The organism is Embleya sp. NPDC008237 (assembly GCF_042956465.1).
In the GTDB taxonomy this organism is placed as follows: domain Bacteria; phylum Actinomycetota; class Actinomycetes; order Streptomycetales; family Streptomycetaceae; genus Embleya.
In genome coordinates this window covers 173,015-221,731 of sequence record NZ_JBIBGL010000001.1, presented here as the reverse complement: position 1 = coordinate 221,731, position 48,717 = coordinate 173,015, and the positions used below count along the sequence as shown (strand labels likewise).

38 protein-coding genes (1 of these 38 running past the window's edge) are annotated in these 48,717 nt (G+C 70.2%); 22 read left to right on the top strand and 16 right to left on the bottom strand.

Annotation, left to right across the window (positions count from 1 at the left end):
• Positions 1-332: 332 nt before the first annotated feature.
• From ACFZBU_RS00865 to ACFZBU_RS00840, 6 genes are all read left to right on the top strand, one after another.
• Positions 333-740, top strand: coding sequence for a hypothetical protein (locus tag ACFZBU_RS00865; RefSeq protein WP_391581300.1), 408 nt, complete (start codon positions 333-335; stop codon positions 738-740).
• A gap of 105 nt (positions 741-845) precedes the next feature.
• Entirely contained in the window at positions 846-1,457 is a 612-nt protein-coding gene (locus ACFZBU_RS00860) for a hypothetical protein (RefSeq protein WP_391581299.1), read from the top strand.
• 98 nt (positions 1,458-1,555) lie between these two features.
• Positions 1,556-1,966: a Uma2 family endonuclease gene (locus ACFZBU_RS00855; protein ID WP_391581298.1), complete on the top strand. Its 411-nt coding sequence runs from the start codon at positions 1,556-1,558 to the stop codon at positions 1,964-1,966.
• An 84-nt stretch (positions 1,967-2,050) separates the two neighbouring features.
• A complete protein-coding gene (locus ACFZBU_RS00850) occupies positions 2,051-2,173 on the top strand; it encodes a hypothetical protein (protein ID WP_391581297.1) in 123 nt (40 codons plus the stop codon).
• Positions 2,170-2,565 carry a type II toxin-antitoxin system death-on-curing family toxin gene (locus tag ACFZBU_RS00845; RefSeq protein WP_391581296.1) on the top strand — a complete coding sequence of 132 codons (396 nt, stop codon included), beginning with the start codon at positions 2,170-2,172 and terminating at the stop codon, positions 2,563-2,565. The genes ACFZBU_RS00850 and ACFZBU_RS00845 overlap by 4 nt, the downstream gene beginning before the upstream one ends.
• 264 nt (positions 2,566-2,829) lie before the next feature.
• Complete coding sequence (locus ACFZBU_RS00840; RefSeq protein ID WP_391581295.1) at positions 2,830-3,840, top strand: hypothetical protein; 1,011 nt, start codon at positions 2,830-2,832, stop codon at positions 3,838-3,840.
• Positions 3,841-3,936: 96 nt separating this feature from the next.
• On the opposite strand, the gene ACFZBU_RS00835 is transcribed toward ACFZBU_RS00840, so the two are convergent.
• The 3 genes from ACFZBU_RS00835 to ACFZBU_RS00825 form a co-directional block, all read right to left on the bottom strand.
• Positions 3,937-4,716 carry a tyrosine-protein phosphatase gene (locus tag ACFZBU_RS00835; RefSeq protein WP_391581294.1) on the bottom strand — a complete coding sequence of 260 codons (780 nt, stop codon included), beginning with the start codon at positions 4,714-4,716 and terminating at the stop codon, positions 3,937-3,939.
• 220 nt (positions 4,717-4,936) lie between these two features.
• Complete coding sequence (gene glgX, locus ACFZBU_RS00830; protein WP_391581293.1) at positions 4,937-7,168, bottom strand: glycogen debranching protein GlgX; 2,232 nt, start codon at positions 7,166-7,168, stop codon at positions 4,937-4,939.
• Between the two features lie 178 nt (positions 7,169-7,346).
• The gene (locus ACFZBU_RS00825; RefSeq protein ID WP_391581292.1) at positions 7,347-7,694 is read right to left on the bottom strand and encodes a hypothetical protein; all 348 of its coding nucleotides are present in this window, start codon (positions 7,692-7,694) and stop codon (positions 7,347-7,349) included.
• Between the two features lie 435 nt (positions 7,695-8,129).
• Here ACFZBU_RS00825 and ACFZBU_RS00820 point away from each other — a divergent pair, with 435 nt between their 5' ends.
• From ACFZBU_RS00820 to ACFZBU_RS00810, 3 genes are all read left to right on the top strand, one after another.
• A complete protein-coding gene (locus ACFZBU_RS00820; protein WP_391581291.1) occupies positions 8,130-8,594 on the top strand; it encodes an NAD(P)H-binding protein in 465 nt (154 codons plus the stop codon).
• 197 nt (positions 8,595-8,791) lie between these two features.
• A complete protein-coding gene (locus ACFZBU_RS00815; RefSeq protein ID WP_391581290.1) occupies positions 8,792-10,069 on the top strand; it encodes an Ig-like domain-containing protein in 1,278 nt (425 codons plus the stop codon).
• 149 nt (positions 10,070-10,218) lie between these two features.
• Positions 10,219-10,992: an enoyl-CoA hydratase/isomerase family protein gene (locus tag ACFZBU_RS00810; RefSeq protein ID WP_391581289.1), complete on the top strand. Its 774-nt coding sequence runs from the start codon at positions 10,219-10,221 to the stop codon at positions 10,990-10,992.
• Between the two features lie 94 nt (positions 10,993-11,086).
• Here the strand turns inward: ACFZBU_RS00810 and ACFZBU_RS00805 are convergent, their stop codons facing one another.
• The 3 genes from ACFZBU_RS00805 to ACFZBU_RS00795 are packed head-to-tail and all read right to left on the bottom strand — an operon-like array spanning position 11,087 to position 14,245.
• Positions 11,087-12,226 carry a Fic family protein gene (locus ACFZBU_RS00805; RefSeq protein ID WP_391581288.1) on the bottom strand — a complete coding sequence of 380 codons (1,140 nt, stop codon included), beginning with the start codon at positions 12,224-12,226 and terminating at the stop codon, positions 11,087-11,089.
• 56 nt (positions 12,227-12,282) lie between these two features.
• Positions 12,283-12,963 carry a response regulator gene (locus tag ACFZBU_RS00800; RefSeq protein ID WP_391581287.1) on the bottom strand — a complete coding sequence of 227 codons (681 nt, stop codon included), beginning with the start codon at positions 12,961-12,963 and terminating at the stop codon, positions 12,283-12,285.
• Positions 12,920-14,245 carry a sensor histidine kinase gene (locus tag ACFZBU_RS00795; protein ID WP_391581286.1) on the bottom strand — a complete coding sequence of 442 codons (1,326 nt, stop codon included), beginning with the start codon at positions 14,243-14,245 and terminating at the stop codon, positions 12,920-12,922. Before ACFZBU_RS00795 ends, ACFZBU_RS00800 begins: the two co-directional genes overlap by 44 nt.
• A 421-nt stretch (positions 14,246-14,666) precedes the next feature.
• On the opposite strand from ACFZBU_RS00795, the gene ACFZBU_RS00790 reads away from it, so the two are divergent.
• Complete coding sequence (locus tag ACFZBU_RS00790; RefSeq protein WP_391581285.1) at positions 14,667-16,976, top strand: MMPL family transporter; 2,310 nt, start codon at positions 14,667-14,669, stop codon at positions 16,974-16,976.
• Between the two features lie 112 nt (positions 16,977-17,088).
• Here the strand turns inward: ACFZBU_RS00790 and ACFZBU_RS00785 are convergent, their stop codons facing one another.
• Together ACFZBU_RS00785 and glgP are read right to left on the bottom strand one after the other, a co-directional pair.
• Positions 17,089-18,288, bottom strand: a complete 1,200-nt coding sequence (locus ACFZBU_RS00785; RefSeq protein WP_391581284.1) for an Ig-like domain-containing protein — start codon at positions 18,286-18,288, stop codon at positions 17,089-17,091.
• Positions 18,289-18,633: 345 nt separating this feature from the next.
• Positions 18,634-21,246, bottom strand: a complete 2,613-nt coding sequence (gene glgP, locus ACFZBU_RS00780; protein WP_391581283.1) for an alpha-glucan family phosphorylase — start codon at positions 21,244-21,246, stop codon at positions 18,634-18,636.
• A 419-nt stretch (positions 21,247-21,665) separates the two neighbouring features.
• Between glgP and ACFZBU_RS00775 the strand changes: the two genes are divergently transcribed.
• From ACFZBU_RS00775 to ACFZBU_RS00730, 10 genes are all read left to right on the top strand, one after another.
• Entirely contained in the window at positions 21,666-23,930 is a 2,265-nt protein-coding gene (locus ACFZBU_RS00775) for an alpha-1,4-glucan--maltose-1-phosphate maltosyltransferase (protein WP_391581282.1), read from the top strand.
• Entirely contained in the window at positions 23,927-25,621 is a 1,695-nt protein-coding gene (treS, locus tag ACFZBU_RS00770) for a maltose alpha-D-glucosyltransferase (protein WP_355532028.1), read from the top strand. The genes ACFZBU_RS00775 and treS overlap by 4 nt, the downstream gene beginning before the upstream one ends.
• Positions 25,618-27,069 carry a maltokinase gene (locus tag ACFZBU_RS00765; RefSeq protein ID WP_391581281.1) on the top strand — a complete coding sequence of 484 codons (1,452 nt, stop codon included), beginning with the start codon at positions 25,618-25,620 and terminating at the stop codon, positions 27,067-27,069. The genes treS and ACFZBU_RS00765 overlap by 4 nt, the downstream gene beginning before the upstream one ends.
• A gap of 47 nt (positions 27,070-27,116) precedes the next feature.
• A complete protein-coding gene (glgB, locus tag ACFZBU_RS00760; protein ID WP_391581280.1) occupies positions 27,117-29,396 on the top strand; it encodes a 1,4-alpha-glucan branching protein GlgB in 2,280 nt (759 codons plus the stop codon).
• A gap of 179 nt (positions 29,397-29,575) precedes the next feature.
• The gene (locus ACFZBU_RS00755) at positions 29,576-29,902 is read left to right on the top strand and encodes a WXG100 family type VII secretion target (protein WP_391581279.1); all 327 of its coding nucleotides are present in this window, start codon (positions 29,576-29,578) and stop codon (positions 29,900-29,902) included.
• Positions 29,902-36,402 (top strand): toxin glutamine deamidase domain-containing protein, encoded by a 6,501-nt coding sequence (locus tag ACFZBU_RS00750; RefSeq protein ID WP_391581278.1) that lies wholly within the window; start codon positions 29,902-29,904, stop codon positions 36,400-36,402. The genes ACFZBU_RS00755 and ACFZBU_RS00750 overlap by 1 nt, the downstream gene beginning before the upstream one ends.
• Complete coding sequence (locus ACFZBU_RS00745) at positions 36,399-36,887, top strand: SMI1/KNR4 family protein (protein WP_391581277.1); 489 nt, start codon at positions 36,399-36,401, stop codon at positions 36,885-36,887. The genes ACFZBU_RS00750 and ACFZBU_RS00745 overlap by 4 nt, the downstream gene beginning before the upstream one ends.
• A 65-nt stretch (positions 36,888-36,952) precedes the next feature.
• A complete protein-coding gene (locus ACFZBU_RS00740) occupies positions 36,953-37,960 on the top strand; it encodes an SMI1/KNR4 family protein (RefSeq protein WP_391581276.1) in 1,008 nt (335 codons plus the stop codon).
• Positions 37,961-37,993: 33 nt separating this feature from the next.
• Complete coding sequence (locus tag ACFZBU_RS00735) at positions 37,994-38,416, top strand: YwqJ-related putative deaminase (RefSeq protein ID WP_391581275.1); 423 nt, start codon at positions 37,994-37,996, stop codon at positions 38,414-38,416.
• Positions 38,413-39,156 carry an SUKH-3 domain-containing protein gene (locus ACFZBU_RS00730; RefSeq protein WP_391581274.1) on the top strand — a complete coding sequence of 248 codons (744 nt, stop codon included), beginning with the start codon at positions 38,413-38,415 and terminating at the stop codon, positions 39,154-39,156. The genes ACFZBU_RS00735 and ACFZBU_RS00730 overlap by 4 nt, the downstream gene beginning before the upstream one ends.
• A 102-nt stretch (positions 39,157-39,258) precedes the next feature.
• Here the strand turns inward: ACFZBU_RS00730 and ACFZBU_RS00725 are convergent, their stop codons facing one another.
• The 3 genes from ACFZBU_RS00725 to ACFZBU_RS00715 all read right to left on the bottom strand — a co-directional run bounded on the left by ACFZBU_RS00725 (position 39,259) and on the right by ACFZBU_RS00715 (position 43,134).
• Positions 39,259-40,953 carry a DUF6114 domain-containing protein gene (locus ACFZBU_RS00725; RefSeq protein ID WP_391581273.1) on the bottom strand — a complete coding sequence of 565 codons (1,695 nt, stop codon included), beginning with the start codon at positions 40,951-40,953 and terminating at the stop codon, positions 39,259-39,261.
• A 76-nt stretch (positions 40,954-41,029) separates the two neighbouring features.
• The gene (locus ACFZBU_RS00720; RefSeq protein WP_020555424.1) at positions 41,030-41,665 is read right to left on the bottom strand and encodes a DUF6230 family protein; all 636 of its coding nucleotides are present in this window, start codon (positions 41,663-41,665) and stop codon (positions 41,030-41,032) included.
• Positions 41,666-42,180: 515 nt separating this feature from the next.
• Complete coding sequence (locus tag ACFZBU_RS00715) at positions 42,181-43,134, bottom strand: tetratricopeptide repeat protein (RefSeq protein ID WP_391581272.1); 954 nt, start codon at positions 43,132-43,134, stop codon at positions 42,181-42,183.
• A 291-nt stretch (positions 43,135-43,425) separates the two neighbouring features.
• Here ACFZBU_RS00715 and ACFZBU_RS00710 point away from each other — a divergent pair, with 291 nt between their 5' ends.
• Positions 43,426-44,079, top strand: coding sequence for a TetR/AcrR family transcriptional regulator (locus tag ACFZBU_RS00710; RefSeq protein WP_391581271.1), 654 nt, complete (start codon positions 43,426-43,428; stop codon positions 44,077-44,079).
• A gap of 168 nt (positions 44,080-44,247) precedes the next feature.
• Here the strand turns inward: ACFZBU_RS00710 and ACFZBU_RS00705 are convergent, their stop codons facing one another.
• From ACFZBU_RS00705 to ACFZBU_RS00690, 4 genes are all read right to left on the bottom strand, one after another.
• Positions 44,248-45,972, bottom strand: a complete 1,725-nt coding sequence (locus tag ACFZBU_RS00705) for a methylmalonyl-CoA mutase (protein WP_391581270.1) — start codon at positions 45,970-45,972, stop codon at positions 44,248-44,250.
• 158 nt (positions 45,973-46,130) lie between these two features.
• Positions 46,131-46,448, bottom strand: a complete 318-nt coding sequence (locus tag ACFZBU_RS00700) for a DUF3817 domain-containing protein (protein WP_391581269.1) — start codon at positions 46,446-46,448, stop codon at positions 46,131-46,133.
• Positions 46,449-46,560: 112 nt separating this feature from the next.
• Positions 46,561-46,887 (bottom strand): DUF3817 domain-containing protein, encoded by a 327-nt coding sequence (locus tag ACFZBU_RS00695; protein ID WP_391581268.1) that lies wholly within the window; start codon positions 46,885-46,887, stop codon positions 46,561-46,563.
• A 188-nt stretch (positions 46,888-47,075) separates the two neighbouring features.
• Positions 47,076-47,651, bottom strand: coding sequence for a MarR family winged helix-turn-helix transcriptional regulator (locus ACFZBU_RS00690; RefSeq protein ID WP_391581267.1), 576 nt, complete (start codon positions 47,649-47,651; stop codon positions 47,076-47,078).
• A gap of 184 nt (positions 47,652-47,835) precedes the next feature.
• Here ACFZBU_RS00690 and ACFZBU_RS00685 point away from each other — a divergent pair, with 184 nt between their 5' ends.
• Positions 47,836-48,342, top strand: coding sequence for a MarR family winged helix-turn-helix transcriptional regulator (locus tag ACFZBU_RS00685; protein WP_391581266.1), 507 nt, complete (start codon positions 47,836-47,838; stop codon positions 48,340-48,342).
• Positions 48,343-48,647: 305 nt separating this feature from the next.
• Here the strand turns inward: ACFZBU_RS00685 and meaB are convergent, their stop codons facing one another.
• Positions 48,648-48,717, bottom strand: partial view of a methylmalonyl Co-A mutase-associated GTPase MeaB gene (gene meaB / locus ACFZBU_RS00680; RefSeq protein ID WP_391581265.1) — the 3' portion only. Its footprint extends 881 nt past the window's final position; the window shows 70 of its 951 coding nt (coding positions 882-951); its start codon lies off the right edge, out of view; the stop codon is at positions 48,648-48,650.

Genomic DNA, 48,717 nt, shown 5'->3' with positions numbered 1-48,717 from the left:
GGCCCCCTGGGCCGGCGGCTACCCGCCCCGGGCCAACACCCCCCCGCTGACCCCCAACCACTCACCCCCCCGCGGGTACCCAGGTCACCCCGGCGGGGGGGGGGGGGGGGGGGCCCAACCCCCCCCCCGCCCCCGCGGCCGTTCCGCGCTCGGGCCGCCCCCCCCGGCCGGGCTTCCCGCGGGTGGGGTCGGGTTCGGGCCGCCGTCGTTGTGGGCCGAACAGGTGACGGAAACGCATCAACTTGTGGATATTGCCCACGTGGGCGGGTTCGGCAGGCTGGGATGGAGCTTGCGGGGGTCCGGTCCGACCCGATTGGCCAAGGTGCCGTCCCATGAGTGACTCGTCCGGCAATCCCTACGCTCCGCGCCTGGTCGCCGCCGGCCAGACCTTCGACGTGATCGAGGTCGACGCGCGGTTGGGCCGCGAGGTGGTCGAGCACCTGCGTGCCGCGGGAGTTCGGGTCGGGCCGGTGATCCACGACCGACGTTGCGCCAAGATGGGCTTCCTGGTCCCGGTCACCTCCCCGGCCCGCACCCGCCTCCGCGACCTCCGCGGCCCCAGTCGGCACGGCCGCGGCGCATGGGTCACCTTTCCCCCGCCCCGCAGCGAGGCCGGGCCCCTGGTCTGGTTCGTCCCACCCACCGAGAACCCCATCCCCACCCCGCTCGCCCCGCTCGACGCCGCCATCGCCCGCGCGGCGGCGGCCCTGATCGATCACGGCCACCCCCCGAACGGGTGAGCCGGCCCCGACAACCGGGCGGGAGGCGCGTCCCGGAAGCCCTCGCCGGCGGTGGGAGCGCGCCCATACGATGCGGGCTTCGGGGTCCGGACACGGGGGCGGCGCATGGGTGTGGTGGGACGGAAGGTCGAGGAGTTACGGGGCGAGGTGGTCGGGCATCTCCGGTGCCGGCGGCGGATTCGGCAGTGGATCGCGATCGGGTTCGTACTCGGGCTGCTGATCGGCGCGGGCCTGGCTGCGGGCGCGGCGGCGCTGTACTGGCCGGAGAAGGACAGGCCGCTGAAGATGACCATGCGCGAGTGGGAGATACCGGTCAAGGCCCCGGCCGTGCTCAGCGGACCGGCCACGTTCACCGTGCAGGGCCTCACCTGCGGAATCGAATGGATCACCGGCACCCACGCCGAGCACTTCGCCCAGGGCCGCCTGTGCCGGGTCAAGGTCTCCATCGCCAACACCTCGCTGGCCACGGTGCACATCGCCAACCTGGAGCAGCGCCTGGTCCTGCCGGACGACAGCCGACTCGGCATGGACCTGGAATCGATGGAGATCAAGCGCCAGCTCCGCGAGTTCACCCTCGGCGCCTCCGACACCCTGGTCGAGGACCTGTGGTTCGACCTCCCCAAGGGCGTCTCCCCCACCGCGGTCCTCCTCCGCGCCAACGCCGACACCCCCCAGGGCCGCGCCGAACTCCCCCAGCACGACTGGTCGAGGAAGTAGAGCAGGCAACGGGCGGCGACCGCTCATCCGCGGAGCGGGCATCTCCGCCCGATGGAATCAGACATGTCCGGTCAATCGAAGGAGAGTCGTGAGCCTTCTTGCATTCGATTGCTCGGATCGACTGTGTCGGGTACGAGAACATCAACGTGCGACACGACAACGACTTCACCCAACCGGACGTCGTGGTGATCGACGGGGCCGCCGCCCGAGCGGGTGAGGAGTCCGGCGAGGACGACATCCGGCTCGATCCGGAGCACGTACTGCTCGCGGTCGAGATCGTTTCGCCGGGACAGGCGGGGCGAGACGGTGTGGACAAGCTCGGGAAGTACGCGTCGTGGGGGATCGAGTTCTACCGGGTCCTGGAGCCGAACGATTCCGTACTCGAAGGCTTCGAACTGCGCAACGGGGCGTATGCGTCGGTGACCCGAGCCGAAGGAGCCCGGGCGGCGATGCCGCCCGCACCGTTCCCGGTGACGGTTCGTCCCGACGAGTTGCGCAGGCTGCGCTGACGGGCGGACTCGGGTCCGGGCCCGCGTCGTCGCGCTCCGGGAAATGCGCGGGCGGGGTGGGGGCGGGGGTCGTAGGGTTTGCGCATGTCCGAGGATGCCCGGCGGGAAGCCGATATGCAGCAGGAAGCCGCGGTGCGGGTCCGGGAGTTGGCGCGGCGGTTTGCCGAGCGGCATCCCGAGCTGTTGCGGCGGTTGAAGGAGGCGTGAGCGACGTGTACCTGCTCACCGCCGCCGACGCGATCGCCGTCGCCGAGGAGACCACCGGGAACCCCGGGATCCGTGACCGCGCCCTGATCGAGTCCGGCGTGGCCCGTCCCGGCGCGTCCGCGTTCGGCGTCGACGCCTATCCCGACCCCTGGGCCAAGGCCGCCGCGCTGTTGCACTCGATCGTGGCCAATCACCCGTTCCTGGACGGCAACAAGCGGACCGGCCTGGTGGCCGCCGTGGTCTTTCTCGAATACAACGGGATCGACGTCGAACTCCTGGACGAGGACGCGACGTTCGACCTGATCATGGCCGTGGCGGACGGTTCGCTGAGCGAAATCCGGCCGATCGCGGATGCGTTGCGCGCCGCGCTGCGCGCCCGAACCGGCGACTAGGCCGTGTCCGGCGGATCCCGGTGGATGAGGTCGCGTCATCGGGTGCCGTGGCTCGGCATGCCGGAGAAGCAGCCGCATGGTGGTTCCCTTCGGCTGTTTCTCCGGTGCGGCGAGACGGGCGCAGCGAGGAGCCCGAAGGGCGGATGCCGGGCGGCGCGACCCCACCAGGATCCGCCGGACACGGCATGGCGCCGCGCCGACACCCCCTAACATCGGGGCGAGTCGGCGCCTGCACGGGGGCGCGTCGTCGAGAAAGGCGTACTTGTGACGCAGTCCTTCCATCCGCCCGGAGCCGCCGGAACCGATCGCAAGGCGATGTTCGCCTTCGGCTGGATTCCGCTGCCGAAGCGAGTCGCCGAGCGGTACTTCGTGCCCGACTATCGGCTGATCGGGCGCGATGTGACCCTGGAGCGGGTACGCGCGATCCGGTCCTGGCTCGGCCTCGGTGTACTGGTCTGGATCGCGGTCACCTACGGCGGCGGCGAGGACGCCGCGCAGGGCTGGATGACAAGCTTCGTCGCGTCCGTCTTCGTGGCGATCATCGCGTGCCCGATCGCGGTGGGCATCATCGTCGCCCTGACCCGCTCGGACGTGCGGACCGAGACGCGCAAGAGCCTGATGTTGCCGCTGCGTTCGCTCGGCCTGTTCGTGATCGTCTCGGTGGCCACGCTCGGCGGCCTGACCTCGCTGGCGTACGGATCCCGAAAGGTCAACGCGGGCGCCGACGTGGGCTCGTTCTTCATCACGCTGCTCGGTCTGATCGTGTCGCTGTGGGTGCTGCGCTTCTGGTTCCTCGCGGTCCGGGCGATCCCCCAGCACCTGTTCCGCGCCGTGGACGGACACCCGCTGCTGCCCGCGGTGATCGCGCCCTGGCTCTCGTGGTGCGGCGCGCTGGTCGACCTGGGTGACGACGGCGGCAAGGGTGCGCTGCCGACCGGCGTACGGCTGGTCGGCACCCTCGGCGGCCCGATCACCATCACGCTGATGTCGCTGTGGGAGATCCGCCGGGTACGCAGCCGCTACGGCGTCACCTTCCGCGGTGGACCGCACCCGACCCGCCGGCCGGCGCCGGTCCCGCCGCCGATGCCGCTGTTCCCGAACCAGGCCAACCCGTGGCAGCCGCAGCCCGCCCAGCCGCAGGGGTTCTTCCCGCCGGGGCCGTTCCCGCCCGCCCCGCCGCACCAGGCGTCCAACCCGCAACAACACCCGGCCTGGCAGCAGCCGCACTCCGGGTACCACCAGCCCCCGCCGCCGTGGGGCCCGCCGCGCGGCTGACCCCGTGTGCCGCCGGGGATGGGCGGTACGGCCCACCCTCGGCGGGCGGGACACGTGTCCGCGCACCGACCACCGCCGGCCCGTCGACACCTGCTGCTACTGCGTCAACAACCGCTCCCGCAACCGCGCGACCTGCGCGTCGGTCAGCCCCAGTCCGTCCCGCACGTAGCCCTCGACCGACCCGTACCGCTCCTCCGCCGTGTCGAACGCCGTGTTCAGGTAGTCCTCGTGCACGTCGAAGACCGGTTCGAGGTGGGCGGGGTCGAAGCCGCGCTCGGCGATGTGCCGGAGAATCTCGCCGTTCTTTTCCGCGAGGTGCTTCGCGCTGGCCAGATAGTCCTCGACGACGGTCGCACGCGGCACCCCGAGCAGGGTGAGCAGCACCGCCGAGGTCCACCCGGTCCGGTCCTTGCCCTGCGAGCAGTGGAACACCGTCGGCACGTCCACGGCCGCCATCCGCGCGAACACGTCGCGGTAGGCGGTCCGGGCGCCCTCGGTGGTCACGAAGCGCCGGTACACCTCGCACATCAGGTCGCGCCCGGCGGTGCCGCCGAGCAGTTCGCCCGCGCGGTCCGGGTCGGCGAACACCTCGCCGAACAGCTCGTCGTTCTGGCGCCCCATCACGTCCGCGATCAACAGCTCGGCGCCGTCCGGCACCCGGTCCGGCTCGCGGTCGCGCTCGGTGTCCGAGCGCAGGTCGATCACCAGACCGATGCCCAGTCGCAGCAGCGTCGCGGCGTCCGCGGCATCCACCTCGCCCAGTCCGTCGGAGCGGTACACGAGACCCGTGCGCACCTTGCGACCGTCCGCGGTGGCATGCCCACCCGCGTCACGAAAGTTCGGGGCGGTGACCAGGATCGGCGTCGGGGACGTCATGGTGCGCGGTCCTTCGCTTCGAGGAGATGCCGGGCGAGCGGATGCCGGACGGGCGGCTGCCGGGGGCGAGTGTCTCCACCCTACGTGAGCGTACGGCGGAGGATGTCGCTGCCCGCAGCCGGCGATGTCGACGATCACCCCCGGCCATCCGGACGTCCGCACTCGGCCGTCTCGACACCGCTCTTGCCGTCCCGGGCGGCGCCCGAACCGCGCACCGCCGCTACGTGGGCGCCCACACCGCGTGCTCGACCCGCAACAACATCGCCGAGCGCCCGGCCAGCCGCAGCCCGCTGCCGCCCGCGACCGGCTCGCTGTAGCGCGCCATCGGGTCGCCCTCCAGCGCCGTGTCCAGGACCACCTCGTAACTGTGCGCCCACGGCTCGTCCGGCAGGGTGAAGCGCATCGGCTGCGAGGACGCGTGCAGGATGAACAGGAAGCTGTCGTCCAGGATGCGTTCGCCGCGCGGGCCCCGGCGGTCGATGTCCAGGCCGGACAGGTACATGCCCAGCGTTGCCGTCGGCGCGAACCAGTCCTTGCGGGTCATCTCGCGCCCGCCGGGCGTGAACCAGGCCAGATCGCGCAACCCGTCCGGCGCCACCGGGCGACCCGAGTAGAACGCCCGCCGGCACAACACCGGATGCGCCCGCCGCAGCCGGATCAGTCGGGCGGTCAGATCGAGCAGCGGCCGCCACTGCGGCGAGTCCAGCGCCGACCAGTCCAGCCAGGACAACTCGTTGTCCTGGCAGTAGGCGTTGTTGTTGCCCGCCTGGGTGCGGCCCATCTCGTCGCCGGAGGTGATCATCGGGACACCCGTGGACAACAGCAGGGTGGTCATCAGATTGCGGATCTGCCGCTTGCGCAGCGAGACCACGTTCGGGTCCGACGTCTCGCCCTCGTAGCCGTGGTTCCACGACCGGTTGTTGTCGGTGCCGTCCCGGTTGTCCTCGCCGTTCGCCTCGTTGCGCTTGCGCTCGTAGGTGACCAGGTCGCGCATCGTGAAGCCGTCGTGCGCGGTGACGAAGTTGATCGAGGCGTACGGGTTGCGCCCGTCGCGCTGGTACAGGTCGGACGAGCCGGACAGCCGGTAGGCCAACCCGCGCACGTCCGGGTGGGCGCCTCGCCAGAAGTCGCGGACCGCGTCCCGATACTGGTCGTTCCACTCCGTCCACAGCGGCGGAAACGCGCCCACCTGATAGCCGCCGGCGCCCAGATCCCACGGCTCGGCAATCAGCTTGACCCGGGACAACACCGGGTCCTGGGCGATCACGGTCAGGAACGAGGACAGCATGTCCACGTCGTGCATCGACCGGGCCAGGGCCGCCGCCAGGTCGAACCGGAAGCCGTCCACGCCCATCTCGATCACCCAGTAGCGCAGCGAGTCGGTGATCAGTTGCAGTACGTGCGGCCGCACCACGTCGAGCGTGTTCCCGCAGCCGGTGTAGTCGGTGTAGTGCCGGCCCCCGTCGGCCAACCGGTAGTAGCCGCCGTTGTCGATGCCCCGAAAGCACAGCGTGGGCCCGGCCGGCCCGCCCTCGCCGGTGTGGTTGTAGACCACGTCCAGGATCACTTCGAGTCCGGCCGCGTGCAGCGCGTGCACCATGTCCCGGAACTCGTGCACCTGACCGCCGCGCCCGCCCGCCGAACTGTAGCCGGCGTGCGGCGCGAAGAAGCCCACCGTGTTGTAGCCCCAGTGGTTGGTCCGCCCGCCGCGCAACAGGTGTTCCTCGGACACGAACTGATGCACCGGCAACAACTCGACCGCGGTCACCCCCAGTCGGACCAGGTGGTCGATCGCGGCCGGGTGGGCCAGGCCCGCGTAGGTGCCACGCAGGTGGTCCGGGATGCGCGGATGGCGTGCGGTGAAGCCCTTGACGTGCAGTTCGTAGATGACACTCTCGGCCCACGGGATCTTCGGCCGCCGGTCCTGCGACCAGTCGCTGTCGTCCGCCACGACCACCGACTTGGGGACGTAGGCGGCCGAGTCGCGATCGTCGCGCACCGTGTCGTCCCGGCCGCGCACGTGTCCGAACACCGCGTCGTGCAGGACGAAATCGCCGTCCACGGCTCGCGCGTAGGGGTCCAGGAGCAGCTTGGCCGGGTTCCAGCGGGCACCCCGCCCCGGCTCCCAGCGCCCGTGCACGCGGTAGCCGTACCGCTGTCCGGGGCGCACGCCGGGCACGTAGCCGTGCCACACCCGGAACGTCTGCTCGCGCAGCGGCAGCCGACTCTCGCGCAGCGTCCCATCCGGTCCGTCCTCGAACAGGCACAGGTCCACCGCCTCCGCGTCGCCCGCCCACAGCGCGAAGTTGGTGCCCGCGCCGTCGAAGCGCGCACCGAGCGGCAACCGGCGACCCGGCCAGGGCGGCGGCACCCGGCCGTTGGGCGTGGCGTATCCGCCGAGCACGCCACGCGCATCGACCTCGGGGTCCGTCGATTCCCATTCGAGCGTCACGGCCCGCCTCCCATCCCGGTCCCCAGGATGTTCCCGCCGGGCGCCCACGCCTACACGCCCGCGCCCGGATCACCCGGACGAGAGCCCGTCCCGGTACGCCGCTGCGGCGGCATCCCCCGAGGGATGCCGCCGCAGCGGAGTGACGATCGGCCGGGTCGGTGCGGCCGATCGGGTCTGCTCAGAACCAGGGGTGCCAGTGGTGGATCGCCGTGGAGGTCTCGGCGATGTTGGCATTGCCCTGATCGATCACCACGACGCCCGAGTTGCCGTTGACGCCCGCGGTGTTGTTCTGGTTCGAGGCCCCGGCGCCGGTCGCACTCTGCTGGGTCGCGTTGTAGTTGCCGTCCACGCCGCCGAGCACGTTCCCGCTGCCACTGTTGGTGGTGGTGGAGGTCGTGGTCGACGCGTTCGAGCCGTTGTCGCCGACGGTGCCGTTGCCACCGTCGGCGCAGGCGGCGCCGGCGCCCAGGAAAAGCAGGCCGGCGGCGAGCGGGGCGACGGCGAGAGTGCCGAGCTTGCGGTTCATGTGGATCCTCCGTGTGTTGCGGATCCGGGCTGGGCCCGGGGCATCCCATCAGGTGCACGGGCCGCTGCGGGGGGCGAACGATCCGGCCTCCGAAGCGACTTCGTGTGACCAAGCTGTCGCAAACAGTGACAACAAATCCAGTCACGTGGCCCGGCTTCGCTCGGGAGAGTGACATGGGAGCCCCCCAACCCCCAACGAGCGCCGACACGGAGGGTTGCGGCAGAGGCGGGATTTCCGCCGATTCGGCCTAGAGTTTCGGCCATTGTGGCCGGATTTCATGGCTTTGTCGATGAACGGTAAGTAACCATGGCGTCGTTCCCTACCGGCCGAGCGCGGAAATGCACGTCGATTCACTCCGTGGGACCGCACCGGGAGGCGCGTGCTCCCGTCTTCACGCGAGCTTCACGAATGCCGGGTTTAAGTAAGGTTGCCGGTATGCCCGTCGTAGTCACCGGAGCCGACCAACCTCTCGGTCGCGCCGTCGCGCTCGAACTCGCTGCCGCGGACGGAGAGGTGCGGGCCACCGTCCGCGACCGCGGCGCGGTCGGCGCGCTGCGTGCGGCCGGCATCCGGGTCGCGGTGAGCGACCTGTGCGACCCGGGGCGACTGGGCGCGGTGCTGGAGGGCGCGCACACCGTGGTGCACCTCGATCGCGGCGAGGACGGGGACGGTTCGCCGGGCGACACCTGGGAGTGGTTGCTGGAGGCCGCGGAGGGTACGGATCTCCAGCGGATCGTCACGGTCCTGCCACAGCCGACGACCCTTCCTGTGGCCCAAGAGGGCGAACGGGAGTACGAATTGATCATCCATCAGTTGCCGGCCGGCGGTTCCGATCGGCCGGGATACCCGGATCCGGCACTGGTCCACGAGCTGGTGGAGGCCGATCGGCGGGCCGAGTGAGGCGCGTCGACGCGGCGCAATCGCGGTCAACCGGCCGCCCGTTGTCGGAGAGGATGGCGGGGATGGCCGCATTTGCCCGCGAGGGACCGGGACTTCGGAACCGCGTTGGATGTTCGATTCGTCACATGGGTTGGGAGATGTGGCTTTCGGCCCAGGCCGGGTCACGACTCGGCTCCGGATGAAGGGACTACCCGTACATGTCAGCAGGATCGAAGGCGCTCTCGTCGAAGTGGTCACCGGCTCGATGGCGCGTGGTGCCCGCACTGATGCTCGGCGCGCTCCTGCTCGTGTCGGGCTGTAGCTCCGACGACGGCAAGGACGACGACAGGAAGCCCGAGGGCGGGAACACCTCGACGACCAAGGGCGACGGGAAGAAGGGCGCCGATCCGGCCGCGATCACGCTGACCCCGGCGGACGGCGCGACCGCGATCGACCCGCAGGCGCCGATCACGATCGCGGTCAACGGGGGCAGGCTCGGCGAGGTCAAGGTCGTCAACGCGCAGAACGAACCGGTCGACGGCGCACTCGACCCCGACGGCAAGACCTGGAAGCCCAAGGTCGCCTTCACCCTCGGCGGCAAGTACACGGTCACCGCGACCGCGACCAACGCCGACAACACGCCCACCACCGCCCGCGCGACGTTCGGCACGTTGTCCGGCGACAAGAAGGTCACCGCGAGGTTCAGCCCCGAGGACGGCGCCACCGTCGGCGTCGGCTACCCGGTGTCGCTGACCTTCGACTACCCGGTCCGCAACCGCGCCGCCGTGGAGAAGGCGCTGTCCGTCGACGTCGAGCCCAAGGTCGAGGGCGCCTGGCACTGGTTCGACAACACCCGGGTGGACTACCGCCCGAAGGACTACTGGGCGCCCGGCACGAGCGTGAAGGTCAACCTCAACCTGCGCGGGGTCGACGTCGGCAACGGCGCGATCGCCAACCAGTTCAAGAGCTACAGCTTCAAGGTGGCCGCCACCAAGCGGATCGCCATGGTGGACGTGAAGGCGCACACCATGAAGGTGTACGAGAACGACCAGTTGATCAAGACCATCCCGATCACGGCCGGCAAGTCGCCGAAGTACAGCACGTGGAACGGGAAGATGGCGATCACCGAGAAGTTCGAGAAGACCCGGATGAACTCGCAGACCGTGGGCCTGGGCAGCGAATACGACATCGACGACGTCCCGTTCGCGATGCGCATCACCACGTCGGGCACCTTCGTGCACGGCAACTACTGGGCCGACCCGAGTGTCTTCGGCAGCGAGAACACCAGCCACGGCTGCGTCTCGATGACGAAGGAGAACGCCAAGTGGCTGTACGACCGGGTGATCCCGGGCGACGTCGTGGACATCTCCGGCTCCGACGAGCGCACCGTGGACCCGGACAACGGCTTCGCCGACTGGAACCTGCCCTGGGACAAGTGGATCGCGAGCAGCACGCCCGGCAGCGGCGCGCCGACGACCACGACGCCGACGCACTGAGGGGACCGGAGGCCGCGCTCGGGCGGCAGCGCCGACGGGCCCGAGACGGGGTCGAGGCGCACCCGCCGACGGCCCCGCTCGCGGCTGCGTGGGGGGCCGGCGCCTAAGGTCGGGTCAGAGCACATCAGGGCTGACCAAAGGAGAGCGTCATGGGCGAATTCGTCAACCTGGAAGTGGCCGACGGCGTCGGCACGATCCGGCTGAGCCGGCCGCCGATGAACGCGCTGAACCGGCAACTCCAGGAGGAGCTGCGGGCGACGGCGCAGGAGGCGGGCGAACGGGCCGACGTGCGCGCGGTCGTCCTCTACGGTGGCGAAAAGGTCTTCGCGGCGGGCGCGGACATCAAAGAGATGGCCGACATGTCCTACACCGACATGGCCGACCGGGGTGCCGCTCTCCAGTCCTCCTTCACCGCGGTTGCCGAAATCCCCAAGCCGGTGGTCGCCGCGATCACCGGCTTCGCGCTCGGCGGCGGCTGCGAACTCGCGCTGTGCGCGGACGTCCGCGTCTGCGCCGACACCGCGAAACTCGGCCAACCGGAAATCACCCTGGGCATCATCCCCGGCGCGGGCGGCACCCAGCGCCTCCCCCGCCTGATCGGCCCGTCCAAGGCCAAGGACCTGATCTTCACCGGCCGCTTCGTGGCCGCCGACGAGGCCCTGGCCATCGGCCTGGTCGACCGGGTCGTTCCGGCCGAGGACGTGTACACCGAGGCCGTGAAGTGGGCCGCCCGGTTCGCCGACGGCCCGGCCTACGCGTTGCGCGCGGCCAAGGAGGCGATCGACCGCGGCCTCGACGTCGACCTGGACACCGGCCTGGAGATCGAACGCCTCCAGTTCACCGCCCTGTTCGCCACCGAGGACCGCGGCACCGGCATGCGCGCCTTCGTGGCCAAGGAGAAGCCGAAGTTCACGGGACGCTGATCGCGGACCTGCGACGGCCGCGGAGCCCGGGGGTGCGACCCACGGGCTCCGCTGTCCGTACGGCTGCGCCGCGCAGCCCCGCAGGGCCCATCGCTCAGTCCGGATAGGGCTCGCGGTACAGATCCGCGTGGACTTCGTTGTGGATCTCGATCCGGGCTCGGCGCACTTCGGCACCGGCGAGGTAGTGCTGGGTGCGGGCATGGCCGACTGATTCGACGAGGTTCAGCCGGCGCAGGGCGCGCAGGTCGCCGAGGGCCTGATCGCGGGTGAGGGCTTCCTCGGCCTGGTAGGTGGTGCGGCGCAGGGTGCCATTGGTCGCGGCGTACAGGGCGGAGACCGTGCGCTCGTCGAGGCCGTGCCGGCGGGCGATGGCTTCGAGCCGGAACCACAGGCGGGCGGCGGTTTCGAAGCGACGCTGCACCTCCTGGGCCTGGAGATGGTGGGCGGTGAGGCAGAACCGGATCCAGGAGTGTGCGTCGTGTCGTGGTTGCCACGATCCGTGCTGCACGGAGCGCAGCGCGGCGTAGTACTCGCGGGTGTTGAAGTCGTCGGCGCCGAGCCATTCCTCGATGCTCGAGAACTCCGGGGCGAGGACTCCCTCGCGGGCGAGGACGAGGGTATGCACGGCACGGGACATGCGTCCGTTGCCGTCGCGCCAGGGGTGGATGGAGACCAGGTTGAGGTGGGCCATCGAGGCACGGACGAGTGCGGGGACGTCCGATTCGTCATGGTCGAGTCGGGTCAGGAGCTCGGCCATCAGGTCGGGGACCTGTTCCGGGTCGGGGGCGGTGTACACGGGCGGTCGGTTGGGTCCGCCGGAGACCCACGCCGCGCCGGTGCGGTATTCACCGGGCCTGGTCTCCTCGTCCGTCCTGGTCATCATGAAGTGCAGGGCGGACAGCAGGGTGTGGTCCCAGGAGAAGATCCGAAAGCCGGACGCTCGCTGGATGTAGGTGAGCGCGTCGCGATAGCCGGTGACCGCGCCCCGGGTGGCGTCGTCGGTCTCGGGGGAGATCTCGCCGCCGGCCACCAGGGTCTCGGCGTCCTGCGCGGTGATCGAGTAGCCCTCGATGTGCGTGGAGCCGCGCACCGCGGCGGCGGTGAGGGAGCGCCGGAGTTGCCCCTCCCATCGATGCGGCTCGGCCAGTCGGTGGCGGAATTCGGCTCGAAACGCCTCGATCTCCTCGATCACCCGGAAATCGTCGGGACTCAGGGACGGGGTCTCGTACAACACCCTCCGATACTACGACACACGTAGGGTCGGAGGGGTGATGCGGCCGGCGCCCCGCCCTACGGCGTCCGTCCCGCCTGGACCAGGCCGGATTCGTAGGCGAAGACGACCGCCTGGGCGCGGTCGCGCACGCCGAGTTTGGCGAACAGGCCCGTGGCGTGGTTCTTGACGGTCTGCACGCCGATGCTCATCGCCTGGGCGATCTCGGCGTTGTCCAGACCCGCGGCGATCAGGCGGAGCACCTCCACCTCACGCGGGGTGAGGTCGCGCAGCGCCGTCGTCGAGGGCTGCGGGGCCGAGGGTGCCTTGACGAAGGATTCGATCAGCCGGGTCAACAGCCGCGGCGCGACCGCCGCCTCGCCGAGGTGCACGGTGTAGACCGCCGCGATCAACTCCTCGGGGGACACGTCCTTGGGCAGGAAGCCGATCGCGCCCGCGCGCAGCGCGCCGACCACGTACTCGTCCATGTCGAACGTGCTCAGCGCGAGCACCCGGCACTCGGGCAGTTCCTCGGTCAGCCGGGCGGTGGCCTTGACGCCGTCGAGCACGGGCATCCGGATGTCCATCAGGATCACGTTCGGGCGCAGTCGGTGGGCCGCCTCGATGGCCTGCGCGCCGTCGCCCACCTCGCCGATCACGTCGATGCCGGGATCGGAGCGCAGGATCATGGCCAGGCCCCGGCGCACGAGCGGTTGATCATCCGCGAGCAGCACGGTGATCGGGGGTGCGTCCACGCTCATCTCGGTTCCGGTCCTCTCCTGGCTCCATCGGCGGCAGCGGCACGAGCGCGGCGACGCGATACCCGCCTTCGGGTCGCCTGCCCGCCTCCAGCGTGCCGCCGTGCACGGCGACGCGCTCGCGCATACCCAGGAGACCGTACCCGCCGCCCACCATCGCCGACCCACCGCCGTCGCCGTCGTCGCAGATCTCCACGGTGACCCGGTCCGAGCCGTATTCCAGGCGCACGAAGGCACGCGCGTTGCCCGCGTGCTTGCGCGCGTTCGTGAGCGCCTCCTGCGCGATCCGGTACAGGGTGAGCGCGGTCGCGGGCGGCAGCGCCCGCGGCTCGCCGAGTTCCTCGAATTCGACGGGCAGACCGGCCGCGCGCGACTCGGTGATCAGCCGGTCGATCTCGTCGATCCCCGGCTGGGGTTCCGAGGGCGCGTCCTCGGCGACGTCCGAGCCGCGCAGAACGCCGAGCAGTTGGCGCATCTCGCGCAGCGCCGTGCGGCCGGACGACTCCAGGGTGACCAGCGCGGCCCGGGCGGTGTCCGGATCGCGGTCGAGGGTGGACCGCGCGCCGCCGGACATCAGGTACATCGTGGTGATGTGGTGCGCCACGATGTCGTGCATCTCGCGCGCGATCCGCCGACGCTCCTCGGCCACCGCCCGATCCGCCAGCAGCTGCCGGTTCAGCTCCACCTGCTCCTGCCACCTGCGCACCCCGATCCCGGCCGCGCTCGCCACACAGATCGCGGACAGATCGGCGAGCACCGCCATCGGCAGCGACCATCCGATCCGGACGCCGCACACCACCTGACTCGCCAGCACGGCGACCCCGGTAAGGGCGACCACGCGCCGGGAGCGGTAGCGGGCCACCGAGTACAGCCCGACGGTGAGCGACACGCCGAAGTTGTACTCGGTCGGCGCGGCGATCAGGATCGCGGCCAGGCTGAGCGCGGCCACCACGCCGAGCACGTGCACCGGATACCGGCGGCGTACCGCCGTCGACGCGGCGCCCGCCACGAGCAGCAGCAGGCCGACCACGTATCGGTGCGGCCCGCCGCCGTGTTCGGACAACGCGAACGAGACGACGTCGGCCGCGGCGCAGCCGAGCGCGATCAGCAGGTCGGCGCGGCGCCACGGGAAGGCCCGGACCCGGCGTTCGGCCATCCCCAGGAGGCCGGCCGGCGGCCCCGGGGCGGCCGGTGGGGGTCCGGCGACGGCCGACGGCGCCGCGGCGCCCGGCTCGATGACGGCCGGCGCGCCGCCCCCGGCCGCCGAGCGATGGTCGGCACCCATCCGCAGGCCTCCTTCATGATTTCGTGCGGTTCGTTCGGCCGCGGCCGGCCCGCTTCGTTCGCCCGCCGCCCGCCCGATGGCTCCCCCGGGCACCCGGCGCCGGCGCACACCGACCGTCGTCCCGGTCGCGGACGCGGCCCGCGGCGACACGCGGCTGTTCGACCCATTCCATCCTCTCCGCCCCTGTTCCTGAACCCCATCAGCGACGATCCCCGGCCCCGGACCGGAGTCCTGGTTGCGCGGTACTCCCGGACCGAGGTCCCGGTCCACAGCCGTTCCCCCGGTCGATGTCCGCAGGGGGGCGCGCGTGATGACCTTGAGTCAGTCCGGAGTTCCCGTATCGAGCTCCCGCGTTTCGACCCGACGGCGGAGAAGGAAAATGATCCGTAGAACAACCGCGTTCGCCACTCGTCATCGATGGATGACCATCATCGTCTGGGCGGTTTTCGGTCTCGCCCTGACCGCCGTCGGGCAACCGTTGATGAACAGCGTCACCGATTCTTCGACGGGCGACTTCCTGCCGAAGAAATACGACTCGGCGGCGGCTCTGCAGATCGCCGAGAAGAAGTTCGACGAAAAGCCCGACCCGAACCTGGTGACCGTGCTGGTGGCCCGCGCGGACGGCGCCAAGATCGGGCAGGCGGACCAGCGGAAGATCGCCGACACCTCGGCCGCCCTGGCCAAGAAGCCGATCAAGGCGGAGCCGGAGCAGTTCGCGAAGGACTTCTCGCAGACGCCGCGCTATACCGTCGGGATGGTCGCGCCGGACGGGACGTTCCAACTGGTCTCGCTGTCGCTGAGCGGCAATATGAACGACGTCGGTCTCCAGGACGTCTATCGGGATGCCCGTGATCTGGCGAAGACCGATTACGAGGCCGCCGGATTCCGGGTCGGATTCACCGGTGGTATCGCGAACACGGTCGACAATCTGGACGAGGAGAAGGACACCGAAGCTCTCGTCGGCATGTTGACGATGGGTCTCATCGTCCTGCTGAACGTTTTGGTCTTCCGCAGTGTCCTGGCCGCCCTGCTGCCGCTGCTCGCGGTGACGCTCATCGGCGGTGTGGCCACCGGGGCGGTGGCGGGCAGCGCGAAGCTCCTGGACATCAAGCTCGACCCGTCCGTGCCGTCGCTGATCACCGTGGTCCTGCTCGGCATCGGCATCGACTACTTCCTGTTCCTGATGTTCCGCTTCCGTGAGGAGTTGCGCGCCAACCCGGACATGGACAAGCGCGAGGCCGCCGCGATCACCGCGGGTCGGGTGGGCAACGCGATCACCTGCGCGGCCCTGACCATCGTGGCGGCGTTCGCCACGCTCGGCATCGCCAGCTTCGGTCAGTTCAAGGTGCTCGGCCCGGCCATCGCCATCTCGGTGCTGGTGGCCCTGCTCGGCAGCCTGACCCTGATGCCCGCACTGCTCGCGGTCACCGGTCGCGGGATGTTCTGGCCGGCCCGTGCGTGGAAGAAGGAGCGTCCGGCGGGCTTCGCCGCCCGTCTGGGCGAGAAGGTCAGCGCCCGTCCGGTGCGCTACCTGGTCGGCAGCCTGGTCCTGCTGGGCGCGCTCGGCGCCGGTGCGGTCGGCGTCAAGATGAGCTACGACCAGCAGGGTCAGCCCACCACCAACGCGACGCGGACCGCCGAGGAGATCTCCCGCTCGCTTCCGGCGGGCGTGTCGGACCCGCACACGGTGTACGTGCAGACCAAGGCCGGCGGCAAGCTCGACCAGCGCTCGCTCACCGGGCTGACCGGCGCACTGGGCAAGGTCGAGGGCGTCGGCCAGGTTGCCGCTCCGGTCCTCAACCCGGACGGTTCGGCCGCTCGGATCGACGTGTTCCTGGCCGCGAAGGCCGACACCCAGAAGGCGCGTGACCTGATCACCGGCCCGGTCCGGGGCACCATCGCGAAGAACACCCCGAACGGCGCCGAGGCGCACATCACCGGAACGGCGGCCATCTTCGCCGACGTGGCGACCGCGGTGAACAAGGACCTCAAGCTGGTCTTCCCGGTCGCCGCGATCCTGATCGCGTTGATCCTGTTCCTGCTGCTGCGCTCGCTGCTGGCGCCGCTCGTGCTGATGCTCGCGGTCGGCCTGGGCTTCGTGGCCACCCTCGGCGCCGGCACGCTGGTCTTCCAGCACATGCTCGACCGACCCGGTGTCTCCTTCACCCTGCCGCTGGTGCTGTTCCTGTTCGTGGTCGCGCTGGGCACCGACTACAACATCCTGATGAGCGACCGGCTCCGGGAGGAGATGGACAAGCCCATCCCGGCCCGCAAGGCCGTGGCCAAGGCCGTCGAGCACACCGCACCCGCGATCGCCACGGCCGGTCTCGTCCTGGCCGGCTCCTTCGCCAGCCTGGCGGCCAGCCCCGCCACCGCGGAGATCGGCTTCGCCACCGCCGTCGGCATCCTGCTCTCCTCGATGCTGCTCTCCATCGTGCTGGTGCCCGCGATCGCCGCGATCCTGGGCCGGGGCCTGTGGTGGCCGCGCCGGGGCAAGGCCAAAGGGCACGGCGGGGCGGGCACGCCCGAGGCGTACGACCACCGGGACGCGGACCGCACGCTCGTGACCGAGCCGCAGATGGTCGGCGGCTACGGGCCCGCGCCGTACCAGGGACAGCAGCCCTACCAGGCGCAGCAGCCGTACCAGGCGCAGCAGCCCTACCCCGGGCAGCAGCCCTACCCGGGGCAGCCGTACCGGCAGCAGTACGGCCCGGACCAGCCGCACGGCTGACCGAGGGCGAAACCTTACGAACACCCCGAAGGGGGCGGCGCCGGTGACCCGGCACCGCCCCCTTCGGGCGTACGCGCCATGCGGATTCGGCGCGGTCGAACGGTCGGATCGATCAGCTCGCCGCCGTCCAGCCGGCCCAGTCCATCGACCAGCCGCTCCAGCCGTTGTCCGGGGCGATCACCTTGTCGGGCGAGTGGATCACCTCGACCACGTCGCCGATCAGCGACTCCTTGTAGAACCACGCGGCGGCCATGTTCGGGTCGCCGCCGCCCTTGACGTCCTGCAGGCTGACGCAGCCGTGGCTGGTGTTCTCCTTGCCGAACGGCGGCGGGTCCCGCCAGTAGTTGCCGTGCACGTAGGTGCCGGTGACGCTGAGCCGCATGCCGTGCGGAACGTCCGGAATGTCGTACACGCCCTTGGCCAGGCCCACCGACTGGGAGTTCATGTGCACCGTGGGCTCTTTGGACATGATCGTCATCTTGCCGTTGTACGTGGTGTTCTCCGGGTCGCCCAGGCTGGCCGGCAGCTTCTTGAGCACCGCGCCGTCGCGGGTGACGGTCAGCGTGTGCGCGGTGTTGTCGGCGACGCTGGTCTGCGCGCGGCCGACGGTGAAGGTGACGTCCTTCTTCTGCTTGCCGTAGACACCCGGGGAGGTCTGCTTGCCGTCCAGGTCCAGGTGCAGGGTCACCTTGGTGCCGGGCGTCCAGTACTTCTCCGGGCGGAAGTCCAGCCGCTGGTTGCCGAACCAGTGACCCTTGACCTCGACCGCGGGCTCCGAGGTGACGGTGACCGCCCGGTTCACCACCGCCTTGTCCTTGACCGGCTTGGTGAACTCCAGCGACACGATCATGCCGACGCCGTACGTTTCGTTCGCGTCGATGTTGAACACGCCGTAGTTGGTGTTCGCCGGGGTCAGCGTGGTGAACGAGGACTGCAGCGCCGAGACCAAACCGGCGGCATCGGTCGCGGTCGCGGACACCGCGTACTTGGTGCCGGTCTGCAGCGCCGACGAAGGCACCCAACTGGCCCCGTCCGGCGCGATCGTGCCCTCGACCGGCTTGCCGCCCTCGGAGCCGGTCACGGTGACCCGGGTCAGCTTCCCGGCGACGGCGCTCACCTTCAACGCGCCGTCGGTGGCCACCCCGGTCGCGCCGTCCTCGGGGGCGATGGTGACCACCGCCCGGGAGGTCTTGGGCGCACCGTCGCCGCCGGGTGCCTTGGTCCCGGCGATCGGCTCGACCTTGTCGTCCTTCCCGGTCTTCTTCTCGTCACCCCCGCTGCACGCTCCCGCACCCAGGAGCGCGACACACACGGCGAGCGCCGGCAGGGCCCTGCGTATCCGTCGTCGCGAGCGAGGTCTCCGTGCATCCGGACCGGATGTCGCCCCTGCTGCCGTCGTCGGCATGGATCTCCCTAAGTCGCTGCGCTACCAGAGGAGATGACGACATTTCCCACCCTCGCCGTTACGACCCGGCGGTATGAGGTGGATCACCCGCCCCGGCGCGGAACCGTACCCGGGGGTCGGCCGTCCGCGAGGCGGATCACGAGGTCCCAACGCACGCGCGGCGGCGACTCGTTCGGCCGGCACGCCGGTGAGACGCCTCGGGCCCCACCGCCTCGAAGGACGATGGGGCCCGCAGGCGATCCGGTCACCACGTCAGCGCAGCGGCATGCCCTCCGCGAAGCCCTCGCTCTCCGGAGGCACCGCGATCAGGCCCAGTTCGGCCGGACTCGCGAGCAGCGGGTGGGTCGGCATCACCCGGACGGTGTAGCCGAACGGGCCGGTCCGGTCCAGGGCGAGGGTGCCCTCGTAGAACCGGCGACCGTGCTCGTCCCGGGGGCCCGCCTTGAGCGGGGCCACCGTGCCCTCGATGATCCGGTCCGCGTCGTCGACCCGACCGTGCACGACCTGGACCTCGACGTCGGTGGGCGCGAGTTCGCCCAGCGAGACGAAGACCCGCAGGTTCAGCGTGTTGCCGACCTCGGGCGCGTCCCCTATCCCGCCCGACTCCACGTGATCGACCCGCACGCCGGCCCAGGACCGCCGCACGTGCGCCTTCCACTCGGCCAGCTCCCGCGCGGCCGACCCGGTGATCGCCCGGCCGGACAGCGCCGCCGGTGCGTACAGCACGTCGACGTAGTCCTTGACCATGCGATCCGCGAGCACCTTCGGGCCGAGCGTGGCCAGCGTGTGCCGGACCATTTCCAGCCATCGGGTCGGCAGGCCCTCGGGCCCCCGGTCGTAGAACCGGGCCGCGACCGAGTTCTCGATCAGGTCGTACAGCGCCGCCGCCTCCAGGTCGTCCCGGCGGTCGACGTCGGTGATCCCGTCGGCGGTCGGAATCGCCCACCCGTTCGAGCCGTCGTACCACTCGTCCCACCACCCGTCCAGGATGGACAGGTTCAGGCAGCCGTTCAGCGCGGCCTTCATCCCGGAGGTGCCGCACGCCTCCAGCGGACGCAGCGGGTTGTTCAGCCACACGTCGCACCCGGGGTACAGGTGCTGGGCCATCGCGATGTCGTAGTCCGGCAGGAATACGATCCGGTGTCGTACGTCCTCGCGGTCGGCGAACCGCACCAGCTCCTGGATCAGCCGCTTGCCGCCCTCGTCGGCCGGGTGCGCCTTGCCCGCGATCACGATCTGCACCGGCCGTTCCGGGTGCAGCAACATCCCGCGCAGCCTGGCCGGATCCCGCAGCATCAGGGTGAGCCGCTTGTAGGACGGCACCCGTCGGGCGAACCCGATGGTCAGCACGTCCGGATCGAGCACGTTCTCGATCCAGCCCAATTCCGCGTCGCCGGCACCACGTTGCTTCCAGGACGCGCGCAGCCGCAGTCGGGCCTCGGTGACCAGCTTCGCGCGCAGCGCCCGGCGCAGCTCCCACACCGAGCCCGCCGACAGCCGGTCGATCGCCGCCCAGGCCGAGGGATCCTCGGCGAGTTCGACGCCCGCTTCGCGGTCGGCCAGGTCGAGCACGTCGGCATCCACCCACGTGGGCGCGTGTACGCCGTTCGTGATCGAGGTAATCGGTACCTCGGTGGTGTCGAAGCCCGGCCACAGGCCGTCGAACATGCCCCGGCTGACCCGTCCGTGCAACTTGCTCACGCCATTGGCCCGTTGGGCGAGCCGCAGGCCCATGACGGCCATGTTGAACACGCCCGGATCGCCGTCCGGGTAGGTCTCCGCACCCAGCGCGAGGACCCGGTCCACCGGAACTCCCGGACAAGCGAGGTCGCCGCCGAAATGCCGCTGGATCTGGTCGCGCCCGAACCGGTCGATGCCGGCCGGGACGGGCGTGTGCGTGGTGAACACCGTGCCCGCCCGGGCGGCTTCCAGGGCCGCGTCGAAGTCCAGCCCCTCGCTCTGGGTGAACTCGCGGATGCGCTCGATGCCCAGGAACCCGGCGTGGCCCTCGTTGGTGTGGAACACCTCGGGCGCCGGGTGACCGGTGATCTCGCAAAAAGCCCGCAAAGCCCGCACCCCGCCGATGCCCAGGAGCATCTCCTGATGCAAGCGGTGTTCGCTCGTGCCGCCGTACAACCGGTCGGTCACCTCGCGTTCGGCGGGCTCGTTCTCCTCGATGTCCGAGTCCAACAGCAGCAGTGGCACCCGGCCGACCTGGGCCTTCCAGATCCGCGCGTGCAACTCACCCGTCGGGAGTCCGATGACCACCCGTGCGGGTGCACCGTCGGCACCTCGAAGGAGGGTCAGTGGCAACTCGTTGGGGTCCAGCAGCGGGTAGCGCTCCTGCTGCCAGCCGTCTCGGGACAACGACTGCCGGAAGTACCCGTGGCGGTACATCAGGCCGACTCCGACGATCGGCACACCCAGGTCGCTGGCGGCCTTGAGATGGTCGCCCGCGAGGATGCCCAAACCGCCGCTGTATTGCGGAAGTGCCGCGGTGATGCCGTACTCCGGCGAGAAGTACGCGATCGCCGCCGGCGGCGAATCCGGACTTGTGCCCGGCTCCGACAGGGTTTGGTACCAACGAGGTCCGGTCAGGTATTCGTGCAGGTCTTCGGCCGCCACCCGCAATCGGGCGAGGAAGCGGCGGTCGTCGGCAAGGGCGCCGAGTTTGTCGTTCGGCACGGTGCCGAGCAGGCGGACGGGGTCCCGGCCGACCGAGGCCCAGGTGTCCGGATCGATCGACTCGAACAGGTCGCGGGTCTCCGCGTGCCAGGACCAGCGGAGGTTCATCGCCAGTTCACCCAGTGGCTCCAGCGGAGCGGGCAGAACCGTACGCACGGTGAATCTGCGGATTGCTCTCACGCTGCGACCCTAGCCGGAAGGCGGCAGAACTTGCGACAGTGGATGCAGTGCGCTTGCAAAGCCGGCAAGATCTTGCGGATGGGTCTGGGGGCGTTTTTACACCATATGGACCGTGCCCCGAGCGACTCGATGATCGTTGAACAGCCGGGTCCTTCCGTCCCGTCGTACCGCGGACACACCAGACATCCACCGTCCACGGTCGCGGGCCGGGCCCCACCCGGTCCCCGCCTGGTGGTCGCGTCACGAGCAATGGCCGCCGCGCAGCGGTGAGAGGTGGACCCGAGCGATCCCACCGGTCGCCGCCGGGTCGGTTTTCCGCCACTCCCGGGTCCGGCAATCGGGGTATCGAGTGGGTTTCCGTACGGGTGCATCGCGCGCGACGCGCACGAGATGCCCGTCCGTGGGTACAGGAGTTCGGCATGACCAGTTCGGCTGAGAAGGACCCCGGGGGCGCCCGCGCACCCCGGGCGGGGCAGGTCGCGGCCGGCGAGGCCGCGGCACGGAAGACGACCGCCAAGAGGCCGCGGGCCGCCGGGCCCGCGCCCGCGTCGGCCGGACCACCGGCGGCCGGCCCGGCCACGACCGGGGCGAGCGCGGTGCGGCCGGAGTCGGCGCACCGCGCCGCCGCGCCGACCACCGCTGCCGCCAAGTCGCCGGTGCGCGCCGGGAAATCGGCCAAACCGGTGACACCACGCATCGGGCGCATCCCGATCCTCGACGTCGAACCGGCCGTCGACGGCGGCACCCGGCCGGCCCGGGCCGTCCCGGGCGAGACGTTCCACGTGGCCGCCACGGTCTTTCGCGAGGGCCACGACGCGGTGTCCGCCAACGTCGTGTTGCGCGATCCGCGCGGCCGGGCGGGCGCGCTCACCCCGATGCTCCCGGGCGCGCCCGGGACCGACCGGGTGCACGCGAGCATCACGCCGACCACCGAGGGCCTGTGGTCCTACGCGATCGAGGCGTGGGGCGACCCGATCGCCACGTGGCGGCATGCCGCCGGCATCAAGGTCCCGGCCGGCCTGGAGGTCGACCTGATGCTGGAGGAGGGCGCGCAGTTGCTGGAGCGGGCCGCCGCCGGCGTGCCCAAGAAGGACGGCCTGCGGGCGGTCGTGCTGGCCGCGGTGGACGCGGTCCGGGACGAGACCCGCAGCCCCGCCGAGCGGCTGGCGGCGGCGAACTCGGCCGCACTGGACGAGGTGCTGGCCGGGCATCCGCTGCGCGAATTGCTCACCACGTCGGCCCGCTACCCGCTGCGGGTCGAGCGGGAGCGGGCGCTGTACGGGTCCTGGTACGAGTTCTTCCCGCGCTCCGAGGGCGCGGTCGTGGACCCCACCGGCAACCGCCCGCCGCGCAGCGGCACCTTCCGTACCGCGATGGAACGCCTGCCGCAGATCGCCGCGATGGGCTTCGACGTGGTCTACCTGCCGCCGATTCACCCGATCGGCCGAGCATTTCGCAAGGGGCCCAACAACACGCTCGAAGCGGGCGAGCACGATCCCGGCTCGCCGTGGGCGATCGGCTCGCCCGAGGGCGGGCACGACGCGATCCACCCCGACCTGGGCACGATCGAGGACTTCGACGCGTTCGTGGCCCGAGCCCGCGAACTGCGGATGGAGGTGGCGCTGGACTTCGCGCTCCAGGTCTCCCCCGACCACCCGTGGGTCGACAAGCACCCGGAGTGGTTCCGGCACCGCGCCGACGGCACCATCGCCTTCGCGGAAAATCCGCCGAAGAAGTACCAGGACATCTATCCGATCGACTTCGACGCCGACTTCGAGGGCCTGGTCGCCGAGACGCTGCGGGTGCTGCGGCACTGGATGGCGCACGGGGTGCGGATCTTCCGAGTGGACAACCCGCACACCAAGCCGGTGATGTTCTGGGAGCAGGTGATCGCCACGATCAACGCGACCGACCCGGACGTGATCTTCCTGGCCGAGGCGTTCACCCGACCGGCGATGATGCGCACGCTGGCCAAGGTCGGCTTCCAGCAGTCCTACACGTACTTCACCTGGCGCAACGGCAAGCACGAACTTCAGGAATACCTCACCGAGTTGACCACCGGCGAGGCGTCCTCCTACATGCGGCCGAACTTCTTCGTGAACACGCCCGACATCCTGCACGCCTATCTGCAGTACGGCGGGCCGGCCGCGTTCAAGATCCGGGCCCTGCTCGCCGCCACGCTGTCCCCGTCGTGGGGCGTCTACTCGGGCTACGAGCTGTACGAGCACCGGGCCGTCAAGGCGGGGAGCGAGGAGTACCACGACTCGGAGAAGTACCAGCTGCGCCCGCGCGACTGGGCCGGCGCCGAACGCGAGGGACGCTCGCTGGCGCCGTACATCACCACGTTGAATCGGATGCGCCGACGCCACCCGAGCCTGCAACGTCTGCGAAACCTGACCTTCCATCACGTGGACGACGATGCGGTCATGGCCTTCTCCAAGCGCACCCGTGTGGGTGACGTAGACGATCTGGTCCTGGTCGTGGTGAACCTGGATCCGCACAACACGCACGAGGCGACCGTCGCCCTGGACCTGCCCGCCCTCGGGGCGGACTGGCAGGACACCTTCGCCGTGCAGGACGAGTTCACCGGAGCCGGTTACCGCTGGGGTCGGCACAACTACGTGCGGCTGGATCCCGCGCACGAGCCCGCGCATCTCTTCTCGGTCCGGAGGAACAGCCCGTGATCGTCAACGAACCCGTCCGCGACACCTTCGACGACACCCCGTCGCGGGATCGCGATCCCCTGTGGTTCAAGCGAGCCGTCTTCTACGAAGTCCTCGTGCGGTCCTTCCAGGACAGCAACGGGGACGGGGTGGGCGACCTGAAGGGCCTGACCCAGAAGCTGGACTATCTCCAGTGGCTCGGCGTCGACTGCCTGTGGTTGCCGCCGTTCTTCGCCTCGCCGCTGCGCGACGGCGGCTACGACGTGGCGGACTACACCGCCGTGCTGCCCGAGTTCGGCGACCTCGCCGACTTCGTCGAGTTCGTCGACTCGGCGCACAAACGCGGCATGCGGGTGGTGATCGACTTCGTGATGAACCATACGAGCGATCAACACATGTGGTTCCAGGAGTCGCGGAACAACCCGGACGGACCCTACGGCGACTACTACATGTGGGCCGACGACGACAAGGCGTACGGCGACGCCCGGATCATCTTCGTCGACACGGAGTCCTCCAACTGGACCTACGACCCGGTGCGCAAGCAGTACTTCTTCCACCGCTTCTTCAGCCACCAGCCGGATCTCAACTACGAGAACCCGCGTGTGCAGGAGGAGATGCTCGCCGGTCTGCGCTTCTGGCTGGATCTGGGCATCGACGGATTCCGGCTGGACGCGGTGCCGTACCTGTTCGCCCAGGAGGGCACCAACTGCGAGAACCTGCCCGCGACCCACGAATTCCTCAAGCGGGTGCGCAAGGAGATCGACGACAAGTACCCGGACACCGTGCTCCTGGCCGAGGCCAACCAGTGGCCCGAGGACGTGGTGGACTACTTCGGCGACGGGGACGAATGCCACATGGCGTTCCACTTCCCGGTGATGCCGCGCATCTTCATGGCGGTGCGCCGCGAGTCGCGCTACCCGGTCTCGGAGATCCTGGCCGGCACGCCGTCCATCCCGGACAACTGCCAGTGGGGCATCTTCCTCCGCAACCACGACGAGCTCACCCTCGAAATGGTCACGGACGAAGAACGCGACTACATGTACAAGGAGTACGCGAAGGACCCGCGGATGCGGGCCAACGTGGGCATCCGCCGTCGGCTCGCGCCGTTGCTGGACAACGACCGCAACCAGATCGAGCTGTTCACGGCGCTGCTGCTGTCACTGCCGGGCTCGCCCGTCCTGTACTACGGCGACGAGATCGGCATGGGGGACAACATCTGGCTCGGCGACCGCGACGGTGTGCGCACGCCGATGCAGTGGACGCCGGATCGCAACGCGGGCTTCTCCACGTGCGACCCGGGTCGGCTGTACCTGCCGAACATCATGGACCCGGTCTACGGCTACCAGGTCACCAACGTCGAGGCGCAGATGTCCAACGCCTCCTCGCTGCTGCACTGGACCCGCCGGATGATCGAGGTCCGCAAGCAGAACCCGGCCTTCGGGCTCGGTGTGTACAACGAGCTGACCTCGTCCAATCCCAGCGTGCTGGCGTTCCTTCGCGAATACGAGGACGACATCGTGCTGTGTGTTCACAACTTCTCGCGCTTCGCCCAGCCCACCGAGCTGGATCTGCGGCAGTTCGAGACGTATGAACCGGTCGAGCTGCTCGGGGGGGTGACGTTCCCGGCGATCGGTGAGCTGCCCTATCTGCTCACCCTCGCGGGGCACGGTTTCTATTGGTTCCGCCTCACCCGTGGAGAAATGACGCTGTGACGGATTCCACCCGACCCCACGATCCGACTGCCTCCGCGGTGATCGCTCTGCTGCGCGACTGGCTGCCGCAGCAGAGATGGTTCGCCGGCAAGGGCCGGCCTCTTCGTGGGGCCGGCGTGGTCCACAGTCTCGAAGTGGTCTCCGGCGATCCCGCGCTGCACCACATGTTGCTGCGGGTCGAGCACGGCGGCACACCCGAGCACTATCAACTCCTGCTGGGGGTCCGCGAGACGCTGCCGCCCCGGCTCGCCCACGCGCTGATCGGCCGGCTGCCCAACGGCCACAGCCTCTACGACGCGGTGCACGACGCCGAACTGACCCGGTGGTTGCCGGAACGGTTCGTCGCGGCGGACACCGTGGGTCCGCTGGCCTTCCACCGCCCCGGCGCGCAGGCCCCCGACCCCGAGCACGTCGGCCTGGTGATCGGCGCCGAGCAGTCGAACACGTCGATCATCTTCGGCGACGACGTGATCCTCAAGCTGTTCCGGCGCGTGGTGCCCGGGGTCAATCCCGACCTGGAGGTCTCGCTCGCGCTGGCGGGCGCGGGCTCGCGGCGGATCCCCGCGCCGATCGCGTGGTTCGACATGCCGTTCCCGGACACCGACGCGGAGCCGACCACGCTCGGCATGCTCCAGGAATACCTGCGCACCGGCACCGACGGCTGGGAACTCGCCAAGACCTCGGTCCGCGACCTGTACGCCGGCCAGGAGGTGCGCGGCGCCGGTCCGCACGCGCACGAGACCGGTGGCGACTTCGCCGGCGAGTCCTTCCGGCTCGGCGCCGCCACCGCCGAGGTGCACGCCGACCTGGCCCGTTCGCTGCCCACCGCGGTGGCGGGCCGCACGGAGCTGGCCGCGATCGCCCGGGACATGGAGCACCGGTTGCACGCGGCGGCCGAGGCGGTGCCGGATCTGGCGCCGTTCACCGACCGGTTGCGCGAGGCGTACCAGGACCTGGAGACGCTGGGCCGGGACGGGCATCCGGTCCCCTTGCAGCGCATCCACGGCGACTTCCACCTCGGCCAGGTGATGCGCACCGCCACCCGGTGGGTGCTGCTCGACTTCGAGGGCGAACCCGCCCGGCCGCTGAGCGAACGACGCTCGCTGCACTCGCCGCTGCGCGACATCGCGGCGATGTTGCGCTCGTTCGACTACGCGGCCCGGCATCTGCTGGCCGGGGGCGGCGGGTTCTGGGGTCGCGGGGCGCCCGCGCCGCACCTGGTACGCCGTGCGGAGGAATGGGCGACCCGCAATCGGGAAGCCTTCTGTGCGGGGTACGCCGAGGCGGGCTCGTTCGACCCCCATTCCGAGCCCGTGCTGCTGCGGGCCTTCGAGACCGACAAGGCCGTGTACGAGGTCATGTACGAGTCGGGCAACCGACCCTCGTGGCTGCCGGTTCCGATGTCGGCGATCCGGCGCCTGGCCGAGCGGGCGCCGCAGCCGCACTGACGATCCGCCGATTCCCGTTCAGCACCAACGTCCCAGGAGGTCCATCCGTGACGGCCCGTCAGGACACCAGCGCGTCACCCGAGGGCGGCGGAGTCACCGGCCGCCCCACCCCGCGTCGGGACAGGCGCCCCCGATCCCGCCCGACCGACACCCCGCTCGTGCCGCCGTTGGCCGCCGACGAGGTGCGCCGCCTGGTGGACGGCGGTCATCACGATCCGCACGCACTGCTCGGCCCGCACCCGAACGTGCCCGGCGTCGACGGCGTGGTGGTGCGGGTGTTGCGGCCGTGGGCCCGCGAGGTGATCGTGGTCACCGGCGAGCGCCGGGTCGAGCTGACCCACGAGGCGGAGGGCCTGTTCACCGGCGTACTGCCGGGCACGGAGGTGCCCGACTATCGGCTGGAGGTCCGCTACGAGGGCAGTGAACTGCACACGGACGACCCCTACCGGTTCCTGCCCACCCTGGGCGAGCTCGACATACACCTGATCTCCGAGGGCCGGCACGAGCGGCTGTGGGAGGTGCTCGGCGCGCACGTGCGCTCGTACGAGACCCCGAACGGGCCGGTCACCGGCACCTCGTTCGCGGTCTGGGCGCCGAACGCGCAGGGCGTGCGGGTGGTCGGCGACTTCAACTACTGGGACGGCATCGGACACCCGATGCGTTCGCTCGGCTCGTCCGGGGTGTGGGAGCTGTTCGTCCCCGACGTCGGCGACGGCACCAAGTACAAGTACGAGATCCTCGGCCGGGACGGGGTGTCCCGGCAAAAGGCCGACCCGCTGGCCTTCGCGACCGAGCAGCCGCCCTCCACCGCGTCGGTCGTACACACCTCGACCCACTCGTGGTCGGACAAGGAGTGGCTGGAAAAGCGCGCCGAGACCACCCACCACACCTCGGCGATGAGCGTGTACGAGATCCATCTCGGCTCATGGCGACCGGGCCTGAGCTACCTCGAACTCGCCGAGCAGCTGCCCGCGTACGTCACCGAGATGGGCTTCACCCACGTGGAGCTGCTGCCGGTGGCCGAACACCCGTACGGCCCGTCCTGGGGCTATCAGGTGTCCTCGTACTACGCGCCGACGTCGCGGTTCGGCAATCCCGACGACTTCCGCCGTCTCGTCGACGCGCTGCACCGCGCGGGCATCGGCGTCCTGGTCGACTGGGTGCCGGCGCACTTCCCCAAGGATGCCTGGGCGCTGGCCCGGTTCGACGGGACGCCGTTGTACGAGCACCCGGATCCGCGCCGGGGCGAACATCCCGACTGGGGCACGCTGGTCTTCGACTACGGCCGCAACGAGGTGCGCAACTTCCTGGTCGCCAACGCGGTCTACTGGTGCGAGGAGTTCCACATCGACGGGCTCCGGGTGGACGCGGTCGCCTCGATGCTCTACCTGGACTACTCGCGCGAACACGGCCAGTGGGCACCGAACCAGCACGGCGGCCGGGAGAACCTGGACGCGGTGGCGTTCCTCCAGGAGATGAACGCGACGCTGTACCGGCGGGTGCCCGGTGTGCTGACCATCGCCGAGGAGTCCACCGCGTGGGACGGGGTGACCCGTACCACCGAGAGCGGCGGTCTCGGCTTCGGCTTCAAGTGGAACATGGGCTGGATGCACGACTCGCTGGAGTACATCCAGAAGGAGCCGATCCACCGGCAGTACCACCACAACGAGATGACCTTCTCGCTGATGTACGCCTGGAGCGAGAACTACATCCTGCCGATCAGCCACGACGAGGTGGTGCACGGCAAACGCTCGCTGGTGGACAAAATGCCGGGCGACCGCTGGCAGCAGATGGCGAACGTGCGCGCCTACCTCGCCTTCATGTGGGCCCATCCGGGCAAGCAGTTGTTGTTCATGGGCTCCGAGTTCGGCCACGGCGCCGAGTGGTCGGAGGCACGCGGCCTGGACTGGTGGTTGCTGGACCACGAGGAGCACCGGGGCATCCAGCGCCTGGTCCGCAACCTCAACGCGACCTACCGCGCCAAGCCCGCGCTGTGGACGCAGGACACCCGCCCCGAGGGCTTCTCCTGGATCGACGGCGGCGACGCGGCGTCCAACGTCCTGTCCTTCATCCGACACGGCGCGGCCGGCGAACAACTGGTCAGCGTGTGCAACTTCGCACCGGTGGTTCGCGAGGACTTCCGGGTCGGCCTGCCGCACACGGGCCGCTGGCGTGAGGTGCTCAACACCGACGCCGGCGAGTACGGCGGCGGCGACGTGGTCAACCGGGGCGGAATCCTGGCCGAGGACGTGGAATGGCAGGGTCGACCCGCCTCCGCGCTGATGACGCTGCCCCCGCTGGCCACCGTCTGGTTTGTCCCCGAATAGCAGGCGATACCCCCTCCGGAGGCCGACGTTCGACCCGGAACGTCGGCCCCCGGAAATGTGACACTCCGGTGAATCGTGAATTAGTGTCTTGCCTTCATGTCCCCGGGAGAGGTCCTGTCCGGAAACTGCCGGGGACCGTGCGACAGCCAGAGAGACACGGAACACGGGGGTGTTCTCACATGACGGCGGACGCGGGTACGGGATACAAGGCCCTTCCCTCGGACTTCAAGACGGCGGGCAAGGCCTTCACCGACGCGGGAAGGCGCGTCGGTGAGATTCGGGCGACGCTCAAGATGTCCATCGAGGGCCTCGGAGACTGCTGGGGCGACGACGATCTCGGCAACGGGTTCGCGAAGGAATACAAGCCCGCCCGGGACAAGGTGCTCGACGCGCTCGAAGCGCTCGCCAAGGGTCTCGGCGAGATCGGCAAGGGCCTGGACACGTCCGCCGCCAATTACCGGAAGACCGAGGACCACAACCGCGAGACCTTCGGCGGCAAGGCCTGATGGCGGTCGAAGCGGGGGAGATCGTCGAGAAGGTCCTCGAACTCCTGGTCGGTGTCGACTGGCCGGAAGGCGACGAGGACAAGTGCGAGGCACTGGGCAAGGCTTGGGAGCACGCCGGCGGTGAACTCGCCAAGGTCGCGGGGGACCTTGCCGCGGCCGTCAACAAGCTCAACGCCGCCAACGAGGGCAAGGGCATGGAAGCCTTCCTTCGGATGTGGGACAAGCTGAGCAAGGGCGACAAGGCGTTCTTCCCGGCCCTGGAAGCCGCCTCCAAGGCGCTCGGCGGCGCGGCGGACGACACGAGTGACACGATCTACGCCACCAAGATCGAGTTCGTCACGATGGCGACCATCCAGGGCGCGGCCATCCTGGCCCAGATCGCCGCGGCTCCGATCACCCTGGGCATCACCGCCGGAACCGCCGCAGCCTCGACCGCCGCGCTGCGCTTCTCCTTCATGCAGGTGCTGCGCCGGATGCTGGGGCGGATCGAGGCGTCGATGGTGCGCCGACTGCTCAAGAACGTCGCCCTCGAAGCACTCTCCGAGGTGCGCGACGACATCATCTCCCAGTTCATCCACATGACCTGGGGCTCGCAGGACGGCTACTCGATCAAGCAGACCGCGCTGGCCGCGGGCGGCGGCGCGGCCGGTGGCCTGGCCGCGATCGGCGTGAACGGCCTCGGCAAGAAGGTCTTCGGCGAGGGCGCCGAACTGGGCGTCAAGGGCGTCACCACCTCGCTGGCCTCCAACGTGAGCGCCGAGGTCGCCGGCACGGTGGCCACCGGCGGTCCGGTGAACTGGGAGACCTTCGCCAGTGGTGGCCTGGGCGGCGCGACCGACCACGGCGCGTCCAAGCTCGGCGACCGGGTGAGCAATGCGTTCAACACCCCCGGCATCGACCCGCCGAACCTGGGCGGGCCGAACCCGGGCGGCGACAACAGGCCGGTGAACGGCGGCAACAGAATCGATTCGACACTCAACCCGAACGGCGGGAACTCCGGCAACGGCGGAGGGTCGAACGGCGCGGGCGGGTCGAACGGGAACGGTTCCGGGAACGGCGGGTCGAACGGAAACGGGAACGGGAACCAGCAGGGCGGCTCGTCGCACAACGCGTCCGGGAACTCGGGCAACACGGGCGGGAACTCGGGTAATTCCGGAGGGCATTCGGGCGGAAACGAGGGGAACTCCGGCGGGAACTCGGGGAACTCGGGCGGGCACACCGGAAATTCGGGCGGCAATTCCGGGAACTCGGGTGGCGATACCGGTGGCAACTCGGGCGGGAACTCCGGGGGCAGCCCGGGCGGGGACCACAGGCCCTCACACACTCCGGTCGCGACCCAGAGCGCCTCGGCCGCGGCGCCGCCCGCGACGGACGCACCGGGCGGGGTGACCGGCCACGGCAACGACGTGCCACGCGGCGTGCCGAGCCACGACGGCGGCTCGGCGCAGAGCAACACATTCGTGCAGGCGCCGCCGAGCGGTGGTCAGCAGCCGGGTGGCCTGCCCGGCGCCGGCGGTACGCCGGGCGCCGGCAATTCCCCTGCGCTGGGCGGCTCGCCGTCCGTGACCGGCTCCTCCGGTCCGAGCGGCGGTTCGCCGTCCGTGGGCGGCCCGGCGAGCACCGGCCACGCCGGCGGCGGCGTGCAGACCACGAGCGCCTCCGCGAGCACCGCGCCCACCACGAGCGGTTCGCCCTCGATCGGCTCGCCGTCGTCCACGACGCCGTCGACGTCCGGCCCGAGCACGACCACCAACGTGTCGCCGACGAACACGGCCGCTGCGACGACCGCGGCCGCGAGCACGACTGCAAGTACCGGTGCAGGTACGGGTACGGGCTCGGGTACGGGCTCGGGTACGGGTGCGACGCACAACTCCGGTGCCAACAACGGCACTTCGGGCGCATCCAACTCCGCCGGCACACCGACTGCGACCCGCCCCGCGGGTGGCGCGACGCCGACGACCGGGAGCCCGACCACGAGTGCCCCGACCACCGGCAACCCGAGCGGCGCGACGCCGAGTTCGACCACGTCGAACTCGTCCACTCCGAACTCGTCCAACCCGAACTCGATCAACTCGAACTCGACCACTTCGAACGGCACTTCGCCGACCACCGGAACGCCGAACGGCACTTCCCCGGACGCGAACCACATTCCGGGTCAGCGACAGGACAGCCCGGCCGGCAACACCCCCGACCCCGCGACCGACCCGACGGGGAGCGGTCACGACCCGACGACGGGGCCGACGACGGACGCGAATCAGAACGTCACGCCCGACACCGCGCCGGACACCGGACACCGGCCGGACCCGACGACGGACCCGACTTCGACCCCGGATGCACGACCGGACTCGTCTCGGGACACCCATCAGGATCCGAATCACGACCCGAGCCAGGACCCCGGCCAGGACTCGAATCGGGACCCGGATCAGGGCCCGAACCGGGATACGAATCGGGATACGAATCAGGTCCCGAGCCGGGATCCGAACCGGGACACCAGCCTCGACACCGAGTCGACGGTCGCCGGCCCCACCACCGACACCGCGTCGCGTACGGATCAGGAGACCACGCCGTCCCGGGACGGCGGTGTCGGCATCCTGCACCTGGCCCCGGCCGGCAACCCGACGGGTTCGCGGCACGGCACGCCGATCAACGCGGATCCGAACGGTCGGATCGACAACGCGGTGAGCGGGCTGCGCGACCGGATCCGCAACCTCTTCAGCCGAGGCCCGAACGCCTCGCCGAACCCCGCTCCGGGCACACACCCCGAGCCGAACCCCACCTACGACTCGACTCCGTACGCGAACTCGCCGGCCACGACCGACCCGAACCCCCGCCCCGACCGGCCCGATTCACCGCAGAATCCGGACGGGCCGATCGCCGATCGTCCGCCGCTGAACGACGGCCGTCCGCTGAACGAGCCCGGCGGCCTGATGCCGCCGAGCGTACGCGACCAGTCCGTACTGAACGTCGCCGTGCCCCGCGACGCCGACGGCATGCCGCAGGTGCACCCGGACCCGCGCACGGGCCACTGGTTCGCGCTGCAGAACGACGGCGGCACCCAGGTACCCGGTCGCGACACCAACTGCATGGACAGCGTGCTGGCCTTCGGCAACACCTGGTTCGGCCGCCCGGAGGTGGCCGCGGCGCGCATCCCCGGTGAGAACGGCGGCGAAGTGCGGGCGCCGGAGCGCGCCCGGCAGGAGCTCGGTACGAACTGGACACCGCTCGCCCGGCGTCCCGACGGCAGCACCGACACCGCAGGCGCGTACGGCGACATCGAGGCACGGCTGCGCGACGCGGGGCCGGGCGCGATGACGTACGTCGTCACGTCCAGGCCGACCGAGCCGCGGGTGAATCCGGACGGCACCATCGAGACCGGCCAGGTCTCGCACGCGTGGGCCGCGATCAACGTGGACGGCGAAGTCCTGTGGGTCGACCCGCAGTCGGGCCGGGTCATGTCCGAGCCGTATCCGGACCAGAACCGTGTCTGGGCGATCGCCGTGGACGCGAACGCGCAGCCGATCGACATGTCCCTGCCGCCGACCTCGCAGCCGGCGGATCCGACTCCGGAATCCGCTCCGCAGTCGAACCCGCCGCAGCAGAGCCCCGATTCGGCGCCGACGGCGCCCGAGCAGCACACCGGCATGCCCGACCCGTCCGCCGACCCGACGCCCGATGGGCACACCGACCCGGACCGGGACACGGATCCGACCTCCGACGATCCCGCCGGTCGGCCGGACCCGGCCTCCCATCCGACCGGGGACCCGACGCCCACCCCGGCCCGGGACGGCAACGGCGACACCACCGTCGACGCGACTCCGCAGCCGGGCGGACCGCCGACCACGACGCCGCCCGGCGCACCGGTGCGGCCGAATCAGGCGGGCCCGTTCCACGACACGATCCAACGCCTCGGCGAGCGCACGCGCGGTCTCCTCGGCCGGGGTCCGAGCGTCGCGACCGCCCCGAACCACACCACCCCGGCGGCTCCCCCGCCGCATCAGCCCGGCCCGTACCAGCAGAACGACAACGCGCCTTCCCCCTACAACGGGACGCCGTACGGCAACGGCCCGGTCGCGAACAACCCGTACGCGCAACCCCTGCCGCACCACGCCCCGCCGACCGCGCCCGGCAGCCCGATCGCGAACCGGCCACCGCTGTCCGCATCGCGTCCGTTCAACCAGCCCGGCGGTCTGCTCCCGCCCAACTGGAGCGATGCGGCGGCGTTGAACAACGCCGTCCCGCGCAATCCCGACGGCACTCCCGTGGTGCATCCGGACCCCCGACTGGGCCGATGGTTCCGGCTGCAAAACGACGGCGGCCTCCAGGTCCCCGGCCGAAACATCAACTGCCTGGACGGCGTACTGGCCTTCGGCCGCACCTGGTTCGGCCGTCCGGAGGTGTCCGCCGCCCGCATGCCGGGCGAGAACACCGGTGAAACCAACGGCATGGCCCGCGCGGCGCAGGAGGCGAACGCGCCGTGGAGCCGACTCGATGTCGAGCCGGACGGCAGCAACAACCCGGGTGCCGGCTTCGCTCGGTTGGAAGCGGCGCTGCGGGCCTCGGGGCCCGGCTCGATCTCCTACATCGTCACCGAGTGGCCGCCGCGGAACGTGGTGCAGCCGGACGGCTCGGTCAAGGTCGTGCACAGCTCGCACGCCTGGGCCGCGGTCAACGTGGGCGGCGACATCCTCTACGTCGACCCGCAGACGAACCAGATCGCGACCTCTCCGCAGCCGAACGCGACAAGCGTCTACGCCATCACGCTGGGCCCGGACGCCCAACCGGTATCCATGTCGCCCCCGCCGGTCACCCAGCCCGTCGCAACACCACCGCCTCCGCCGCCGCTGCCGCACAACCAGCCGCAGCCGCCGATCAACCCGTACAACCAACAGCCGGTACAAACCAACCCGTACAACCAGCAGCCGGTGCAGCCCGCGCCGCACAACCCGCCGCCGCCGGTGCAGCCGAATCCGTACACGCAGCAACAACAGCAGCAACCGCCGTACGCGCAGCCTGCTCCCCACCACCAGGCCCCGGTGCAGCCCGGCCCGTATCACCAGCCGCCGCAGGATCCCGGGCCCTACAACCAGCCCGCCCCGCACCAGCAACAGCCGTTCCAGACCGGCCCGGTCCACCCCGCGCCGCACAACCAACAGCCCTTCCGGACCGGCCCGGTCCACCCCGCGCCGCACAACCCGGCGCCCGGCGATCTGCCGGACAACGTCACGGGTCCGATGCCCGGCTCGGCGCCGGATCCGACCGGGGGCATCACGCCCGGCAGCAGCCCGAACCCGACGCCTGCCACCCCGACGCCGCCGCGGCACGCCCAGAGCAATCCGCCCGCTCCGATCGACACGACGCCGCCGCTGCCGTCGCCGATGCGGCCCAACCCGAGGCCGCTGGGCGAGCCCGCGACCACGGCGAGCCCGACCGGCGATCGGCCGACCACGCACGACGGTCGGCGCGACGACATCGAGCGCGAGGTCGAGGCGTTCATGGCGACCCGTCCGGCGGCGGAGAACTTCGACCCCAACGCCGCGGCGAACCCCACCCTCGCGCCGAACCCCAACGGCACCACCCCGAGCAATCCGAACCCGCCGAAGCCGGACGACGTCCGCGGCGGCCAGTCCCCGTACGACCTGCACGCCACCCGCGATCCGTCGTTCATGGCGGACCGCTCGAACCTGACGTGGGACACCCACCGCGGCGACGCCGAGTTCGAGATGCCGCAGAGCGCGCGCTCCGACGACCCGCATCCGGACACCGGCGCACCGCCGCGAACCAACCTCAACCGGGCGAAGCTCCTGCGCATGTTCGATGCCGACGGCATCGACGCTCTGGTCAACCATCCGAACCCCGAGGACCTCACCAGCGCCGAGCGGCAGGCCCGGGACGAGTTCGACCGGCTGTTGCGCGGGGACAACGGCGAACTGCTGACCGGCCCCGATCTGGATGCGCGCCGCGCCGAGTTGGCTGCGCGCGGCCGGGACATGACCGGCGCCCGGCGCTACCCGATCAACTCCGGGTACGCGGGCCGGATAGTGCACTTCGCCAGCCCGACGCTGGACAACCATTTCCCCGACGGCGTCTACATCAATCTCCAGGGATACCCTGACTTCACGGCCTACGCGGTCCGCACGATCAATCTTCCGCATACCGTCATCGCCCCGCCCGAGCGCAGCGACTTCCCGCCGGGGCCGGACGGCACCAAGAAATTCAAGGAAGCCCGCGCGGAAGCCAACGACGACCAGCGCAAGCTGGATATCCGCCAGGGCAACGCGGAATTCCGGAACGATCCGATGTGGGCGGGCGTCCGACCGGGTCGTACCGCACCGGGTTACGTCTGGCATCACGTCGAGGGCACACGAACCATGATGCTCATACCGTTCGCAGTACACTACGCGGTGAAACATCACGGCGGGATCGCCAGCGCCATGGCCCCCGATCCCTCGGCCAATGGCTCGACCGGCACCTCGAACGGCAACCCAGGAGCTCAGCAGTGACCGTCGAATTGACGCCGCGCGGGACACTCTCGGAAGAAGCCCTGCGCGAACTCGAAGGGAAACTCGGGTTCGCCCTGCCGGCCGAGTATCGAGCCTGGCTGGCCGCGACCAACGGCGCCGATTTCCCGGTCGCGGCGCAGCTCATGCCACGTGGCCTGGATCCCGAGGACGACCTCTACGGCTACCGCACGGGCGGCGATCCGCACACCGAGTTGCTCTACGCCCACGGCTATTGCCGGGACGTACTCACCCTGGATTATCTGCCGGTCACCCGACTCACCACGGGAATCGTGGCGATCAAGGTCACCGAACCGGAATCCGGGTCGCTCTGGTATTGGAGCGAATCGACGCTCGACACCGACGAGGAATACACCCCGGAATACATCTCGGCCAACAACCTGCGCAAGGTGGCCGATACGTTCGCCCAATTCCTGGAGTTGTGGGAGATCGATCCGACCTCCCCGTTCCTGGATTCCGAGTCCTGAGGTGGGAGCGATGACACACCGCCCCGCCCCGACGAAATACCGGACATGAAGGAGAGGACCGCGGCATGACCGACACCGGCACCGAGCACGGCGGCTCTCCGGCCGCCGAATTCGCGGGTTCGATCGTCGATTTCGGCCGCACGTCGCGCAGCCGGGTATACCCGGACGGTATCTTCGTCGACCTGTACGGATTCCCGGACTTCCTGCCGTACGCGCGGGTGGTGATCGAGACCGGCCCGGTACCGCCGGGCCTGGGTATCGACGAGGCGCGGGTCACCGACGTGCTCGCCGCCAACCTCGCGGCGGCCGGCACCGGCGACCCGCTGTATGCCGACACGATCGAGACCGCGACCCCGCGCGGGTGGACCTGGCACCACGCTCCGCACGTACGCCGGCTCCACCTGGTCCCGGTCGACGTCAAGAACGCGCTCCGGCACCACGGCGGCGTGGCCACGATGACGGTCGACCGGGAGCGCACCGGCCTGTGGAGCCCGGCCGAACAGGCCCGGGTGCCGGCCGGTCTGCACGTGGGCCGACCGCTCACCGACGTCGACCTGACCCACCTGGAGAACAAGTACCTCAAGTACCGACTCCCGCAGGCGTACCGCGCGTTGCTGATCGACAACGGCGGCGGTCCGCCGGCCCGGCCCGCCGTGCACATGCGCCACGGATTCGTGCTGGACCAGCAGTTCTTCAACCTCTACGGCGAGTACGACCCCTACGATCTGCTCGACGTCGCGGCGCGCCTCACCGATCGGCTGACCGCCGATTTCCTGGCCGTCGCGTGGGTCCAGGGTGGTGCCCTGGTGCTCAAGACGCAGGGGGCGGACGCGGGTTCGGTCTGGTACTGGGACAACGACGACCGGTACGCCCGCCGGGGCGACTCCCCCGATTCGACGGTCGCCCTGCTGTCCCGGCTCGCCGACGACGTGATGACGCTGCTGGCCGACGAGCTGATCCAAGTACCGAGCGAACTCGACGAGATCGCCCGCACCGCGGTCGCCGGCGGGCACTACCGACCGGTCGTCGCCGAGCACGCGGGTGCGGGCCTGCCCGCCGACCTGCGTCCCTGACGCGGCATCACGAAGGGAACGGACGAGGACCTGATGTTCGACAATCTGCTGCCGCCCGGCGTCGGTGCGGCGCTGCAACGCCCCGGCATGGAGCCGATGACGGCGGTCGGCGCACACACCACGAGCGTGGACCTGCACCCGGCCGTGACCGCGCTGCTGGACCGCACCGAGCCCGCGATGCGCTCGGTGTTCCACGGGCGGTGCCCCGACGCCCTGTTGTTGTCCGAGGTCGCGGTCGAGGCGGAGGCCTCGTTGGCCGCCGAGGGCACGCACGACCCCGATCACGAGGTCGTGCTCGACCGGATGCGACACCTGCTGCGCGGCGCGGCGATCGCCGCGATCCTGCTGCGCGAGCCGAACGACCCCGCGCACGAACGGCCGATCCCGCCCTGCTCGTCCTGCGCACCCGCGCTGGCGGCCCTGGGGGTCACGATCCTGGAGGTGCCCGCGTCATGAGCGACCGCTTCCCCGAGGCCGTGGCCCAGGCCCTCACGGCCACCGGCTGGCAGCCCGGCATCCACATCCCGGAAGAGGAGCTCCTGCGCTGGTACCGGGCGTTGGGCACGGCCGGGATCGACGTCCCGCCGAGCGCGATCAAGGCGCTGTGGGAGTTCGGCGGGATGACGGTGCATCAGTACGGTCCCGGCGTGGACATGTCCCGCATGCCGTTCCGAATCGACCCGATGGTCGGGCTGTACGCGGGCGACGTGCTCGCCGCATATGGCGCGGCGCTGGGTCGGCCGCTCACCCCGGTCGGCGAATACGACTTGGGCCGCGGCCGGTTGGCGATGGATCCGCGCGGCGCGGTGTACCTGTGGTGGGGCGATCTGTGGCACGTGGCCGACACCTTCGACGACGCGCTGATCGCGCTGATCGAGGGCCGCCGACCGACCCGCCTGGACCTGGCACCGGCCGACGCGCCGCTGCCGCCGCGGCCGATCGACGAGCGCGAGGCCCGGGACAAGGCCCGCCGGCACGTGGTCGGCGGCGGTCCGAACGCGCCGACCGACTTCGTGATGACCGAGTTCGAGTACGGCTGGCTGGTCCAGGCGATCTACCCGAACCCCGACCCGATGGCCAACGTCGGCGCCGGCCAGTGGATCGTGGACCGCCGCAACGGCCGCGTGACGCTGTGGCCGAGCCTTCCGTCCGCGAACGTCCTGGCCATGTTCCGCGAACGCTACGTGGACGCGTAGCACGCAGCCGCCGGCCGCGAACACACCGGCCACGAACGCCGATGCGCCCCGGAACCGGTGGGTTCCGGGGCGCATCGCATGACGGCTATCGGCGGAGCCGAGTCACTGTCGAATGTGATCCTTGTTGATCCCGTACCCGGGTATGTGCATCCGACCACCCAACTGTGTGTACATCGCGGACTCCACGTTGGTGAAGAACACGACGGGAACGTTGATCGGCGGCGGACTGTCCGGGGTGAAGGTGATCGGAACGACTCCGAAGATGTTGCCCTTGAGGTACTTGACGTACATCGTCGTCTTCGTATCCGCTTCCATCCAGGACTTGCTGCCCTCTCGGGCCGTGATGGCGACGTCCTTGCCCGACGCTTCCTTCACCGTCATCGAGAGGTTCCAGATGTCGATCCCCTTCGAGACGGTGAACTTCAGTGCCGGTTCCTCGGTCCCTTGGAGGGTCTTCACCTTCACCACGCCTTCGTAGTTCAGACCCGCCATCGCCAGCAGATTGGATCTGAGCACGAACGGGTCGACCGCGACCGGCGGTTCGCCGGATCCGGCCTTGGCCTCGACCGGGCCCTCGATCGGGCACGGAAACGGCGTCTTACCGTTCGTCGGCTTGGCAGGGGACGACGTGGCGGACGGTTTCGCCGATGTCGCGGCGGACCGGGTCGCCGCCTTGCCGGAGGGCGTGGCCGCCACCGTCGCGGGCGGCGTGGTCGTCGCGAGTGCCGACGGCGCAGCCTCCACCGGAGCGACCGGCGCGACGGGCACCGTCGGTGCGGTCGATGCCTTGGACGGGAGCTTGATCCCGGGCAACCCGAGCCCCGGGAGACCGGGCAGGGTCAACTCGGGCAATTTCAGCTCGGGCAGCTTGAGTTCGGGCAACTTCGGTGCCGGCGTCCCCCCTTGCGGCGACTTCGACTCCGACGCCCTGGTTTCGGCCGCCGGGAGGGACGTCGCCGCGGCGGGTTGCCCCGTTTTGGCGACCGGCGTGGAGGCCACCGACTTGGCGGGGGCCGTGCTCGGCGCCGTGCTCGCCGTGCTCGGCGGCGCCGACGTGCTCGACGAAGTCGTGGGACTCGCCGAAACGCACGGACCGTCCGCGTACGGGTTGCTCGGCAGTTCATCGCTGGGCGACGCCTGGGCGATGCCGACGACACCCACGACGCCGATCATTGCCGTCGCGATCGTCGCCAGCGCCACCCGCGGCGAGGCCGCCCCTCGGGAACCGTCACCGGGCCGGTCGGTCTCCGACCCGGTCGATGCTTCCCCCGAGGCATCAGGGGCCTTTCCGTTCAGAGCCTGCGCGAGGAAGCCGTCCTCGACCAACGTTTCGTCGGGAACTCGTTCGTCCCCGCTGCCGCCCTCGTCGTCGTCATCCGGGCGGTCCTCGCCGGCTTCCTCTCCCGCCGGCAGGTACACCCACGAGATCGCGAGCGTGCCGCCGATCAGGCCGCACAACATCCCGACGAAGAACCCACCGAAGGTGGCGACGATGAACGACACCAGCGACACGAGGATCACGAAGATCCCGATGTAAACCCTGGCCTTGGGGTTCAGCCAGATCGCAATCCCGGACAGGATCAGGATCGCGCCGATGAAGATCGCCGAGACGCCGCCCATCTGGGTGATCTTGAAGGTGATGTCACCGGCGCTGAGTGTCGCGTAGGGCGCCCACAGGATCGGGCCGGAACCCAGGATCGTGAAGAGCCCGGCCCAGAAGGGCCGTTCCTTGCGCCAACTGCGAAACGCCTGCCATCCACGTCCCAGCGCGCTGGGTTGCCGCTGTTCTGCGGTCACTCTCGACTCCCTGGAGTGTTGCTGCGGTATCGCGGACCGGCTGCGGGCGGACCTGCCCCCCGCAGCCGACGATGCGTCAGAAGCACTCCAGGCTCGGGCCGCCGACCTTCAGGTGCAGGTCGTTGAGCCAGAACTTGCCTGCCTGGACCATCCACGCGGACTGGTTCACGTTGGTGAACTTCGCCTTGGTGGCCTGTTGGCCGAACATGTTCGGGGCACCGTTGCCGATGTCCTTGGGACCCTTGGCCCACGGAACGCCGTTGTCCTTGCCCATGGTCGACGCGTCCACGCCGATGTCGATGTTCTCGAAGTAGGCGTCGCCGTCGAGCGAATCCATCGAGAGCGTCATGTTCTCGGCCTTCGCGGGCCGACCGTTCCCGCCCGCCTTGATCTGCATGACGAGCGGAGTGCCGGGCACGCGCACCGACTGACACATGTTGGTGATCTGCGCGGTGCCGAGTGCCGCCGTGGCCACCGGCACGTCGGCGCCGTTCTTGCGCTTGAGCGCCTCGCCGTACTGCGAGAAGTCGGTGGCGTCCATCTCGTCCGCGTGCACCTTGAAGTTGCCGCCGGACACCGTGATGTTGACCGGCACGACACCGTTGGCGACCCCCGCGAACACACCGACGGTCATGGCCGCGACCGGTATGAGGGTGATGCCGAACCGCTTCCAGCGAGTCTTGCCGCTACCCGCCTGAACCTTCTTGTCCATGGTCCTCCTCGGGACAGAATCCCCTCCTCGTGCGGACCAGGGCCGCACGTGGCGGGGCATGGAGGGAGGGCCTGCCTGTCCTGGGACGGACCGGCACGGCCTGGATGGGGAGGTCCGCGCCCGAGCCACCGACCGGCTGCCGGGGCGAATGGGACACGGATCGAGCGGCCCGATCATCTTTCACGACCGGGTCGGCACACAAGAGGTTCGTTACCGGCGAGTAACGCCGACTCCGGGACCGCACTCACGGCCGGGTCACAGCGCGGCATCGACACCGGCATCGGGTGGTGCGATTTGGCCTGATAAGTCCGCTACAGGGTCACCCGTAAGTCACCAAATGCCACGCAGGGCAAGGGAAATGACCCATAGTCAAAGATGGGTAAAGACCAAGCCCCGACCGCTCTCGAGCACGAGAACGGCCGGGGCCTCATCGACGAACCGAGTGCCTGCGCGGGATCGGGAGGCGCAGGACCGGGGGTGCCGAAGCGAAGGAACGCAGGATCGAAGGTGCGGGATCAGAAGAGCACGCCGGCCAGCGCCATTCGCGCCTTGGGCACCCTCGGGTCGTCCGCACCGACGATCTCGAACAGGTCGAGCAGGTGCAGGCGCGCCTTGTTCCGGTCGTCGCCCGCCGTCCGCCGCACGGTCTCCACCAGCCGGGCGAACGCCTCGTCCGCGCGACCGTCCAGGACGTCCAGGTCGGCCGCGAGCGTCTGCGCCGCGACGTCGTCCGGGCGTTCGGCGGCGTCCACGCGGGCCTTGTCCGCGTCCACGCCCTGGGTGCGCAGCAGGAGTTCGGTGTTGATCAGGCCGAGCTTGGCCTCGGCGTGCGCCGGGTGGTCGGAGAGCACGTTGCGGAACGCCTGAGCCGCGCCGTCCAGATCGCCGGCCTCCAGCGCCTCGTCGGCGGCTGCCAGCAGCGGGTCGCCGGCGGGCTCCTCCTCGGCCTCGGCGGGCGCGTCGGCGGGCTCGCCGTCGACCACGACGCCGGTCAGGCCGAAGCGCTCCTCACCGAGCTGGACGAGCTGGTCCAGCACCTGCCGGGCCTGCTGCTCGGGCACCACACCCTGGAACAACGGAGCGAGTTGACCACCCAGGACCGCCATCACGGCGGGGATGCCCTGGATGCCGAACTCCTGGGCGAGACGCGGGTTGGCGTCGACGTCGATCTTGGCGAGCACGAAGCGGCCGGCGTATTCCTCGGCCAGACGCTCCAGCAGCGGGCTCAGCTGTTTGCACGGCTGGCACCACTCGGCCCAGAAGTCGATCACGACGGGGGCCTGTTGGGAGAGCGCGAGCACATCGGTCTCGAAGGTGGCCTCGGTGACGTCGATGACGACCCGTTGGGCACCGGACGCGGCGGCGGGCTTCCCGGCCGGCGCGGCCGCACGCTTGGCGGCGTTGTCGGCGGCGGCCTTGACCGCACCGAGGTCGACTACTCCGCGCATGGACATGTTCCGTGGCTGCATGTAGACATCTTCCCCCGAGAGCGAGTCGAACGATGCACGGGGCGACCCACCGGTGCATGCCGAAGCCTCGTCGCGTCCCGGTCCCCGCAGGATGCGGGCCCCGGGACGGACGACGACCCTTGACGGGTCGTCAGTCGCGATCGTGTGCTCGAATCCCCATCCAGGCACCGCGATTCGCTACGGCTCGTAGCGTAAGGGGCGCGCCGGGGGGAATGCGACCGTAGGATCCGCAATGACGGATGTGAGTTGCACCACCGCCGCGCACCTTACCAATCGGTAACATGACCGACCGTGTACGACGAATCGGCCGGAGACCACTCGCACGACCCGCCCATGCAGCGCAAGGGACGCCCGCGCAGCACCACCGCGGACGACGCGATCCTGGACGCGGCGCGCTCGTTGCTGGCCGACGGCGGATGGGCCGGGCTGACCATGGGGGACGTCGCCGCACGAGCGGGCGTGGCCAAGACCACGCTGTACCGCCGCTGGCACTCCAAGCACGACCTGGCCATCGCCGCGGTCGCGGAAATGCTCGGCACCCTCGAACTGCCGGATCAGGGTCCGGATCTACGCGCGGACGTCGAGGACGTGGTCCGCCGCTTCGCCGCACTCCTGGGCCGCCCGGACATGCGCACGGCCCTGATGGGCCTGGTCGCCGACTCCACCAGCGACCCGGCCCTGCGCCGACGCATCCGCGAAGAGGTCGTCGACCCGCAAAAACGCCTCGTCCTAGAAGGCCGCGCCCGCGCCGAGACCCGAGGCGAAATCACCGCCCCGGGTGACATAGACGTCGACCTCGTCTTCGACATCATCGCCGGCACGGTGGTCCAACACATCCTGGTAAGCGCCGAACCCGCCTCCGACGCCTGGGTCCAACGCTTCACCACTTTCGTAGTAACCGGCATGCTCCCCCAACCCACCCCACCCACCCGAGCCGCCACATAAGCCCACCCAGCCGGGCACGAGACCAAGCAGCCCGGCCGGCGCATGAGGCCACTCAGCCCCGCCGGCGCTTGAGGCGAACCCAGCCCGGCCGGCGCATGAGGCCAAACAGCCCCGCCCAACGTGCGCTCGAGGCCACCGATGCCGCGGGCGAGGCCACACCCGACCCCGTCAGAACCGAGCCGGCTCCGTATACGTGCCCCACTCCTCCCGAAGGACATCGCAGATCTCCCCGAGCGTCGCCTCCACCCGAGCCGCCGCCAACATCGGCGGCACCAAATTCCCCGAGCCGCGTGCAACGCCCCGCATCGCGGACAACGCCGCAGTCACCGCCGCCTGATCCCGCCCGCCGCGCCGCACGGCAAGCGCCGACACCTGGTCCCGCTCGACCTCGTGGCTGACCCGCATGATCTCCAGGTCACCGGTCACCGAGCCCTCGTGGCAGTTGACCCCCACCACCCGCTTGTCACCCTTCTCCACGGCCCGCTGGTACCGGAACGCCGACTCGGCGATCTCCCCGGTGAACCACCCGTCCTCGATGCCGCGCAGGATGCCGGACGTCATCGGCCCGATCGGGTGCGGCGACGTCTCGCCCAGCTCACGGATCCGCGCGAACGTCGCCTCCGCCTCGGCCTCCAGCCGATCCGTCAGCGCCTCGACGTACCAGGACCCGCCCAGCGGGTCGGCCACCGCCGCGACCCCGGTCTCCTCCATCAGCACCTGCTGGGTGCGCAGCGCGATCTCCGCGGCCTGCTCACTCGGCAGCGCCAACGTCTCGTCCAGCGCGTTCGTGTGCAGCGAGTTGGTGCCGCCGAGCACCGCCGCGAGCGCCTCGACCGCGGTGCGCACCACGTTGTTGTACGGCTGCTGCGCGGTCAGCGAGACACCGGCCGTCTGGGTGTGGAAGCGCAACCACTGCGCCTTCGCGGTCTTGGCGCCGTACACGTCGCGCATCCACCGCGCCCAGATCCGACGCGCCGCGCGGAACTTGGCGATCTCCTCGAAGAAGTCCACGTGCGCGTCGAAGAAGAACGACAGCCCGGGCGCGAAGACGTCGACGTCCATCCCGCGCGACAGCCCCAGCTCGACATAGCCGAAGCCGTTGGCCAGCGTGTACGCGAGTTCCTGCGCGGCCGTCGCCCCGGCCTCGCGGATGTGGTAGCCCGACACCGAGAGCGGCTTGTACGCCGGGATCTCGGCCGCGCAGTACTCCATCAGGTCGCCGATCAGGCGCAGATGCGGCTCGGGAGCGAACAGCCACTCCTTCTGGGCGATGTACTCCTTGAAGATGTCGGTCTGCAGCGTGCCGTTGAGCGTGCCGATGTCCACGCCCTGCCGTTCGGCCGCCACCAGGTACATGCAGAACGCCGGCACGGCCGGCCCCGAGATGGTCATCGACGTGGTCACGTCGCCGAGCGGGATGTCGCGGAAGAGCACGTCCATGTCGGCCGCCGAGTCCACCGCGACCCCGCAGTGCCCGACCTCGCCGAGCGAGCGCTCGTCGTCACTGTCGCGGCCCATCAGCGTGGGCATGTCGAACGCGACCGACAGGCCGCCGCCGCCGTTCGCCAGGATCATCCGGTAGCGCTCGTTGGTCTGTTCGGCGTTGCCGAATCCGGCGAACTGCCGGATGGTCCACGCCCGGCCGCGATAGCCGGTCGCGTACAGACCGCGGGTATAGGGAAATTCGCCCGGCCAGCCGATCCGTTCGAAGCCCTCGTAGGGCTGGTCGGCGGGCGGCCCGTAGACCGGTTCGACCTCAAGTTCGGAGAGCGTGGTGCGGCGCATGCCGTCGTTGCGGACCTTGTCGTACCGGTCCTGCCAGCGCCGCCGACCCTCTTCGATGTCCTCGGTGTTCACGTGGCTCCTGTCCGCTGCCGTCGTCGTAGGACCCATTCCCGCGCGGCACGAGAAAATTACTAGGACGTCCTAGTAAATGTCCACGACCGCGGAACCGACTCCGCGAACGGCCCCGAAAACACCGAAGCCCCCGACGGAACGTCGGAGGCTTCGAAAACACCGGGAGCCGGGGCACGGCCCCGACCGGCGACCGCTCAGGCGGCAGCCGGGGCGGCGGTCGGCTCGACCAGCTTGTGCTTCATCTTGTAGTCGAAGACAAACGGACCGAACGGCGGGATCGCCGCGATGAAGGCGAGCAGCGTGGTCTTGTTGTCCCAGGACAGCTTGGTGCGCACGTCCATCATGGCCAGCAGGTACAGGATGAACATGACCGCGTGCAGCAGGCCCAGCGGCATGACCAGGTTGATGTCCGAGATCCGGCTCAGCAGCGAGCCGAAGACGAGCAGGAGCAGGAACGACGTGCCCTCGGCGATCGAGATCACCTTGAAGCGGCCGACAGCGGTGGAAAGCATGGGGATCCTCGGGGGAAGCGGATGCGGAACGGGCTGACTGCGAGCCGATGACGTGTGCCGAGCGGGCCGAGCGGCCACGGGTCGGTCGGACGGTGCGGCGGGGGTGGGCGCCTCAGGCGGTGGCGCCGGCGGTTTCGAGCCCGCGCTCCCGGACCGCCTCGACGGCCTTGCGCTCGGCGAGGAACGACGCGAGCGGGATCGTGCCGGCGACCATCATCAGCAGCATGCGCTCGAACTTCCACTTCATCTTGCTGCTGAGGTCGAAGGTGACGACCAGGTAGATCATGAAGAGCAGACCGTGTGCCTGGCTGACGTAGAGCGTCGCCTTCTCGCCCGTGTCGAACCCGTACTTGAGGACCATGCACAGGCACAGGACCAGGAGCATGCACCCGGTGATCCAGGCCATCACCCGGTAGCGGGTCAATACGACAGGCTTCACGGCAGCACCTTCGGTAACGGCGGCTTCGACGACCTCGTCGACCGCTTTTCACAATGGCGCATGCAGCTTACGTCGCCGCCACCGGGGTCCCCGAATCCGCCCCCTCCCACCGTTATGTGCCGGCCGGGACATGCCGGGCGTCGCGTCGGCCGTACGTCGGGCCGCACGTCGGTCGGGTCGCCCTCCGCCTACGCGTCGGCGGAGTCGCGCTCCGCAACGATCGGCGTGTGCGCCGAGGCGTTCTCCGCCGCGGGCTCCTCGATCCGGAAGTCGCCCGCGTCCACCCGCAACACCCGCAGCAGGTCGAACAACTGGGCGCACTGCTCCGGGGTGTACGCGCCGAGCCCGAACTCGCGCGCGGTCAGGTCGCGGGTGGCCCGCTCGGTGACGTCGCGCCCCTTGTCGGTGATCACCGCGAGCACGCCCCGCCCGTCCCGCGGGTTCGGCCGGCGGGCGACCAGTTCGGCCTGCTCCAGGCGGTCGATCGTGTTGGTCACACTCGTCGGGTGGACCATCAACCGCTCGCCGATCCGGGACAGCGGCAACGATCCGGTCCGGCTGAAGGTGAGCAGCACCAGTGCCTCGTAGCGGGCGAAGGTCAGCCCGTACGGCTTGAGCACCGCGTCGGCGCCCGCGAGCAGGATCTGCTGGGCGCGCATGATCGAGGTGATGGCGACCATCGGCGGGCACTCCCCCCAGTGCTCTCGCCAGTGCTCGTCGGCACGCGTGATCGGATCGAAGGGGAGATTCAGTGGCTTCGGCACGGGCCGAGCGTAGTGGAGGTTACCGATCGGTCACGTGGCTGTCTCACGTCTCGCGCATGCCCCCGCGCGCGTACCCTGCGCGCATGGCGCACGGTCGGCCGCGGTCGCCGGGCCGCGACGCGCCGGTGGCCTGCCTCGACCCACAGGTCATTCAAGCTTCAACTATTTTCGGTATTCTCTGTACATGACCGAAGCCGAGCCCAGGTGGCTGAGCGATGAAGACCAGTGGGTCTGGCGCCAGATCATCGCCGTGATCAACATGCTGCCGCCGCGGTTGGAGCGTGAACTCCAGCGCGCGCACGGGTTGTCCCTGCACGACTACCAGATCCTGGTCCGGCTCTCCGAGCACCCGGATCGGGAGGTACGGCTGAGCGATCTCGCCGAGGCGACCCAGCAGTCCAAGAGCCGACTCTCGCACCAGATGACCCGGATGGAGAACGCCGGCCTGGTGGCGCGCCGCAACTGTCCCACCGACCGGCGCGGCGCCTTCGCGGTGCTCACCGAGGAGGGTTGGCGAGTGCTCGAGGCCGCGGCGCCCACACACGTGGAAGGCGTCCGCGAGCACCTGATGGACGTGATGACACCCGCCCAGAAGCAGGTCGTCGGCGAAGCCTTCGGCGCAGTGGCCGAAAACCTCCGCCCACCCACCCGCCCCACGTCCTGCCCCAAGCCCAGCCCGTCCGGCGTGTGAGGCCACGAAGCCGAGCCCAGCCGCCCACCCGGCCCCGCAACCTCACCCCGACCGGAACCAAACCAGCCGGCCCGCCCGCCGCTTGACGACGCGACACCAAGCCCGGCCCACCCGGCACCGCACCCTCACCCCGACCGGCACCAAACCAGCCCGTCCGGCGCTTGAGGACGCCAAGCCGAGCCCGGCCCGGCCAAACGACCGGGGCCGAGCCGTCAGCCCGTCCGGCGCTTGAGGACGACAAGACAGACCGACGTCGGCCCCGCGACCGGGCCGGGCCGGGCCGGATCGGAGGCGGCAGCGGCCGCCTAGCCCCCCAGCCCCGCGATCAACTCGTCCGCAGCCGCATACGGATCCAAATCCCCCGAAAGCACCCGC

Coding starts and splice junctions, on each gene's coding strand:
- ACFZBU_RS00810 (WP_391581289.1), top strand. CDS start 10,219: ATGGGCGAATTCGTCAACCTGGAAGTGGCCGACGGCGTCGGCACGATC.
- ACFZBU_RS00750 (WP_391581278.1), top strand. CDS start 29,902: ATGGCGGTCGAAGCGGGGGAGATCGTCGAGAAGGTCCTCGAACTCCTG.
- ACFZBU_RS00735 (WP_391581275.1), top strand. CDS start 37,994: ATGTTCGACAATCTGCTGCCGCCCGGCGTCGGTGCGGCGCTGCAACGC.
- ACFZBU_RS00775 (WP_391581282.1), top strand. CDS start 21,666: ATGACCAGTTCGGCTGAGAAGGACCCCGGGGGCGCCCGCGCACCCCGG.
- ACFZBU_RS00815 (WP_391581290.1), top strand. CDS start 8,792: ATGTCAGCAGGATCGAAGGCGCTCTCGTCGAAGTGGTCACCGGCTCGA.
- ACFZBU_RS00795 (WP_391581286.1), bottom strand. CDS start 14,245: ATGGGTGCCGACCATCGCTCGGCGGCCGGGGGCGGCGCGCCGGCCGTC.
- ACFZBU_RS00755 (WP_391581279.1), top strand. CDS start 29,576: ATGACGGCGGACGCGGGTACGGGATACAAGGCCCTTCCCTCGGACTTC.
- ACFZBU_RS00800 (WP_391581287.1), bottom strand. CDS start 12,963: ATGAGCGTGGACGCACCCCCGATCACCGTGCTGCTCGCGGATGATCAA.
- ACFZBU_RS00685 (WP_391581266.1), top strand. CDS start 47,836: ATGACCGAAGCCGAGCCCAGGTGGCTGAGCGATGAAGACCAGTGGGTC.
- ACFZBU_RS00820 (WP_391581291.1), top strand. CDS start 8,130: ATGCCCGTCGTAGTCACCGGAGCCGACCAACCTCTCGGTCGCGCCGTC.
- ACFZBU_RS00825 (WP_391581292.1), bottom strand. CDS start 7,694: ATGAACCGCAAGCTCGGCACTCTCGCCGTCGCCCCGCTCGCCGCCGGC.
- ACFZBU_RS00860 (WP_391581299.1), top strand. CDS start 846: ATGGGTGTGGTGGGACGGAAGGTCGAGGAGTTACGGGGCGAGGTGGTC.
- ACFZBU_RS00790 (WP_391581285.1), top strand. CDS start 14,667: ATGACCATCATCGTCTGGGCGGTTTTCGGTCTCGCCCTGACCGCCGTC.
- ACFZBU_RS00715 (WP_391581272.1), bottom strand. CDS start 43,134: ATGCAGCCACGGAACATGTCCATGCGCGGAGTAGTCGACCTCGGTGCG.
- ACFZBU_RS00705 (WP_391581270.1), bottom strand. CDS start 45,972: ATGGGTCCTACGACGACGGCAGCGGACAGGAGCCACGTGAACACCGAG.
- ACFZBU_RS00850 (WP_391581297.1), top strand. CDS start 2,051: ATGTCCGAGGATGCCCGGCGGGAAGCCGATATGCAGCAGGAAGCCGCG.
- ACFZBU_RS00720 (WP_020555424.1), bottom strand. CDS start 41,665: ATGGACAAGAAGGTTCAGGCGGGTAGCGGCAAGACTCGCTGGAAGCGG.
- ACFZBU_RS00700 (WP_391581269.1), bottom strand. CDS start 46,448: ATGCTTTCCACCGCTGTCGGCCGCTTCAAGGTGATCTCGATCGCCGAG.
- ACFZBU_RS00835 (WP_391581294.1), bottom strand. CDS start 4,716: ATGACGTCCCCGACGCCGATCCTGGTCACCGCCCCGAACTTTCGTGAC.
- ACFZBU_RS00740 (WP_391581276.1), top strand. CDS start 36,953: ATGACCGACACCGGCACCGAGCACGGCGGCTCTCCGGCCGCCGAATTC.
- ACFZBU_RS00730 (WP_391581274.1), top strand. CDS start 38,413: ATGAGCGACCGCTTCCCCGAGGCCGTGGCCCAGGCCCTCACGGCCACC.
- ACFZBU_RS00865 (WP_391581300.1), top strand. CDS start 333: ATGAGTGACTCGTCCGGCAATCCCTACGCTCCGCGCCTGGTCGCCGCC.